The sequence below is a fragment of the Stenotrophomonas sp. genome (genome assembly GCF_032066555.1).
In the GTDB taxonomy this organism is placed as follows: domain Bacteria; phylum Pseudomonadota; class Gammaproteobacteria; order Xanthomonadales; family Xanthomonadaceae; genus Stenotrophomonas.
On sequence record NZ_DAMBKV010000008.1, the window covers coordinates 1 to 49,195 of the forward strand.

Below are 49,195 nucleotides of genomic sequence, written 5' to 3' on the forward strand. Positions count from 1 at the left end.
CGCGGCCGGTTTCCTGGTAGTAGCCTTCCATCGACTTGGGCAGGTCGGTATGCGCCACGAAGCGCACGTCGGGCTTGTCGATGCCCATGCCGAAGGCAATCGTCGCGCACATGACGATACCGTCCTCACGCAGGAAACGACGCTGGTTGGCGGCACGCACCTCAGCCGGCATGCCGGCGTGGTAGGGCAGTGCCTGCATGCCTTCGTCGCACAGGAACTGTGCGGTCTCCTCGACCTTGCGTCGTGACATGCAATAGACGATGCCGGCTTCGTCGCGGTGGTTGCGCAGGAACCCCAGTAATTGACGCTTGGCGTTGTCCTTCTGCACCACGGTGTAGCGGATGTTGGGGCGGTCGAAGGAACTGACGAAATGCTGCGCCGTGGCCAGGTCCAGGCGTTCGGCGATCTCACGTTGGGTAGGCGGATCGGCGGTAGCGGTCAGGGCAATACGCGGCACCTGCGGCCAGCGCTCGTGCAGTACCGTCAGCTGCCGGTACTCGGGGCGGAAATCATGGCCCCATTGCGACACGCAATGGGCTTCATCGATGGCGAACAGCGCGATATGGGCGCGGCTTAGCAGGGACAGGAAGCGCCCGGTGAGCAGGCGCTCGGGGGCGACGTAGAGCAGTTTCAGCTCGCCGGCCAGGAGCTTGCGTTCGACCCGCGCGGCGGTTTCGGCATCCAGCGTGGAGTTCAGGTACTCGGCGCGGACCCCGACCTGGTGCAAGGCTTCCACCTGGTCCTGCATCAGTGCGATAAGCGGTGAGATGACGATGCCGCAGCCATCACGCAGCAGGGCCGGGATCTGGTAGCACAGCGATTTGCCGCCACCGGTGGGCATCAACACCAGGGCATCGCTGCCGTTGGCAACGTGCTCGACGATGGCCTGCTGATCGCCGCGGAAACTGTCGTAACCGAAAACGCTGGAAAGCAGTTGTTGCGCGGGACTCTGGGGCATTGCGCTAGTTTACCCGCTGGCGGCCGCCCCGAATGACCGATATGGCGTCAGCCGCGCAGCCGCGCCCGTTTCAGGATTGCGGTAAAGCCCCGTAGTGCCGAGCCATGCTCGGCAGAAGCACCCCCGTAGTGCCGAGCCATGCTCGGCAGAAGCAGTCCCCGTAGTGCCGAGCCATGCTCGGCAGAAGCAGCCCCGTAGTGCCGAGCCATGCTCGGCAGAGGCCTTGCCGGTAAAGCCCTTGCCGGTAAAGCCCATGCCGAGCATGGCTCGGCACTACAGACAGGCGTTGCAATCCACCTGCGGCAAAGCCCCCTTGAGTCAAGGGGGCCTGTCGAACCCGTTATTGCAGCAACGAGCGCAGCATCCACGCATACTTTTCGTGGATCTGCAGGCGCTGGGTCAACAGGTCTTCGCTGGGCGCGTCGTCGGCGTCATCGGCCTGGTCCAGGACCTTGCGTGCGGTGCGGCAGACCGCTTCGTTGCCGACCACCAGTTGGCGCACCATCTCGCGCCAATCGGCGCTGTCATTCAGGCCCGGCTCCTCTGGGATCGAGGTCAGCGCGGCGAACTCACGGTAGGAGCCTGGTGCGTTGAAGCCCAACGCGCGGATGCGCTCGGCGATCTCGTCCAGGGCATTCCACTGCTCGGTGTACTGGTCCATGAACATGTTGTGCAGCGAATTGAACATCGACCCGGTGACGTTCCAATGGAAATTGTGGGTCTTCAGGTACAAGGTGTAGGAATCGGCCAGGAAATGCGACAGGCCGTCGGCGACCTTCTTGCGATCCGCCCCCTTTATCCCGATATCAACAGCGGGTGCCGAGGGCGCGGCGGCTGCCAGTTTCTTCTTCCCGGCATCCGTCGTCGGGACGGATGCGGCGGCGGCCAGCTTCTTCTTTCCGGCTTCTGGTTTGCTGCTGTTCTTGGCCTTGGCCATGACGCTTTTCTCCTTGGCGGGTTGAATGGCTTCACAATAGCGCTCTGGGCACCATACCTGTATTTCAAGTTTTCACATTGAACGATTGATGAGCGCTATCGAAAAAGACCTATCCGCGCGCCTGCGCGCCGCCCGACCCGCGATTGACGGGGGGATGAGCCGTGACCGCGGGCGCCTGTTGGGGCTGCTGTCACGCTGGCAGGGCAAGCCTGCGGACGCGGCGGCCGAACAGGCGTTCCAGCAGTCGCTGCAGCGCTCGCAGGCGCAGCGACAGCAGCGCGCCGCGCGCCCGATCGCCATCACCATGGACGAGGCGTTGCCAATAGCGCGTGAGGCCGAGCAGATCAGTGCCCTGATCCGCAGCCATCAGGTGGTGGTGATCGCAGGTGAAACCGGCTCCGGCAAGACCACCCAGCTGCCGAAGCTGTGCCTGGCGGCGGGCCGGGGCGAGGCGGGCATGATCGGCTGCACCCAGCCGCGCCGCATCGCCGCCCGCGCGGTGGCCGCCCGCGTGGCCGAAGAGTTGCAGACCGAATTGGGGACGGTGGTCGGCTACCAGGTACGTTTCACCGACAAGGTCGGTGAGGACAGCCGCATCAAGTTCATGACCGACGGCATCCTGCTGGCCGAGATCGCTTCGGACCGCTGGTTGTCGCGCTACGACACCCTGATCATCGACGAGGCCCACGAACGCAGCCTCAATATCGACTTCCTGCTCGGCTACCTGAAGCAGCTGCTGCGCAAGCGCCCGGACCTGAAGTTGATCGTGACCTCGGCCACCATCGATACCGAGCGTTTCTCGCGTCATTTCGACAATGCGCCGGTGGTCAATGTCGAAGGCCGCACCTACCCGGTGGAAGTGCGCTACCGGCCGCTGGACGAGGTCGGGCAGAGTGCCGACAGCGCTACCGCTCCAGCACGTGGCAAACGGGCCGAAGCGGACAGCGAATCGGCGATGGATCCGGTCTCGGCCATTGTCGCCGCCGTCGATGAAATCACCCGCAGCGATGCACGCGGCGACGTATTGATCTTCCTGCCGGGTGAGCGCGAGATCCGCGATACCCACCAGGCGCTGGAGCGACGCAAATACCGCGAAACCGAAGTGCTGCCGCTGTATGCACGCTTGTCGGCCAAGGACCAGGACCGGGTATTCAATCCTGGCCCGAAGCGGCGCGTGGTGTTGACCACCAATGTCGCCGAAACCTCGCTGACCGTGCCGCGCATCCGTTACGTGGTCGATCCGGGTTATGCACGCGTCAAGCGTTACAGCCCGCGGCAGAAGCTTGATCGCCTGCATATCGAGCCGGTATCGCAGGCCAGCGCCAACCAGCGCAAGGGCCGCTGCGGTCGTATCTCCGAGGGCGTGTGCTACCGGCTGTATTCGGAAGCCGACTTCCTCAGCCGGCCGGAGTTCACCGACCCGGAAATCCGCCGTTCCTCATTGTCCGGCGTGATCCTGCGCATGTTGCAGCTGGGCCTGGGCAAGATCGACGAATTCCCGTTCCTTGAAGCGCCAGACGAGCGCGCGGTTGCCGACGGTTGGCAGCAGCTGGCCGAGCTCGGTGCGATCGATGACGAACGCAAGCTCACCGCCATCGGTCGGCAGATGGCGCGCTTGCCGGTGGACGTCAAACTGGCGCGCATGCTGGTGGCCGCACAGAAGGGCGGTTGCCTGCGCGAGATGCTGGTGATTGCTTCCTTCCTCGGTATCCAGGATCCGCGCGAACGGCCGCCGGAGGCACGTGAGGCGGCGGATAACGCCCATGCCCTGTTCGCTGATTCGCGCTCCGAATTCCTTGGCATCCTGCGGTTGTGGAATGCCTACCGCGATGCCCACGAAGAGCTCACCCAGTCCAAGCTGCGTGATTGGTGCGGGCGCCACTTCCTCGGCTTCCTGCGCATGCGCGAATGGCGCGAGCTGCATCGCCAGCTGCGCCTGCTGTGCGAGGAGCTGGGCTGGGCTATGGGCGAGGACGAGAGCTTCGGCAAGGCGCTGTTGTCAGCGCCGCCGGCCTTGCCCGCCGGGGGGGATGTCGAAGCCAAACGCAAGGCCACGCGGGGTGAGCAGCACAAGGCTGCACGTCTGGCCCGCGAGGGGAAACCGGGTTTAAAACCGGGGTCAGAGTCGGGTTTCCCACTTGTCACTTCCGGGGCGGAAAAAGTTCGGGGGAAACCCGACTCTGACCCCGGTTTTAAACCCGGTTCCAATTCCGTCCCGGACAAGGTGCGTATCGCCGCCTACCAGACGCTGCACCGCGCGGTGCTGGCTGGCCTGCCGACCCAGATTGGCCACCGCACCGACAAGGGGGACTTCCAGGCGCCGCGCCAGCGTCGCTTCCACCTGTTCCCGGGCTCGGCGCTGGCCAAGCGCCCGCCGCCGTGGGTGCTCAGTGCCACGCTGTTGGATACGGCGCGCGTATGGGGCATGACCAACGCCGCCATCGAGCCGGACTGGGTGATCGCCGAGTTGCCGCATCTGCTGGCGCGCAAGCACTTCGATCCGCATTGGTCGCGGGCCCAGGGCCAGGTGCTGGCGTCGGAACAGATCAGCCTGTTCGGGCTGGTGCTGGCACCGAAAAAGCCCGTGCATTACGGCAGGATCAATCCCGGCGAAGCGCATGACATCTTCGTGCGGCAGGCACTGGTGACGGGCGAGATCAACACCCGCGCCGGCTTTGTCGCCGACAACATGAAGCTGCTGGAGCAGGCGCGCGAAGAGGAGGCCAAGCTGCGCCGTGCCGGCATCGTTGCCGATGAGGACTGGCAGGCGCGCTGGTACCTGGACCGGGTGCCTTCGCATATCCACTCGGCCAATCTGCTCGATGGCTGGTGGAAGGCACTGTCAACGGAGCAACGCCGCAGCCTGCACTGGTCATTGACCGACCTGCTGCCGGGTGAGGGGAGTGAGCAGGATCGCTACCCGAAGTATTTCCCGCTGGGCGATGCGCGCCTGGCGATGCACTACCGCTTCGAGCCGGGCAGCGAGGACGATGGCGTCACCCTTGATGTGCCCCTGCATCTGCTCAATGCATTGGACCCGGCGCGACTGTCGTGGCTGGCGCCAGGCTTTGTCGCCGACAAGGCCTCGGCCTTGATCCGCAGCCTGCCCAAGGCGATGCGCCGCAACTACGTGCCGGCACCGGATTTCGGGCGCGCATTTGCCGAAGCCTGGCCGCAACCCTCGGCCGATGACATCCGTGGCGAGCTGGCGCGGTTCCTGTCCAAGACTACCGGCGCCACGGTGGCAGCGACGGATTTCGACCTTGATTCGCTGGACCCGCACCTGCGCATGAACCTGCGCTTGTTTGAAGTGACAACTGCCACTGCGGCACGCGGCAAAGCGGCCCAGGGTGCTGGCAAGGACGGCATGAAGCTGCTGGCGATGTCGCGTGATCTGGACGCGCTGCGTGCGCGTTTTGGCGAACGTGCCGGCAGCGCATTTGCCGCACGCGCTGGTGCCGCGCTGGCGGCCGAAGGTCTGCGCGAGTTTCCGGCCACAGCCATTCCCGAACAGGTTCCGGGTGAAGCCGGGGTGCCGGCCTATCCGGCGCTGGTGGACACGGGCGATGCGGCTGCGTTGCGCATCTTCGCCGACAGGAACGAAGCCGCACTGGTGCATCCGCAGGGCGTACGCCGTCTGTTGGAGATCGCCCTGGCCGACAAGCTCAAGCAGGCGCGCAAACAGTTGCCGGTGTCGCCCAAGACCGGCTTGTTGTACGCGGCCATCGAGTCGCAGGAGCGCCTGCGCGGTGATCTGGTGGATGCGGCGCTGAACGCCGTACTGGCGGAGGGACTGGAACTGATCCGCACACCCGAGGCGTTCCAGCAACGCTGCGCCGATGCTGGCAAGCGCCTGTTCGGCGAGGCGATGGAACGGCTCAAGCTGGCCGAAAGCATCCTCGGCCTGGTCGGTGAACTGAAGCCGCAGCTGGAGTCCCCGTTGATGGGCTGGGCGCGCGGCAACCTGGACGACATGCAGGCGCAGCTGGCGGGTCTGGTACATGCCGGTTTCCTGCGCGAGACCCCCGCCGATGCGCTGGCTCAGTTCCCGCGCTATCTGAAGGCGATGATCCTGCGCGCCGAACGGGCGAAGCGTGATCCACCGCGCGACCAGGCGCGCATGCTGGAGCTCAAGCCTTTCGTCGATGCGTTGCAGGAAGCGCGCGTGCAGGGACTGGCCCAGCGTCCGCAGTGGGCGGCCCTGCGCTGGGATATCGAGGAGTTGCGGGTGTCGCTGTTCGCGCAGGAACTGGGCTTCCGTTCCGGCATCTCGGCCAAGAAACTCGCGCAGCGGGTGGCAGCGCTGCGCAGTTGAGGGGGCTGCGTTCAGCGGGTGATGGCGGCTCCCGGGCGGTGCTGCTGGGCGCAGGCACGGCGGGCGGTGTTCATCTGCGTATGTGCACTGGCATGTTCGCGGCTGATGGCCTGGCGGAAGGTTGCCATCCGTTGCCGTAGCGCCTGGCTGCGTTGCGCATCCGTTGCCTGTGCCAGTTGCTCGTTGAGCATGCTCATCTGCTGTTGCAGCGTGCCGACACGGTCATTGGACGAGCCATAGATGGACGCGGTGGCGGTGCTGATGCAGCTGCGTTCGGCTTCCAGCGCCTCGGAGGGTGTCGCGCTGGCGGGCAGCGCCCCGGCCGGCGGGCTTGCCGCGGTGCCGCCGGATGCCGCGCCGCCTGCTGCCGCCTGCTCGCGCAGCTTCATCGGCTCGGCGCGCGCATCGCAGGGATGCTCGGAATACATGGTCTCCCCGGATTTTCCCTTGCACTTGTACACCTGCGCGGCGGCGCTGGCCGGAAGCAACAGCAAGGACAGGGTCAGGACGAGTAAGCGCATGGGGCAGCGGGCTCGGAGTATCGAAGGGGAAGACAGCGTCCCCGGCCATCCCGGCCGGGGCGGAGCGGTCGCGTTTACTTGGTGCGGCGGACCTTGGCACGGGTATTGAGCCCGTCGATCTGCAGGTACCACACGTTCATCAGGCCAGGGGTGATGCGTACCTTGGGGGCTTGCTTGCGCACACCGCTGGCGCCGGTGTCGTCGGTCTGTTCCCAGATCTGGCCATTGTCCAGGGTGTACTGGCGGCCTTTGCTGAAGCCGCGGAATTCACCTTCCAGCACCGCCTCGATCGGGTCCTTGGAACCGAAGTCATAGAAGCCGCGATTCTTGACGATCACTTCCTGGCGGCCTTCTTCGCGCGCCTGCTCCACGGCAACGCTGGCGGCCTGCGCCACCTTGCCCTGCAACCAGTTGTTGAGCGTGACCAGTTCTTCGGCGCTGAGCTTGTTCAAGCCGGCGGCATTGAATTCGGCAGCGGACATCTGTTGCTGCAGGTCCCCCTCTACCACGCGCTGCGCGTGTGCTTCGGTGAACGGGAAGGACGATAAAGCGGTGACGGCAAGCAGGACAGCAAGGCGGGGCAGCTTCATGAACATTGTTCCCAGAGAGGGTGGGCGCTAGTGTAGGGGCAACCGCCTGCAATTGAATGCTGTGAACAGTTCCCCCACCCCCGGTCTGGCCGCGCTGCTGCAGCGCGCCTCCACCCGCGCCCTGTCCGAGCCGCTGCGCGAGGCCTTGCTGGCCAGCTGGCAGCAGCCGGACACGGATGTGTCACCGCGCCTGTCCTGGCCGGTACTCGCCGATACCCTGGATTCACTGGCGCTGCTATCGGCCGATGAAAGCGTGATTGTCGCGGCGCTGTTGTTCGACCTGCCGGGCTTGCGCGCGCGCGCGGCCGAATTGCCGCTGGGCGCGGGTGCGGCAGCTGTCAGCGGGCTGCTGGATGGCCAGGAGGCCGCCGACCAGGTGTGGGCGCTGCACGCCGGCCGCGATGCCGGCCGCAACAGCGAAGGCCTGCGCCGGTTGTTGCTGTCGATCATCCACGACCTGCGGGTGGTGCCGATCCTGCTGTCCCGGCAGCTGGCCTGCATGCGCGCCGCCGACAAGTTGCCGGCCGAAGAGCGCCGTGCGCTGGCCCAGTTGACCCGCGACATCCACGCGCCGTTGGCCAACCGGCTTGGTATCTGGCAGCTGAAATGGGAACTGGAAGACCTTGCGTTCCGCTTCCTGGACCCGGAAACCTACCGTCACATCGCCCGTGAAGTCGACGAAACCCGTATCGCGCGTGAGCGCTACGTGGAAACGGTGAAGAACAAGCTGTCGGCGGCCCTGGCCGAGCAGGGCATCCGCGGCGAAGTCAGCGGCCGACCCAAGCACATCTACAGCATCTGGCGGAAGATGCAGAAGAAGCAGCTGGCCTTCGAGCAGCTGTACGACCTGCGTGCGGTGCGGGTGATGGTGGATGATGTGGGCGCCTGCTACGCCACATTGGGTGTCGTGCATGCGTTGTGGACACCCATCCCCAGTGAATTCGACGACTACATCGCCCGGCCCAAGGCCAACGACTACCGATCACTGCATACCGCGGTGATCGGCCCGGAAGGACGCACGATCGAGGTGCAGATACGCACCCACGAGATGCATGCGCAGGCCGAGCTGGGCGTGGCCGCGCACTGGAAGTACAAGGAAGGCGGCAAGGGCGCGGAGAAGGCCTTCGACCGCAAGATCACCTGGATGCGGCAACTGCTGGAGCAGGCGCAGGATCCGGGCAGTCCGGATGACCTGGCCGGCGCGCTGGATGCCGAGCTGGTCGAAGACCGCGTCTATGCGCTCAGCCCCAAGGGCGAGGTGATGGACCTGCCGGCCGGAGCCACGCCGCTGGATTTCGCGTACCACGTGCACACCATGGTCGGTCACCGCTGCCGTGGGGCCAAGATCAATGGCCGCATCGTGCCGCTGACCTACCGCCTGCGCAGCGGTGACCGCGTCGAGATCCTCACCGGCAAGGAGGCCGATCCACGCCGCGACTGGCTGCTGCAATCCAATGGCTTCCTCGCCAGCGGCCGTTCGCGCGAGAAGGTCCGCAACTGGTTCCACAAACTCGACCGTGCCCGCAACGTGCAGGCCGGCCGCGAACTGCTGGACCGCGAGTTGAAGCGGCTGGGCCTGCAGCATTCGGACCTGATGGTGGCGGCGCGCAAATTCCACGCCGACAGCGTGGACGATCTCTACATCCAGGTAGCGCTTGGCGACACCGGCCCCAACCAGGTCAGTCGCGCGCTGCTGGAAGCGGAGAAGGCCGCATCGCAACCCGCGGCGCCCGTGCTGCCACGGCCAACCGCACGCCGTGGCAGCATCGGCAAATCCGATTTCACCGTGCAGGGCGTGGGTAACCTGCTGGTGCAGCTGGCGCGCTGCTGCCAGCCGGTGGCGGGGGAGCCGATCACCGGTTACCTGACCCGTACCCGTGGCGTCACCGTGCATCGCATGGATTGCGCCTCGCTGGCACGCCTGTCCGCCGCGCATCCGGAGCGGGTGCTGCCGGTGGAATGGGGGCGGACCGGTTCCGGTTACGAGGTGGACGTGATGGTGCGTGCGGTGGACCGGCGCTGGCTGTTGAAGGACATCACCAACCTGATCGCGCAGGAAGATGCCTATGTGCTGGAGATCAACAGCGACAACCTGCGCGAGAGCGGGCGGGTGCAGCTGCGCCTGCGTCTGAAGGTCAACGACTACGGCCAACTCTCCACCCTGCTGGGCAAGCTGGATGCCTTGCCCGGCGTGGATGATGCGCGAAGGCTGGGATAGGTAAGCTTGGCGCATGGAGAACTGGCGTCAGCGCGGCCAACAGGGATTGGAGACATTCGGCGACAAGCTGCGGCTGTACGGGCGCTGGTGGGTGGCGCGTGGCTGGAACAGTCCGCGTGCCTGGCGGTCGATTGCCATTGGCGTGGCGGGCTTGGCACTGGTGCTGGCGCTGTTCCGACAGCCGCTGGCCGATTGGCTGTGGCCGGAAACCAAGATCCAGAAGCTGCTTGATGAGGGTCGTTCGGCGCTGCGCGAAGGGCGCTTGAGTGCTGCCGACGGACACGGTGCGCGCGAATTGTTCGAGGCGGCCGCCGCGCTGGACCCGGACCGCAGCGACATCCGCAATGCGCTGGCGCAGACCGCACAGGCCGCGCTGGCACAGGCGCGCCGGCAGTTGCAGGCCGGTGACCGCGAGGCCGCGGCGCAGAGCCTGGCGCTGGCGCGGGAGCTGCAGGCCCCGTCAGCGGATATCGATCCGCTTGCGGCCCAGCTGCAACAGGCGGTGCGTGGGCATGACGGGATCGAACAGCTGTTGCAGCAGGCCGAGGCAGCACAGGCACAGGGCCGCCTGGACGATGCAGCGGACGCGGCGCTACCGCTGTATCAGCGCGTGCTGGCACTGCAGCCCGACAAGATGCAGGCATTGGAAGGGCGCGACGAAGTACTGTCCGATCTGTTGACCCAGGCTACACGGGCGGCGGATCGCGGCGACCTCGCCGCTGCCGCGGACTTATTGCAACGCGTGGAGCGTTATGACGCCGGCCACGCCAATCTGCCAGCGGTGAAGGCGGTGATGAATGCCGCATTGGAGCAGCGACGGCAGCAGGGTGAACGCGATCTGGCGCGCGGTCGCCTGCAGCGCGCCGCCAGCGCGTTCCAACAGGTATTGGCAGCGGGCGAGGACCCGGCCGCACGCCAGGGCCTGCAGCGCATCGCCCATGCTCAGGTGCAGGAAGCCGTGCGTCTGGCAGCGGATTTCCAGTTTGAGGCGGCCGATCGTGCCCTTCAGCATGCGCGCGAACTGGCACCTGACAGCGCCGAGCTGGCAGCGGCCGAGCAGGCCGTGCAACGCGCACGGCAGGCCCGGCAATCGATGGAAGTACCGGTCAGCGCCGCCGAACGCGAACGCCGCTTGAAGGCGTTGCTCAAGCAGCTGGAGGAGGCCGAGGCCCGCCAGCAGTGGCTGCTGCCACCGGGCAGCAGCGCCTACGACCGCTTCAAGGCGGCGCAGGCGCTGGCGCCGCAGGACCCACGGGTCAGGCGTGCGGCGGCAAGAATCCTGCCTGCCGCGCGCACCTGCCTGGACGACAACCTGCGCGGCAACCGCCTGCGCGCGGCGCGTACCTGCCTGGATGCATGGCAGGCGCTGGCGCCGACCGATCCGGCATTGGCAGCGGCGCGCCGGCGCCTGGCACAGCGTTGGATCGCGGTGGGCAGTGAGCGTCTGGGCGGCGGTGATACCGCGTTCGCCGAACAGGCGCTGGCGCAGGCGCAGCAGATCGATCCGGCCACGCCGGAGATTGCCGGTTTCAGCGAGCGCGTGCGCAACGCCTTGCGCTGAACACGGTGCGGCCGCGCGCTGGCGGCAAGGTCTCTGCAGGTCTGCGCAGGCCTGATAGCGTCGAGTCCATTCCGCGCTGGGGCGCTCCCGGCAAGATGTGCAGCGCAGCTGCGCGCTGGCGAACGGCGTGTACTGCGCCGTGTTCGCTGTCTCGCTACACGATCCTCAGCGGGTGATCTGCCGCAACACCTGTGCGAGTTTTTTCACCGCGACCTCAAGTTCGGCTGGCGAGTGTGCGGCGAACCCCATCAGAAAGCCGGCTGTCGCGGTCGCACTGGACGCGTGCAGGGCGCTCAGCCCGAGCAGATCGATCCCGGCACGGCGCGCAGCATCGATGGCGCGCTGCTCCGGGATGTCGCGGATGAAAACGCAGGGCATCTGCATGCCGCCATCGGGTACACGCGGCTGGACGAAGTCCTTCAGGTGCCGGCGCACCAGCGTCGCCAGCACGTCGCGCCGTTCGCAATACAGCGCGCGCATGGCGCGCACATGCGCGCCGAAATGCCCGCCCTGCATGAAACGCGCCAAGGTCAGCTGCGGGATCGGTGCGCTATGCCCATCCAGCAGGGTGCGGGCGATGGTCATCGGTGCGACCAGCTCGGTCGGCAGGATCATGAAGCCGATGCGCAGGCCGGGGAACAGCGACTTGGTGAAGGTGCCGATGTAGATCGTGCGCTGGTGTGGATCCAACCCCTGCACGCAGGCCATCGGCCTGCCGGCGTAATGGAACTCGCTGTCGTAGTCGTCTTCGATGATCCATGCCTGCTGCTGGCGAGCCCATTCGATGATCTCCAGGCGCCGCGCCAATGCCAGCGTCGCTCCGCTGGGGAACTGGTGCGAAGGGGTCAGGAACGCGGCCCTGGCCGGCTGCGTGGCCTGGTGCAGCCGTGCCACCTGCATGCCGTCGCCATCCACGGGCACGGGAATGCTGTCCAGGCCGGCCGCATCAAAGGCCTTGCGCGCGCCATGGTAGGCCGGGTCTTCAATGAAGATGCGCTCGCCGGGGTCCAGCAGCACGCTCGCGCACAGGCTCAATGCCTGCTGCGAGCTGGTCACCACCAGCACCCGCTCCGGGCTGGCGTGGGCACCGCGCTCCAGGTTGACGTAGTCGGCGATCGCTTCCCGCAACGCTGCCATGCCCTGCGGCGGACTGTGCAGCAGGGCGGCGCTGCCCCATTCCTTGAGTACCTGGCGTTGCAGCCGCTCCCAGGTCGACAAGGGGAAATTGCGGGTCTCCGGTACGCCCGGGACGAATGGCCGCGGCGCGATGAAATCGCGCACCCCGCCGTTGCGGTACATGGCCGCGCCGCGTCGACTCAGTCGCAGCGTTTGTGTTCCAGGCGCAGTGCGGCGGGTGGTGCCGCGTCCGCCCAGGCGACGTGCGCCGTCGGCGACGAAACTGCCACTGCCAACCCGGCGTTCGATGAAGCCTTCGGCATGCAACTGGCCGTACGCCGCCTCCACGGTGTCGCGGGAGACGCCCAACGAGCCCGCCAGGGTGCGCGAGGCCGGCAGCGGCCTGCTGGCATCCAGCGCGCCATCAAGGATCAGCTGGCGCACCGCGCGCTGGATGCGCACGTGCAGGGGCAGGCTGCGCTGCGCCGGGTCGACGACCCAGGCTTTCACTGACTCAAGCTGCGCGTGCTTGAACAATTGGTCTGGCCTCTGTCGGTAAAGTGGCTGGGTATATCAGTCCATTCTACGTCTATAAAAACGGACCCGGCAGGCCCGTCGCCGGCCACCACCAGGAGTCCGAACTTCGCCATGCCGTCCGCTGCCTGCTCCCGGGCCATCCGCCCGGCTGACCTGATCCATCCCATCGTCGCGGGTCTGGTCTCGGTGATCGTCAATTACGGTGGCACCTTCATCCTGGTCTTCCAGGCGGCCAAGGTGGCCGGGCTCAGCCCCGAGCTCACCGCGTCCTGGGTGTGGTCGCTGTCCATCGGGGTCGGCGCAAGTGGCCTGCTGTTGAGCTGGTTGAGCCGCGAGCCGATTATCACCGCATGGTCCACGCCCGCAGCCGCCTTTCTGGTGACGGCGCTGGCGACCACGCCCTACAACCAGGCCATCGGCGCCTACCTGATCAGCGCCGCTGCGTTCGTGGTGCTGGGCCTGTCGGGGTGGTTCGATCGCCTGATCCGGTTGATTCCGGTCGGGGTGGCCGCGGGCCTGCTGGCCGGCATCCTGCTGCAGTTCGGTACACGGGCGTTTGCCGGGCTCGCGGTCGATCCGCTGCTGGCCACTCTGCTCATCCTCGGCTATCTGCTGCTGAAGCGTTTCAGCGCCCGCTACGCCATCGTCGGCATCCTGCTGCTGGGGCTGGCCCTGCTCTGGGGGCAGGGCCGGCTGGATCTTTCGGGCGTGTCACTGCAGTTGGCCAGGCCGGTCTTCACCGTGCCCGCGTTTTCGTTCAATGCCCTGCTCAGCGTGGCGCTGCCCTTGTTCCTGATCACCCTGACCGGCCAATACATGCCGGGCATGCTGGTGCTGCGTAACGACGGCTTCCGCACCAGCGCCAATCCCATCGTGGCGGTCACCGGCCTTGGTTCCCTGTTGATGGCCCCGTTCGGTTCGCATGCCTTCAACATCGCCGCGATCACCGCAGCCATCGCCACCGGCCGCGAAGCACATGAAGATCCCGCGCGGCGGTGGGTGGCGGGGGTTGCGGCGGGGCTGTGCTACATCCTGGTCGGGGTGTTCGGAGTGACCTTGGCCGCAGTGTTCATGGCGCTTCCGGCGACCTTCATTGCCACCCTGGCCGGACTGGCATTGCTGGGCACGATTGCCGCCAGCCTGGCCACCGCGCTGGCCGAACCGGCCAGCCGCGAAGCGGCGCTGATCACCTTCCTGGCAGCCGCGGCCAACATCACGCTGCTAGGCATCGGTGGCGCGTTCTGGGGATTGTTCATCGGCTTGATCGCGCACGCGCTGCTGCATGGGCGCTGGTCACGCGCCCATCTGTCATCCCGGACCGGCACCGGCGAACAGGAGCAGGCCAATGTCTGAACCCTCATCCAGTTCCCGACTCCCTTCAGCGACTTTGACCCCGACCCAGCACGCACGTCATGGACGCTATCCGCAGGCGACGACGGTCGAGGATTTCCGTCGCAATCTGGCCGCGGTGCGCGCACGTATGGATGCAGCGTGCGTGCGCGTGGGCAGGAACCCCGCGCAGGTCAGGCTGTTGCCGGTCAGCAAGACCAAGCCCGAGGCCAGCCTGCGCCTGGCCCATGCCGCAGGATGTCGCCTGTTCGGCGAAAACAAGGTGCAGGAGGCAGCGGGAAAATGGCAGGCAATGCAGGATCTGGAGGATATGCGCTGGTCGGTAATCGGCCATCTGCAGACCAACAAGGCCAAGCTCGTGGCCCGTTTCGCCAGTGAGTTCCAGGCGCTGGACAGTCTGCGGTTGGCCGAAGCACTGGAGCGCCGGCTGCAGCTGGAGGGGCGATCGCTGGATGTGTACGTACAGGTGAATACTTCGGGCGAAGCCAGCAAGTACGGCTTGGAACCGGACGCGGTGGCAGCCTGCCTCAAGGCGCTGGCTGCCTATCCCTGCTTGCGCGTGCGTGGCCTGATGACCCTGGCCCTGTTCTCGGCCGAGGCCGAGCATGTGCGTCGCTGCTTCGTACGCCTGCGTGAACTGCGCGATCGCCTGCGCCAGGATGCACCGGCGGGCATCACGCTGGACGAACTGTCGATGGGCATGTCCGGCGACTTCGAGATCGCGATCGAAGAAGGTGCCACGGTAGTCCGTGTCGGTCAGGCGATATTCGGCGCGCGGCCCTTGCCGGACAGCCACTACTGGCCCACCGGCGATGACAGCGGGGCATTGGCCCGATGAAGACCGCCCTTGCCATTCGCCATCTGCATTTTGAAGACCTGGGCAGCTTGCAGCCGCTGCTGCTGGAGCGTGGTTACACACTGCGCTATCTGGAGGCCGGCACGGACGACCTGCGCGATGCCGCGCTGGCTGACCTGCTGGTGGTGCTGGGCGGGCCGATCGGCGCTTTCGACGAGCAGCTGCATCCCTTCCTGCTTGACGAGCTCACGCTGATCGAACGGCAACTGCAGCAGCAACGGCCACTGCTGGGCATCTGCCTGGGCGCACAGCTGATCGCCCGTGCGTTGGGTGCGCGCGTAGCGGACATGGGTTTCAAGGAAATAGGTTTCGCGCCACTGACCTTGAGCGTGCAAGGCCGGGCATCCGTGCTGGCCGGCCTGCAAGGAGTGCCGGTGCTGCATTGGCATGGTGATCGCTTCGAGCTGCCGGACGGAGCGATCCCCCTGGCGGGAACCGCGCTGTGTGCGAACCAGGCATTCAGCGTCGGGCGGCACGTGCTTGCACTGCAATGCCACCTGGAAGCGCAACCGCAGCAGATCGAGCGCTGGTTGATCGGACATGCCTGTGAGCTCAGCCAGGCCGGCATCGATCCGCGGCGCTTGCGCTGCCAGGCCGCTGCCGTGGCGTCGTCGTTGCCAGCGGCGGCGCAGGCGGTGTTCGCAGCCTGGCTGGACGCGCTGCCGCCAAGCCCGGGCAAGGCCAGTGATTGCAGTCAACCACCCACGTCCAGGAGCACACATCATGTATGACACGCCCATAGATCTTGCCGACTTCGATCCCGAACTGGCCAGGGCGCTGCAGGCGGAGGCGCGCCGTCAGCACGATCATGTCGAACTGATTGCGTCGGAAAACTATGCCAGCCCCTTGGTGATGGCGGTCCAGGATTCGGTATTCACCAACAAGTACGCCGAGGGTTACCCCGGCAAGCGCTATTACAGTGGCTGCGAGTACGTGGATGTGGCCGAACGTCTGGCCATCGAGCGGGTCAAGCAGCTGTTCGACTGCGACTATGCCAATGTGCAGCCGCATGCCGGTGCGCAGGCCAATGCGGCGGTGTTCCTGGCCCTGGCCAAGCCGGGGGACACGGTGATGGGCATGAACCTGGCACAGGGCGGGCATCTGACCCATGGCAATCCCTCCAACTTTTCCGGCCGCCACTATCGGATCGTGCCTTATGGTCTCGACCCGCAGACCGGCTTGCTCGACTACGAGCAGATGGAGCGCATCGCGATGGAAAGCCGCCCGAAGCTGTTGATCGGGGGCTTCTCGGCGTATTCGCGGCACAAGGACTGGGCGCGCATGCGTGCCATCGCCGACAAGGTCGGCGCTGTGTTCTGGGTGGACATGGCGCATGTCGCCGGCCTGGTGGCCGCTGGCGAATACCCGGATCCGCTGCCGCACGCGCATGTTGTGACCAGTACCACGCACAAGACCCTGCGCGGGCCGCGTGGCGGCATCATCCTCAGCAGGGGACAGCCTGGGGATTTCAACAAGCGATTGGACTCGGCGGTGTTTCCGGGCATCCAGGGCGGGCCCTTGATGCATGTGATCGCGGCCAAGGCGATTGCGTTCAAGGAGGCGTTGCAGCCCGGGTTCAAGACCTACCAGCGGCAGGTGATCCGCAATGCGCGGGCGATGGCGGCGGTGCTGCAGCAGCGTGGTTACCGCATCGTTTCCGGTGGCACGGACAACCACCTGATGCTGCTTGACCTGTCCAGCAAACCGTTCACCGGCAAAGAGGCGGACGCCGCGCTGGCCCGTGCGTGGATCACCACCAACAAGAACTCGGTGCCGAACGACCCACGCTCGCCGTTCGTGACCTCGGGTGTGCGGATCGGCACACCGGCAGTCACTACGCGCGGTTTCGGCATCGCCGAGTGCGAGCAACTGGCCGACCTGGTTGCCGATGTGTTGGATGGATTGGAGGCGGGCAGGCTTGATCGCGTGGTTGGCGAGGTGCGAGCGCAGGTGTCAGCGCTGTGTCGGCGCCATCCGGTGTATCGCTGAGAGTTGTTGCGCGGGTTGGCACCGCGCAGTCGCCTGCGACCGCGCGGCCAAGGTTCATCTGCTGCGCTTGACCAGGGAGATGAGGGTTTCCCGTAGTCCGTTGTGTGCCTGCTTCTCGCTGAGGTCGCTGGCCACTGTTGCATGCGACTGCGCTTCTGAGGCAACCCCTCATTGCGCACCTCCGGGATTTCACGCCCCTGGGTCACCATGCAGTTGATGCAACTGCGTGGTGACCCAGGCGACTTCCTTCAAGCCGGGTTTTCTGGAGGCATTGGCTGCCTTGGTGTTCCGGGTGCAGGGGCCTGGATTGGCTGGCCCCTTCAGTAAAACCCTGGTCAGCCTCACCTCACCGCAGCCACCATCGATTCGGCCAAGTTGGCTCTTGTATCGGGTCTGCACCTGGCTGCAGTGGTGGGGGGACCCTGATGCATGAAACGGGCGATGAAGGCGGTGGGGTGCAGGTTCAGGGCGAGTCGAAGAACACCCGTTGCACCGCCTGACGTGCGGCATCCATCGAAAAGTGCCTGGCGATGTTCGCCAGGCCGTTGTCGGACAGGCGTTGCCAGAGCGCTTCGTCGTCATAGAGCCGCAGCACGGCTGCGGCGAATGCCTGGCTGCCGTCGGCGACCAGCACATCCTGGCCATCGTGCAGGTGCATGCCCTCCACGCCACAGGTGGTGGCGACCACCGGTTGCCCATGGGCCATGCTCAGGTTGACCTTGCCCTTGACCCCGGCACCGAAGCGCAGCGGTGCGACTGCAACGCGCACGCCGGTCATGAACGGCACGACATCCGGTACATAGCCATGCACCTGTACGCCGGGGCTGCCGGCGGCCAGTGCATGGATGCTGTCGGGCACATCGGCGCCAATGCAGTGGAAGCGGATATCCGGGCGTTGTGCGTGGATCAATGGAAACACTTCGCCGATGAACCAGGTCATCGCGTCCAGATTCGGCGGATGGCGGAAGCCGCCGACGAAGACAAGGTCATGCCGCTGTGCCCAGCGTTGGCCCGCGCCGGCAACTTCATGCAGGTTGGAGATGAGTTCCACCCGCACCTGGGGCGCGTCGGTGGCCAGTTGTTCTTTTTCCGCCGCGCTGACCAACAAGGTCACATCGGTGGCTGCCATGACCGTCAACTCGCTGGCGCGGGTGCGTTCGGCACTGCGCAGCAGGCGTTGGTCGCGGGCCAGTTCGGCGCCGCGCCGCTCGCGCAGGTAGTGCAGGTCGACGGTATCGAACACGGTACGTGCCTGCGGAGCGAACTGTTTCAGCAATGGCAGGCAGGCGTTGGCAACGTGGTAGCGCACCAGCATGACCACCGCAAAACGTTTGCCGTTGTCGCGCAGCCAACTGCCCACGCGATCGAGGAAGGGGGCGTGCCAGACTTCCACGCCCATGGCCTGCAGGGTGCGACTGGCTGGACCGGCAGGTTCACCGCGGGTAGGCAGGAACACCACGTGCGCACCTTCTGCCAGCAGCATGCGGATCAGGTTGAACTGACGCAGCGAGGCCGAGTCGCGGTCGGGCTGCGGCAGGCACTCATCGATGATCAGGATCTGCCGCTGGTGGCGATGCAGCAATGCAGGTGACGGCACGCTGCCGGGTGCCGGCTGGGTGGCCAGGGCGTCCCGCCAGACCTCGGCGAATACGGCTTGATTGCGGACCTGATAGGCCTTGACGCCAGTGCGGGTGTCGGTGCCATTGCTGGTGCCTTCGTCATGCACGACGCGGCTGGCGGGCTGTACCAGCACGCGGCGTCCGGCCGCGCGCACCTTGAAGGCAAGGTCGGTGTCCTCGTAGTAGGCCGGTGCATAGCGGCTGTCCAGGCCACCCAGCTCTTCGAACAACAGCCTGGGTATGGCCAACACTGCACCGGAGCAATAGTCGGCATCGCGCAGCGCGCTGTAGCGGGGATCTTCGGCCGATTCGAAGCGACCGTAGCTCCAGCAGCTGCCATCGGCAAACACCACACCACCGGATTCCTGCAGGCGACCATCCGGATACAACAGCTGGGCGCCGACCAGGCCGGCCTCGGGGACATGGCTGAAGGTGTCCAGCAGCGCATCCAGCCATCCGGGCTGCGGGATGGTGTCGTTGTTGAGCAGCACCACGTAGTCGCCGCGGCTGAGCCGCAGACCATCGTTGCAGGCCGCGATGAAGCCGCCATTCTGCGCCCGCAGGTGGTAGCGCAACCCCTCGATCTGCTGCATCCAGGCCGACGTGCTGTCGCTGCTGCCGTCGTCGATCACCAGGATCTCGCAGCTGGCGACAGGCGGATGCGCGGCCAGGGCGCGCAGGCAGGCCAGCGTATGCGCGCACTGGTTGTAGACCGGGATGACGATGCTGGCGGCCGGGCGCTCGCTGCGCGGCACGCGGAACGGTGCAAAAGGAGCATTGTCAGGGACGTACAGCGGCTCGCGCTGGGTGGGCGGCTGGCGCCGGGTATGCACGCCCACCCGGTGCAGGGTCGCCCGCCAACCCCGGGTGCGCAGGCTGGCCAGGCCCCGGCGTATCAGGCCGACGATGCGGTTGACGGCGTAGCGCGCATCGGCCAGCGAAATCGACATTCCTTTGGAACTCCAGCTTAAGCGGGGAACTGACAGCCAACGCCCCCGGCGATGCGGCTGCGTTAGACTCATTACAAACCACATTCTCGCATCCCTGTGCCACGACGCCACGATTCCGACGAGTTCGACGACGATACCGACGGCAACAGCCCTGTGTGGCGGAGCCGCCTGATTACCTGGGGACTGGCCGCTGCCGCGTTGGGGCTGGGCTTCATGATTCCCTATACGCTGTACCTGAACAGTCAGGTCAGCCAGCGTTTTGGTGAGCTGCGTTGGCAGATCCCGACCCGCGTCTATGCGCGCCCGCTGGTGCTCAGCCCGGGGACGGCGATGAACGCCAATACCCTGAAGACCGAGTTGGCGGCGTCCGGTTACCGGGACGATGGCGCCGGCAACAGCCCCGGCACCTACAAGGTGCAGGGCGGCAGTTTCAGTATTTCCAGTCGCGGCTATGTCGACGTCGATGGCAACGTCGCCGCGCGCAAGGTGGACGTGGTCGTGTCGGGTGGACAGGTGGCCTCCCTGCGTGATGCCGGCAGCCGCAAGGCGCTGAAGGCTGCGCGGTTGGATCCGGCGCGTATCGCCACCTTGTACGGGCAGAAGCAGGAAGAGCGCCGGCTGGTGCGCGTGCGCGAAGTGCCGGAACTGCTGGTCACCGGCCTGCAGGCGGTGGAAGACAAGGATTTCGCTCGCCATCACGGTATCGACCTGAGCGGTATCGCGCGTGCGGTCTGGGTGACCATCCGCAGTGGTGGTGAGACCCGGCAGGGCGCCAGCACCCTGACCCAGCAGCTGGCCCGCAGCGGCCTGCTTGGCATCGGCAAGGAGCAGACGCTCACCCGCAAGTTCAACGAGGTGTTGTACGCGCTGATCATGGAGGCGCGCTACGACAAGGAAACCATCCTTGAGGCCTATCTGAACCAGGTCTACCTGGGCCAGCGTGGCAAGCAGGCCATCCACGGCGTCTCCTCCGGTGCCGAGTTCTGGTTCGGCCGCGACCTCAACGCGTTGAGCAGCGAGCAGATCGCGCTGCTGATCGGTCTGGTCAAGGGACCGTCGTTCTACGACCCCCGCCGCAATCCCGAGAACGCGCTGGATCGCCGCAACTTCGTGCTGGGCAAGCTGCACGAGAACAAGCTGATCGATGACGCCGAGTACCAGCGTGCCCTCAAGGCACCGCTGGGTGTGTCCAAGACCGCGGGTATTGCGGCGGCAAACCGCTTCCCGGCCTATGTCGACCTGGTCCGCCGGCAGTTGGGCAACGACTATCCGGAAAGCGTGCTGCAGGGCGCCGGCCTGAACGTTTTCACCGGCATGTCGCCCTCGGCCCAGGCCTATGCCGAGGGTGCGGTGGCACACACCATCAAGGCGCTGGAAAACAAGCGCCGCCCCGAGCTGCAGACCGGCCTGGTGGTCACCGACGTCCACAACGGTGACGTGCTGGCCGTGGTCGGCAGCCGCGATGTCTCCGAGCCCGGCTTCAACCGCGCCATCGAGGCGCAACGGCCGGTGGGTTCGCTGCTTAAGCCCTTCGTCTATCTGCTGGCGCTGGCCCAGCCGGACCGCTTCTCGCTGGCCAGCTGGGTGGATGACTCGCCGGTCACGGTCAAACTCAGCCGCGGCCGCAACTGGACGCCCGGCAACGCCGACAACCGCAGCCACGGCACCGTGCGGTTGATCGATGCGCTGGCCCGCTCCTACAACCAGGCCACCGTGCGCGTCGGCATGCAGGTCGGGCCGGAACGGCTGACCCAACTGATCAATGTGCTGGCAGGCCTCAAGGCGGAGTCCAATCCGTCGGTGATCCTTGGCTCCACCGACCAGAGCCCGTATGGCATGGCCCAGCTGTACCAGTTCCTTGCCTCCGGCGGCGAAATCCAACCGTTGCATGCGGTGCGTGGTGTGGTCGATGCGCAGGGCAAGCTGCTCAAGCGTTACGACAAGAGCCCGGCACCGGCACAGGAGGGCGACTCGATCGCAGCCAACCTGATCAGTGTCGGTCTGCAGCAGGTGGTCTCCAGTGGTACTGCCTCGGGCTTGAACGCCGCAGGCCTGTCGCGGCTGCAGGCAGCCGGCAAGACCGGTACTTCCAACGACGGTCGTGACAGCTGGTACGCCGGCTATACCGGCGATCATCTGGCGGTGATCTGGATGGGCAACGACCAGAACGAGCAGACCGGCCTGTTTGGTGCTTCCGGCGCGATGCGGGTGTGGTCGGGAATCTTCCGCAACCTGCCCAGCAAAGCCCTGCATGTGAACAACAAGGGCCTGGACTGGCAGTACGTGGAAGCGGCGGGCAGCAATGCCACCGACGAATCCTGCCCGGGCGCGCGTCGCTTCCCGTTTGTGGTTGGCTATGCCCCGCAGTACGTGCCGTGTGCACTGCCGGCCGAAGTGCCGTTGGAAGAAGGCGGCGAAGGCACGCAGGAGCAGTCCGGCGGCGGTTGGCGTGGCTGGCTGGGCCTGGATCGCAAGGAACCTGAACCGGCTGCGGCCCCCGCTGCGCAGACGCCTGCGCGATAATCCAGTCCATGAACACGAAGTCCTTGATCCGCTATGCGCTGGTTGCTGCTGCAGCCTCCTTGTCACTCGCCGGCTGTATCAGTGCGCCTCCGGCCAAGCCGGCGGTTGTTGACACCACCACGCCGGCACAGCGCCTGGCAGCGGTGGATGCCATTGCCGGCGTCGACGACACCGAGTTGTCGGTGCAGCCGCTGCGCGATGCACAGGTGGACGATCTGCGCCAGGCCGCCATCGCCAAGCGCAAGGCCGGGGATCTGGCTGGCGCAGCCGAAGCCTTGAACGAGGCGCTGCTGCAGGTGGCGGACGACCCGGGCATCTTGCAGGAGCGGGCCGACGTTGCCCTGTTGCAGGCCGACTGGCAGCGCGCCGAGACCCTGGCCAAGAAAGCGCTGGATCTGGGTTCGCGCACCGGTCCGCTGTGCCGCCGCCATTGGGCGACCATCGAACAATCGCGCCTGGCCCGTGCCGAAAAGGAAAACGCCGTCTCCGCGCACGCGCAGATCGAAGGCTGCACGGTGCCGGGAATCAAGCGTTTTTGATTTGTGCCGGGAATCGGGAGTTGGGAATAGGGAATCGATAAGTCTGAGCGCTGGGCGAAGGTGGACGCCGCCATTGCCGTGGCGCGATCAAGGTTCCGAGTGCGGTTCATCCCCATTCCCCGTTCGCGATCCACCATTCCCAACGCTCAAGCCATGTCCTCCCTAGTCACCGCCAGCTGCGAAGCACTCAGTGAAGGCGGCGCGCTCGCGCGCCAGCTTGATGCCTTCGTGCCGCGGCCCTCGCAGTTGCGCCTGACCGGGGCAATCGCCGAGACCTTGCAGCAACGCGATGTGCTGCTGGCCGAGGCCGGCACCGGCACCGGCAAGACCTATGCCTATCTGGTGCCGGCCTTGCTGTCCGGTTTGAAGACCATCGTCTCCACCGGTACCCGCGCGCTGCAGGACCAGCTTTACCACCGCGATCTGCCGCGCGTGCGCGCCGCATTGGGCGTCGGTCATCGATCCGCGCTGCTGAAGGGGCGGGCGAACTATCTGTGCCGCTACCGGCTGGACCAGGCACGCGGCGAGCCGCGCTTCAGCTCGACCGAGCAGGTAGCGCAGTTCCAGCGCATCCTCACCTGGTCCGGCCGTACCCAATACGGCGACATGGCCGAGTTGGATGGATTGCCTGACGATTCGCCGCTGCTGCCGATGGTCACCTCGACCGTGGACAACTGCCTGGGCAGCGATTGCCCGTTCTGGAGCGATTGTTTCGTCGTGCAGGCGCGGCAGCGGGCGCAGGAAGCAGACCTGGTGGTGGTCAACCACCATCTGCTGCTCGCCGATCTGGCACTGAAACAGGAGGGCTTTGGCGAAATCCTGCCCGGTGCGCAGGCTTTCGTCATCGATGAGGCGCACCAGCTGCCCGAGCTCGCCGCCAACTTCTTTGGTGAAGGGTTCGGCATGCGTCCGTGGCAGGAGCTGGCACGCGATTGCCTGGCCGAATGCCGCAGCGTCGCGGGTGCGCAGGCTACCCTGCAACAACCGGTGGCGACGCTGGAGTTGGCGCTGCGCGAACTGCGCGAGGCAATGGAGAAACTGCCGCAACGCGGCACCCGCTGGCGCGCCCTGGCAGTGCCGGCGGTAGCCGAAGGCTTTGATGCGGTTGCTGCGGCGATGGCGCAGCTGCGCGATGCATTGAGCTTTGTGCGCGAGGCCTCACCCGGACTGGATGCCTGCCATGCCCGCGCGCTGGAAGGCGTGTCACGGCTGTCGCGATGGTTGGATGACGGCGACGGTGGCGCGGTCGATGCGTGGGATATCGATGAGGTCGCGGTCGCGCCGGGAGAGGGGGCGACGCCGGCGTTGCCAGCGGGAAGTGACTCGCTGTTTCCCGTCGATGATGGCAACGATGTGCTGTGGTACGAGCTGACCCCGCGTGGCTTCCGCTGCCAACGCACGCCGATGGATGTGTCCGGTCCGCTGCGCGAGCACCGTCTGCGCTCGATGGCGGCCTGGGTGTTCACCTCGGCCACGCTGACCGTGGATGGCGGCTTCGACCATCTGGCCAAACGCCTGGGGCTGGATGACCCGGACACGCTGGTGCAGCCCAGTCCCTTCGATTGGCAGCAGCAGGCCCTGTGCTATCTGCCCCAGCAGCTGCCCGATCCGGCGGCGCGTGGTTATGGCGCGGCCTTGATCGCCACCTTGCGGCCGGTGCTGGAAGCCTCGCAGGGCAGGGCATTCCTGTTGTTTGCCTCGCACCGGGCGCTGCGTGAGGCCGCCGATGCGCTGCGCGATGGGCCATGGCCGCTGTTCGTGCAGGGCGAGGCGCCGCGCGCCAGCCTGCTGCAGCGTTTCCGCGAGTCCGGCAATGGCGTGCTGCTGGGCGCGGCCAGCTTCCGTGAAGGCGTGGACGTGGTGGGGGACGCGCTGAGCGTGGTGGTCATCGACAAGCTGCCGTTTGCCGCACCGGATGATCCGGTGTTCGAAGCGCGGCTGGATGCGATCCGACGCCAGGGCGGCAATCCGTTCCGCGACGAGCAGCTGCCGCAGGCGGTGATCGCGCTCAAGCAGGGCGTGGGCAGGCTGATCCGCAGCGAGACCGACCGCGGCGTGCTGGTGCTGTGCGACCCGCGGCTGCTTTCGCGCGGCTACGGCCGCATCTTCCTGGATTCACTGCCGCCCTTCCGCCGTACCCGCGCATTGGCCGATGTGCAGGCCTTCTTTGCGCGACAATGGGCGCCGGAGGCGGATTCCGCCAGCGCGACGGCCTCGGCCGACGCTGGTTCCGAAGCGCCACCGTTCTCCCTTTCCTGATGTGATGCCATGAAGCTGCTTGCCTTTGAAACCGCCACCGAAGCCTGTTCCGTCGCCCTGTATGTGGATGGGCAGGTATTGGAGCGGTTTGAAGTAGCGCCGCGCCGGCATGCCGAACTGAGCCTGCCGTGGGCAGAGCAGTTGTTGGCCGAGGCCGGTGTCGCCCGCAGCCAGCTCGACGCCATCGCGCTGAGCCGTGGACCGGGTGCATTCACCGGTGTGCGCTTGGCTATTGCGATCGCCCAGGGCATTGCCTTGGCACTGGACCGGCCCTTGCTGCCGGTATCGACCCTGCAGACCCTGGCCTTGCGTGCACCGGCCGACGCGCCGCGCGTATTGGCCTGCATCGATGCGCGCATGGGCGAGCTATACGCAGCGCGCTACCTGCGTGATGCCGATGGCGAGCTGCAGTTGCAGGAGCGTGAGCTGCTGGTCGCGCCGGAGCATGTACAGCTGCCGGCCGATGACAGCATCTGGGCCGGTGTTGGTACTGGTTTCGCGGCGGGTGAGGGTGTGTTGAGCGCGCGCCTGCAGCCACGCCTCAGCAGCGTGGATGCGCAGGCCCTGCCCAGCGCTGCCGATGTGCTGAAGATCGCTGTACCGGCAATGCTGCGTGGCGAAGCGATCGCCCCGGAGCTGGTGCAGCCGGCTTACCTGCGCGACAACGTCGCGCTGACGCTGATCGAACAGCAGGCGCTGCGCGATTCCAAGCGTTGAAGCGGTCGCGGGGTGTGATGGTTGTGGGAGCGGTGTAAACCGCGAAGCTCATGGACCATCAGATGGCGATCAGCTTGGTAGTTCGGGCGTTGCCAGCTTCGCGGCTTACGCCGCTCCCACAAAACCAACATACAGGACTGGTTGCTCAACGATCGTCGTGCAACTGCCCGCCGGGCAGGAACATCCAGGTGCGGGTGACCTGCAGGATGTCGATATCGTCGCTGGTTTGCGGCAACGCCGGGAACGGCTGCGCCTGCTCGATCACACGCAGGGCGGTGGCGTCGAGCAAGGGCACGCCGCTGCTGCGCAGCACGCGGCTGCTCTCCACGCTGCCATCGCGGCGCACGCCGACGGTGATGACCACCTGGCCGGCAAGCCGGCGCTGGCGTGCTTCGTCGGGGTAGTTCAGGTTGCCGACGCGTTCGGCGCGGTCGACCCAGGCGCGCAGATAGTTGGCATAGGCGTATTCGCGGGTGCTGGCCGAGACGAACTTGCGGTTGGGACGCTTGGCGTACTGCTCCGAGCGCAGATGCACCTCGGCGGCCAGGCGTGCCATTGCCGCGTCGCGCTGTTCGCGCGCGTTCATCGGCGCGTTGGCATCGGGACGATCCGGCAGCGGCTGGGTCTGGGCGGTCGCAACCGGGTCCTTGCCCTGGGTGCTGGTGATGATGCGTGCCTGCGGTGGCGGTGGTGCGGCTGCACTCTGCGCCTGCAGCGGTACCGGTGCCAGGCCGTCCTGCAACTGCGGCACGATGCCGGCCTGGGCGTCGCGCGGACGCTGCGCCTTGTCGTGGTCACCGCCGCCCTGCTGGTTGGCCTGGGCCAGGAAGTCGGCCTGTTTGGGCGTGAGCGGGGTGCTGGTCTGGCTGAAGATCACGTCCAGCGTCGGCACCAGCGGGGCGTTGTCGCTCACCGCGAAGCCCACCCCGAGGATCAACAGGCCATGCACCAGCGTGGACAGCACCAGGGTGGCGGTCAGGCGTTGCTGTTCGGTTGCCCGCGGTGCGGCGGGCAGGACATCAGGCTGGGAATACATCAGGCCGCGTCAGCTTCAAGGGCATCAAACAGCTGTCCGGCGATGTTCAGGCCGTACTGTGCATCGAGTTCGCGCACGCAGGTGGGACTGGTGACGTTGACCTCGGTCAGGTAGTCGCCGATCACGTCCAGGCCGACGAAACGCATGCCGCGGCGCTTCATCTCCGGGCCGACCTGGGCGGCAATCCAGCGGTCACGTTCGCTCAGCGGACGGCCTTCGCCGCGGCCGCCGGCGGCCAGGTTGCCGCGGAATTCGTCGCCCTGCGGAATGCGCGCCAGGCAATAGTCCACCGGTACACCGTCGATCAGCAGGATGCGCTTGTCGCCGGCGCTGATGTCGGGGATGAAACGCTGTGCCAGCGCCAGGTGGCGGCCGCCGTCGGTCAGCGTCTCGAGGATGACGTTGAGGTTGGGGTCGCCGGTGCCACTACGGAAGATCGAACGACCGCCCATGCCATCCAGCGGCTTCAGCACGGCCTGGCCATGTTCGAGCACGAAGGCCTTCAGTTCGCGGGCATTGCGGCTGACCAGGGTCGGCGGGCAGCACTGCGGGAACAGCAGCGCGGCCAGCTTCTCGTTGAAGTCGCGCAGGCCCTGCGGGTCGTTGACCACGCTGGCGCCGGCCTGTTGGGCGATGCCGAGGATATGGGTGTCATACAGGTACTCGCCGTCGAACGGCGGGTCCTTGCGCATCAGCACGATCTGGCCGGGGCCGAATACCAGGGGGGCGAATTCGCCCAAGCTGAACCAGCCTGCCTTGTCGTCGCGCACCTGCAGCGGGGCCGCCTCGGCCTGGGCCTGGCCACCGTGCAGCGACAGCCCGCCGGGGCGCACATAGTGCAGGCGGTGGCCACGACGCTGGGCTTCCAGCAGCATGGCGAAGGTGGTGTCCTTGGCGATCTTGATGTCGGCGATGGGGTCCATCACCACGATGACGTCTAAAGGCATGACTTGAATCCAGCAGATCTGGACGAGGATGTTAGCGGTTCGGGGCAGGGCCGCACAGCGCGGAAAGCGGAACGCTGAGGCTGAATGGCGTTGCGCTTTTATTGCGAACCCGGTCACATTATCTTGGCGATCGGCCAAGTCCTGCGGGCATCGCTTGACACTTCGCGGCTGGGCTGGGATATAGATGCGCTTTCGCGGCAATATCGCGTTTGATATCGGTCGCGCGTTCGGGGAACAAAAATGGTTGAAAACATGGCTGCGGGTGGGGAACTCGCAGGGCTGAAGGTGATGGTGATCGATGATTCGAAGACCATCCGACGTACGGCTGAAACACTGCTCAAGCGTGAAGGTTGTGAGGTCGTGACCGCCACTGACGGTTTCGAGGCATTGGCCAAGATTGCCGACCAGCAACCGCAGATCATCTTCGTCGACATCATGATGCCGCGTCTGGATGGGTATCAGACCTGCGCCTTGATCAAGGGCAACCAGCTCTTCAAGTCGACACCGGTGATCATGTTGTCATCCAAGGATGGCCTGTTCGACAAAGCCCGTGGCCGCATCGTCGGCTCCGAGCAATACCTCACCAAGCCATTTACCCGCGACGAACTACTAGGTGCCATCCGCACATACGTCAACGCCTGACCAGGGGGGAAAGGCAAAAATGGCTCGAATTCTTTTGATCGAGGACTCACCGACCGACAGGGCGGTGTTTACGCAATGGTTGCTCAAGGCTGGGCATGAGGTGTTGTCGGCTGACAATGCCGAGGACGGCCTGCAGATTGCCCGTGAGCAAGGGCCGCAGCTGGTGCTGATGGACGTGGTGTTGCCGGGCATGAGCGGTTTCCAGGCGACCCGCGCGCTGTCGCGTGACGAGGCCACCCGTGCCATTCCGGTGCTGATCGTCAGCACCAAGGGCATGGAAACCGACAAGGCCTGGGGCATGCGCCAAGGCGCCAGCGATTACATCGTCAAGCCGCCGCGCGAGGATGATCTGATCGCGCGGATCAACAAACTGGTGGGTTGATGCGTTCTCCATTCGACATCCTTGAAGCCTACGAACGCCGCAGTCTGGCGCACGCGGTACAGCTGCCCGAGCGCAGCTTTTCGCAGGATGTCTGGCGTGGCGTGGGCTACCGCGTTGGCAGCCGGCATCTGGTCTCGGATTTCCGCGAAGTGGTGGAAATCGTGCCAATGCCGCCAGTGACTCCGGTTCCCGGCGCGCAGTCCTGGTTGCTGGGCGTGGGCAACCTGCGTGGCAACCTGTTCCCGGTGGTGGACCTGAAGAACTTCCTGGAAGGTGAGCGCACCGCGCCACAGGAAGGCCAGCGCGTGTTGATCATGCGCCAGAGCGGCGGCGACGTGGCACTGGTGATCGACGAGTTGTATGGCCAGCGCAGCTTCGAGGCGTCGATGCAGGTGCCTGCCGGCGATATCGCGCAGGGCCGTTACACGCATTTCGTCGAGCGAGCCTTCCATGATGAGGGCCGTGATTGGGGCGTTTTCTCGCTGTCACTGCTTTCCCGCACCCCTGAATTCCGGCAAGCGGCCGCCTGATCGGCACGCTTGCCTCTTCGTATTGAGACCGAGGTCGAACGATGAGTACTGCTCCTGAAGCCGCCAAGGCCGGCAAGCTTGGCAACGTAAGCACCAACTTCTGGTTGGGCTTGTTGGTACTCTCGATGGTCGTGTTCGGTGCCAACACCGGCGTGGCCACCTGGCAGGGCAGTCGCCTGGCCGGTGCCAGTACCGGCGCCGCCGATCTGCAGGTGCTGTCGCAGCAGCTGGCCAACCAGGGCCGTGAAGCCGTGGCCGGTAGCCGTGAGAGCTACGCCGCGTTCAAGGACACGCGCAGCAAGGTGGAAAGTACGGTCAGTGAGTTGCAGGGCCGTTACGGCAACGAGAGCGGCGTGTCCGGTCCGTTGGGTGCGCTGGTCGATACCTGGAAGCCGCTGTCCAAGAACGCCGAGCAGATCGTCGCCTCCGAGCCGGCCGTGCTGGCGCTGGCCGGTAACGCCGACAGCTTCGTCGGTGCGGTGCCGCAGCTGCAGGCGCAGTTGAACGAAGTGGTGCGTGCGATGACCGCCGGTGGTGCCCAGTCCTCGCAGGTCTACAACGGCCTGCAGCAGGTGGTGGTGGTTGGCACCATGGCCCGTCGCGTGACCGAAATCCGCGCAGGTGGTCCTGGCGCAAGCGGCGCCGGCGACGCGCTGGCACGCGACATGGTGGTGTTCACCCAGGTGCTGGAAGGCCTGCGCAACGGCAATGAGGAAATGGGCATCGCCGCCGTGCGCAACGCCAACGCCCAGGTTGCGCTGGAACAGTCCGCCAACCAGTGGGCAAAGATGAAGAAGGACGCCGACGCCATCCTGGCCAGCTCGCGCAACCTGTTCGCCGCACAGTCCTCGGCCGCCGCACTGGCGACCGGTTCGGACAAGATGCTGGAGCGCAGCCGCAAGCTGTTCGATGCGTTCTCGGCCTTCGGTTCGGCCCGCGATACCCGTATCTTCCCGAACTTCTGGTGGAGCGTGATCTTCGGCGGCCTGTCGGTGCTGTCGATCATCGGCTTCGTCTGGAGCACGGTGCGTACCCGTTCGCGTGAGCAGGACGTGCGTTACCAGACCCAGGTGGAATTCAACAGCCGCAACCAGCAGGCGATTATGCGTCTGCTGGACGAAATCAGCTCGCTCGGTGAAGGTGACCTGACGGTGAAGGCCTCGGTGACCGAGGACATGACCGGCGCCATCGCCGACGCTATCAACTACGCCGTGGACGAACTGCGCCACCTGGTGACCACCATCAACGACATCTCCTCGAAGGTGGCGGTGTCGGCACAGGAAACCCAGGCAACGGCAATGCAGCTGGCCGAAGCCGCCGGCCACCAGGCCGACGAGATCACCAGTGCCTCGGACCGTATCGGCGAAATCGCCACCTCCATTGAGCAGGTGTCGCGCAACTCCACCGAGTCGGCCGAAGTGGCACAGCGCTCGGTGGTCATCGCGACCGAAGGTGCCGGCGTGGTGCGCCAGACCATCCAGGGCATGGACCAGATCCGCGACCAGATCCAGGAAACCTCCAAGCGCATCAAGCGCCTGGGTGAGTCCTCGCAGGAAATCGGCTCGATCGTGGAACTGATCAACGACATTTCCGAGCAGACCAACATCCTGGCATTGAACGCGGCTGTGCAGGCAGCCTCGGCCGGTGAGGCCGGTCGCGGTTTCGCTGTGGTGGCCGACGAAGTGCAGCGCCTGGCAGAACGTACCTCCGGCGCAACACGCCGAATCGAAGGTCTGGTGCAGGCGATTCAGGCCGATACCAACGAAGCCGTCACCTCGATGGAACAGACCACCGCCGAAGTGGTGTCCGGTGCGCGACTGGCCGAGGACGCCGGTACCGCGCTGACCGAAATCGAGCGCGTGTCCAACGCACTCAATAACTTGATCAAGAGCATCTCCATCGCCGCCAACCAGCAGGCCTCGGCAGCTACCGACATCACCCAGACGATGGGCGTGATCCGGCAGATTACCGGCCAGACCTCGCAGGGTGCGGGGCAGACGGCCGACTCGCTGGGTCAGTTGAACCAGTTGGCGGCAGAGCTGCGCCGCTCGGTGGCCGACTTCAAGTTGCCGGCCTGAGCGGACTGATCGGGCGGGGATGCAAAGGAATCAGCAGATGAAGTTTCGTCACGACGCAACGCAGGGCCGCCCGGACGGCATGCAATTGATGCTGCACGGGGGAGTGCGATGAGTACCTTGCGCGATGCGATGAGCCACGCCGCACTGGGCTGGGTGAAACCCGAGCTGGACGAGACCCTGCGCCAGGTGCGCAATGAGGTCGAAGCGTTCGTGGAAGATCCCAGTGATACCAGCCGCATGCGCTTCTGCGCCGGCTACCTGCACCAGGTGCAGGGCACGCTGCGGATGGTCGAGCTGTATGCGCCGGCCATGGTCGCCGAGGAACTGGAACTGCTGGCCAATGCAGTTCGTGATGGGGCTGTTCCCGAGCGTGACGAGGCCTGCGCCACGCTGATGCGTGGCACCGTGCTGCTGCCCGATTACCTGGAACGCCTGCAGAACGGCCATCGCGACATTCCGATCGTGCTGCTGCCGCTGCTCAATGACATCCGTGCCGCGCGCGGTGCCGAGGGCATCAACGAGAGCGTGTTGTTCGCCTTCAACCCAGACGCCAGCGACGCCAGCGCCGATGAACTGGAACATGCACGCGGCAGCCTGAGTGGACGCAACCGCGAGCTGCTCGACACCGTGGGCAGCGCGGTCAAGGAAGAACTGATGCGCATCAAGGATGCGCTCGATCTGCATATGCGCATGGACGGCAACCCGGCCGACCTGCAGGTGCAGGTCAACGAACTGGGCGCGGTCTCAGACACCCTGGGCGTGATGGGCCTGGGCGTGGCCCGTGGCATCGTCGCCCAGCAGCGCGATGCGCTGCGTGAGGTGGTCGATGGTGCGCGCCAGATCGACGACAACCTGTTGCTGGATATCGCCGGCGCATTGCTCTACGTGGATGCATCGCTGGACGACCAGGTGGCCCATCTCGGCGCCAATGTCGCCGGTGACGACGATGCCGGTTCGGTGGAAACCCGCCGTACGGTGGAAGTGCTGGCACATGAAGCCATTGCCAACTTCACCGCGGCACGCGAATCGTTCGTCGCGTTCATCGAGACCAACTGGGATCACGCGCGCCTGGCCGAAGTGCCGCGCCTGCTCGGCGAAGTGTCGGGCGCGTTGCGCATGCTGGAGATGCCGGTACCGGCGGACTATCTGCTGGCCGTGCGCCAGTACATCGACGTCGAGCTGATCGCACGCCAGCGCATTCCCAGCGGTCGTCAGCTCGATACCCTGGCCGATGCCATGGCCAGCCTGGAATACTTCCTGGAAGCCCTGCGCGACCGTCGTCCGGGCCGCGAGGAAATCCTCGATATCACCCGTACCAGCCTGGAAACACTGCGTTACTGGCCGATTCCCCCGGTGCAGGTTGTGGCCGCCACGGCGGCAGTCGAACCGGTTGCCGCCGAAGTCATTGCTGCACCTGTTGCCGAGCTGGCAGCAACGCCGAGCACCGTTGTGGACGAGGCAGTCGCCGCCGGCCAGGACGATGTGCCGCATGCGTCTGCTGACGCAGTCGCCGACGCGGCGCCTGCTTCCGAACCGGCTCCTGTCGTTGCAGCGCCGGTGATCCCACCGCCGTTGCCGTCGTTGGATGCGGAGGTGAAGCCGCAGGCTGCCGCGGTCGATTACCCCTTGGTGTTTGGTGCGGCCATCAATGCCGTGGCAATTTCCAGCATTCCGGCACAGGCAGCAGAGGTGGCGGATTCTTCCGTGTCGGCACCGGCCGACACCAGCGCTGCGGTCTCCGCATTTGATCCGGTAGCCGCCGAGAGCTCCGGAGCTGAAGAGAGCAGCTTCACGCTGGCCCCGATGGTGCTTGAGGGGCACGACGAAGCCGCGGCGCCAGCAGATTTTGAAGCTCCCGTGTCGCTTGCTGCCTCGTTTGATCCGGTAGCCGCCGAGGACGCGACGATTGAGGGCGCGAACGACAGCTATCGTTTCGACGCCTCGTTGCTGACGCTGGATGACACCGATGCACAGGCGCCGCACGCGGCTGAACTGAGCAAGGATGATCTGGCCGATGCGGAGCTGGTCAACGCCGCCTTTGCCGATGCCGAAGTCGATGCCGATCCGTTCTTCAATCCGGAGCTGGAGACCAGCAATACCTCGATCGAGGATGCAACGCTTGCGCCGGCACAGATAAGCAGCGATTGGGACCTGGCCGCCGCGCCGGTGGAACCGGCCTCCACAGTGGTTGAGCCGGTTTCCACGCTGGATACCGAAACCGCTGCATTCATGGCGCAGCTGGATGCCGCCGCCGAGGCCTTCGACCCGTTTGCGTTGCCCGAGTCGCTGCAGCCCGAGCTGGTCACGGCCGATGTGGGCGAAGTCGCGGCCAGTGCCGCGACGCCTGCAAGGACCGTGGCACCGACGCAGCAGCTCGAGGGCGGCTTCATCGATGGCGGTGACGTGATCGATCAGGACATCCGCGATGTCTTCATCGAGGAGTTCGACGAGGAGCTCGAAAATCTGGGCAACCTGCTGCCTGCCTGGCGCGCGGCGCCTGCCAACATGGAAAGGCTGCGCCCGGTGCGCCGCGTATTCCACACCTTGAAGGGCAGTGGTCGTCTTGTCGGCGCGCGCACCCTGGGTGAGTTCAGCTGGAAGATCGAGAGCATGCTCAATCGCGTGCTCGACGGCAGCCGTCCGGCCAGCCCCGCGGTTCTTGCCGCGGTAGCGCAGGCGTATGACGTATTGCCGGAATTGAATGCCGCATTGCGTGGCACCGGCAGCATCCAGTCCGATCTGCTGGGCATGCAGGAGGTGGCCGACCGCGTCGCTGCGGGTGAAGAAGCGTTCTACGTCACCGGCGCCAGCGCCGTTGCAGCTGATGTGGCGGTTGGCGAGGTAGCGGCGGAGTCCGATGCGGAAGCAGCCTTTGCGCCCGCCGGCGACGCTGAAGTTGCCGAACAGGCTGACGGCACTCCGGCTTCCGTGGACGAGGTGTTGCGCGAAATCCTCGAGGCCGAGATTGGCGCCCACCTGGATACGGTGCATGCCTGGTTGGCGGCTTCGGCCGTGCAGCCGCAGGCCGTCTCCGAGGACCTGTTGCGTGCGGTGCACACCATGAGTGGTGCATTCGCGATGACCGATGTGCCGGTGATCACCCAGATCACCAGCCCGGCGGAAACCTTCGTCAAGCGTTCGCTGGCGGCGTCGGTCACCCCGACGGCTGCTGGCGTGGATGCGTTGGCGCAGATGGCCGCTGCGGTACACACCACCATCACGGCCTTGCGTGCGTCTTCGCCGCGTATTCCTGCATTCCCGGGCGTGGCCGAGCGTCTGCAGGCCCTGGTCGATGCCTTGCCGGACGCCAAGTGGCCGCCGATGCAGGCAGACGAAGAACTGCTCGCCAATGACAGCGTAGCTGCGCAGCCGGCAGCGCCGGCGGGCAATGACATGAACGCCGAGCTGGTGGGGGGCGAAGACCTTTCCGCGTACTTTGACGCAGGCTTGCTGGAGGAGACCCCGGGTAGCCAGGTCTCGCCGGAAAGCATCGAACAGCCGGCCACGGCAGCCGAGCCTGAAATGCTGTTGCCGATGGGGGCCGCCGCCGAAACCAGCGGGTCGGAGCAGATTGAGCTTGCGGATACCGTTGCCGCCGACGTGTCGTCGACGGTGCTGGAAGTCGCCAGCGATATCGAGCCGGCCACGCCAGTTGCTGCTGATGCGCCGGTCGAACTGGCCGACAGCATCGAGCTGACCGAGGTCGTCGCGCCGGAAGCTGCGCTGGATCCGGTTGAAACGGTTGATCAGTACGATGCAGTGCGGGCCTCGACCTGGGGCGTTGCCGCGGAAGCGGTGGAAGGTGATCAGGAGCCGGTCGCGGAAGCCTCCGATCCGACGCTCGAAACCGAGCCCGAAGTAGGCGAGGTCGAAGCCGCACAGACGACTACCGCGGCAGGCGATGCCGCGGTTGAGGCCGATGCGCTCACTTCGACCGAAGACAACCAGGAAGACGAGGCGACGGCTGTCGAGGTTCCCACCGATCAGCACGATCACGACAGTGTGATCGCGCGTGCGCTGGCAATCGCTACCGGTACGGCTACGGTGGTTGCCGGTGTGGCCCAGCTGGGTTCGAGCGAAACCGAAGTCGCAGCGGAAGTCCCGGTCGAAGCCGAGGAAGAAGCAGAAGTAGAAGCATCGAACGCGACAGCGCAGATCGAAGAAGACCAGCCGATTGCGGAGTCCACCGAGCAGAGCTCTGCCGCGGTCGAGGACGGCGTCGTGCAGGCATCGGCTGACTCCGTGCAATCGGGCGAGGAGGCCGCAGTTGCCGATGCGCCGGAGGCAATGACAGCTGCGTCGCTGGAAGCTCTCGACGCCGCGGATGCAACGCTGGCTGGCGAGGACATCGCGGCCGTCGAGGAACACGGCACAAGCGAAGCCGTTGCTCCGGACGAAGAACCCATCGTGGTTGCAGATGCCGGGCAGGACGACGACGTCGTTCAGCCGGAACACGTCCAGCCTGAAGCGGCCGGGGCGTTTGGAACGACCGCCGTGGACGACAGTGCAGGCCAGGTCGACGCCGGGACCAGCATCGAACCGAAGGCGGAACTGGCTCCGCTCACCGCCGCCTTGCCGGAAGAGGTCGCGGCACCGGTCGCCGCCGCTGCTGCGCATGAGCTTGATGCCGGGCCGCTGAATTTTGCCGACCTGGATCGCGAACTGGTCGATATCTTCGTCGAGGAAGGCAAGGACCTGCTCGATCATTGCGATGGTCTGATCAACGACCTGCGCGCGGCGCCGGAAGATCGTGAAGCCTTGGCCGGCTTGCAGCGTGACCTGCATACCCTCAAGGGTGGTGCACGCATGGCGGGCATCAATGCCATCGGTGACCTTGGCCACGGTATCGAATCGCTGCTGGAAGCGGTTGCGGCCAACCGTACCGAGATCACCCGCAGCGACGTGCAGCTGCTGGAGCGCGGCTTCGATCGTCTGCACCAGTTGTTGCTGCGTACCGGCGAGCATCGCGCGGTACAGATGCCGACCGACCTGATCACGGCCTTCGAAGCCCGTACCGACGGCCGCGCCGAGGCCGCACAGGCGCCGGTGGAAGCCGCTGTCGGCACGTTCGAGCCGGCATCGCAGAAGTTTGCCGCTGACGATGTGCAGCCGCAGCCGGTGGCGCAGAATGCGCCGCTGTCGGCACCGCTGCGCGAAGAGCAGGCAGGCAACGAAGACGAAGGTGCGCCGCGCGGCCAGGAACAGGTGCGTGTTCGCGCTGACCTGCTCGACAGCCTGGTCAACCATGCCGGTGAAGTGGCGATCTACCGCTCGCGCCTGGAGCAGCAGTTGGGTGCCTTCCGTGGCGCCATGGCCGAGCTGGACCGCACCAACGCACGTCTGCGCGACCAGTTGCGCCGCCTGGACCTGGAAACCGAAGCGCAGATCGTGGCGCGTTACCGCCGCGAGCATGAGCAGGCCGACCAAACCTTCGATCCGCTGGAACTGGACCGCTTCTCCACCCTGCAGCAGCTAAGCCGTGCGCTGAACGAATCGGCAGCCGACTTGGGCGGTCTGCAGGGGGTGCTGGACGATCTGTCGCGCAACTACGACACCTTGCTGCAGCAGCAGTCGCGTGTCAGCTCGGAACTGCAGGATGGCCTGATGCGCGCGCGCATGGTGCCGTTCGACGGTCTGGTGCCGCGTCTGCGCCGTGTGGTGCGTCAGGCCGCGCAGGAAACCGACAAGCAGGTGCACCTGAAGCTGGAAGGCACCCACGGCGAACTCGATCGCAATGTGCTGGACCGCATGGTCGCGCCGCTGGAGCACATGCTGCGCAACTCGGTTGCACATGGCCTGGAGCAGCCGGCCGCACGTGCTGCCGCAGGCAAGCCGGAAGAAGGCGAAATCGCCCTGCGTCTGCGCCGCGAAGGTTCGGAAATCGTGCTGGAAGTGGGCGATGACGGTGCCGGCCTGGACCGCGAGGCGATCCGTCGCCGCGCCGAGCAGCGCGGTTTGTTGGGTGCCAACGAGCAGATCGACGATACCCAGCTGGACCAGATGATCTTCGCCTCGGGCTTCAGTACCAGCGAACAGGTCAGTCAGCTGGCCGGCCGTGGTGTGGGCATGGACGTGGTGCGCAACGAAGTCCGTCAGCTCGGCGGCTCGGTGGACATCCACTCGGTGCGTGGCCAGGGCGCGACCTTCACCCTGCGCCTGCCGCAGACGCTGGCGGTCACCCAGGCGGTGTTCGTCCGCATCGGCGAAACCACCTATGCGGTGCCGGTGGCCTCGGTCAGCGGTATCGGTCGTATCTCCCGCGAGCGTTTCGAGTCCGGGCAGGGCGGTTACCACTACAACGGCGAAGACTTCAGCCTGTACAACCTCGGCACCCTGGTGGGCCAGGTTGCAGCCAAGGCCGAAGGCCAGGCCGAGATCCCGCTGCTGCTGGTGCGCTCCGGCGACCTGCGTGCGGCGGTGGCTATCGACCAGGTACTGGGCAACCGCGAAGTCGTGGTCAAGCCGGTGGGCCTGCAGATCGCCTCGGTGCCGGGTATCTACGGCGCCACGATCACCGGCGAAGGCAACGTGGTGGTGATCCTGGACGTGGCACCGCTGGTGCGTCGTCACCTCACCCAACCGCAGCAGACGGTGGAAGTGATCGAGGCCAGCAGCCAGCGCCATGTGCCGCTGGTGATGGTGGTCGACGATTCGCTGACCATGCGCAAGGTCACCGGTCGCGTGCTGGAGCGTCACAACCTGGATGTAGTGGTCGCCCGCGACGGCGTGGAAGCGCTGGAGCAGTTGGAAGAGCGCATCCCGGACCTGATGCTGCTGGATATCGAGATGCCACGTATGGACGGCTACGAGCTGGCCACCGCGATGCGTGCCGATCCACGCTACAAGAACATTCCGATCGTGATGATCACCTCGCGCAGCGGCGACAAGCATCGCCAACGCGCCTTCGAGATCGGCGTGCAGCGCTATCTCGGCAAGCCGTACCAGGAGTTGGATTTGATGCGCAATGTCTACGACCTGCTGGGGATCGCCCGTGCACGCGACTGACGACACTGCCAAGCCGGTTGCCTTGCTGGCCCGCGCCGGCGCCGCCCGGGATCGCCTGCGCGAAGCGCTGGTCGCTGCCGGCGGCCGCATCGTGCTGGAAGAGGATCCCAACCAGCTTGAGCCGTCCGCACTTGCCGCGGCCGCGCCGCAGGTGGTGCTGGTGGCCTTGGAGCCGGCGGTGGAGGACGCGCTGGAGCGACTGGAATCGGTGCTGGAAACACCGGAACTGTCGCTGCTGTTCGAGGAAGCCGAGCTGGCCGCACGTCGCGAGGGCTGGGAGGCGCAGCGTTGGATCCGCCATCTGGCGGCCAAGCTGCAGGGCCATGGCAACGTGCTGCCGCCCGGTCTGGAGCATGAGGAGGCGGAGCCGGCGATTGCCCTCGAACCCGGCATGCCGCCGCGTCCTGCTGACGGGCATGTGGATGCACCATTGCAGTTCCATCTGGACGAGGCACAGGTGCAGGCCTACGACCTGCCCGCTGATGAGATCTACGAGGCCCCGGCCCGTGCGCTTGCGCCGCGCCCGGAGGTGCTGTCCTTCGAGGAATTGATTGCGGGCGCTGCGCAGCCGGTCGCAGCCGTGCCGCCGCCGCTGCCGGCGGAGCCGGTTGTGGTGCCAGTGGCGACGGAATCCGAAGCCGAGCCCGCCAAGGTGCCGCTGGGCGATTTCAGCAGCTGGTCGCTGCTGGAGGATGATGGCTATGAAGCGGCGCCTGCTGCGGCAAGTGCGGTCCAGGTGCCGCCGCCGGCCCTGGCCAGCCTGCTCAACAGCGAGTTGTCACTGGTTGAGATCGACGAAGGCGCTGCCGAAGGCAATGGGGCAGTGTTGTTGATCGCCGGCATCGGTGGTCCGGATGCGGTGCGCCGTGTGCTGGCCGGCCTGCCCGAAGACTTCGCGCGACCGGTGCTGGTGCAGCTGCGTCTGGACGGCGGCCGCTACGCCAACCTGGTCAAGCAGATGGCGCGGGCGACGCCGCTGCCGGTGACCTTGGCCGATCCGGGGCAGAATCTGGTTCCGGGCGATGTCTATATTCTTCCCGACGTGATCGGTGTGGAGTCGAGTACCGAGGGCCTGCGCTTCTGCGCGGAAGCCAACGACTTGCTTGAAGCCCTGCAACCCGACCGCAGTGCCGTGCTGATGCTCAGTGGTGCCGACGTGGCGTTGGTTGCCCCGGTGCTGGAATTCGCCGGCAAGGGCGGCTGGGTGGCGGGGCAGATCGGTGAGGGCTGCTATGACCCGGCCGCCGCCAGCCAGCTGGCTGTCGCGGGCATGCGCGCCGGTGATCCGGAATATCTCGCCGCCGAATTGGCAGTGCATTGCGCGGCGTGACCGCTGCGCGACCCAGGAACTGACGATGAGCTACGCAAACAACGATGAAGTCCGTGGGGTACTGATACAGGCCGGTACCGAACGCGTATTGCTGCCCAACGCAACGGTGGCGGAAATGATGTCGCGCGTGGCGGTCGAGCCGATCGCCAATGCCCCGGCATGGCTGGTCGGGCAGATCGCATGGCACGGCTGGAGCGTGCCGTTGCTGTCCTATGCCGGGCTCAGTGGCCATGGCAACGAAATGGTCGGCGGCAACAACAAGGTGGTGGTGCTCAAGGCCCTGGGTGGCAACCCGGACCTGCCGTATTTCGCCCTGTTGACCCAGTCCTTCCCGCAGCTGATCGCGGTACCGCGCGATGGCCTGCTGGCCGATGCATCGGAAGAAAGCCTGCCGGTGGGCGTGCATATGCGCGTCCTGCTCGGTGAACAAAGCGCACTGCTGCCAGACCTGGACGCAGTTGAAAGCGCCGTGATCCTGGCCCTGGCAGAAGCCGTAGCCTGACCGAAAGGTAGTGCCGAGCCATGCTCGGCAGCGGCCTTCCCAGCGATCTTCGGCATTTGTAGGAGCGGCGTAAGCCGCGAAGCTCGCACTCCAACAGATTGCAGACCGGTTGGTGATTCCAGTGGCGTCGGCCTCGCGGCTTACGCCGCTCACATACCGGGTGGGTACAGCTGTAACGCCCCAGCCGAGCATGGCTCGGCTCTATAGGCGGGCCAGGCATTACCTGTAGTGCCGAGCCATGCTCGGCAGAAGCTTTCCCGGCAATCCTCAACATTGCGTGAGCGGCGTAAGCCGCGAAGCTCGCACTCCAACAGATTGCAGGCCGGTTGGTGATCTTATCGGTGTTGGCTTCGCGACTTACGCCGCTCCCACAAACACCGACAGCGGGTTTGTCGGCAATGCTCACGCCGAGCACGGCTCGGCGCTACAGGTCGCCCAGCCGCGCCTGCAGGGCCGCGATTGCCGCCAGGCCGGCGGTCTCCGTGCGCAGGATGCGCGGACCCAGCTGCAGGCCCTGGAAGCCTGCCTCGCTCAGTTGCTGACGGTCACGCGGTGACCAGCCACCTTCCGGCCCGATTGCGATCACCACGCCGTTGGCGGGTGCTGCCGGCAGCGAGGCCAGGCGATGCTCGCCCAGCGGGTCCAGGGTCAGTCGCAGGGTCTGCCCGGGCAATGCTGCCACCGCCGCGGCCAGCGCCTGCGGGCTGGCAATGGACGGAATCCGCGCGCGCCCCGATTGGCCACAGGCCGAACCCACCACGTTGCGCCAATGCGCGATGCGCTTTTCGGCGCGTGCTGCGTCCAGTTTTACTTCGGTGCGCTCGGCATTGACCGGGATGATACGGCTGACCCCCAGTTCGGTGGCCTTCTGCAGGATCAAGTCCATCTTCTCGCCACGCGCAATGCCCTGCAGCAAGGTGATGGCCAGTGGCGATTCGTTGTCGACGGCCTGGGCACTGTCGATGTGCACCTGTACCTCGCGCTTGCTGATCGCGCTGAGGGTGGCGGCATAGTCATGGCCATCGCCGTTGAACAGGATGCAGCTTTCGCCCTCGCGCAGGCGCATCACCCGGACCAGATGGTTGGCCACATCCTCCGGCAGGGACAGGGTCTGGCCGACGGCAAGCGGCAGTTCAATCGGGCTACGGGTAAGGCGCATGGGTGTTCTCGCAAAGGCGGTGCCGCGTGGGGAGCGGCTGGGTCTGCTAGCATTTCAACGTCATGAAAACGTATCTGCCAATGCGCATTCTATCGGTCTACCGTCGTTTTGCCCGGAGTGGCGCATGAGTCGCCGTCTGCCACAGATCCACAACGTGTTCGAAGAACACATCGGTCCCTTCCGCCAGCAGCAGCTGGACCTGGAGTTTTCCAACGGCGAGCGACGGCATTTCCAGCGCCTGGTGAGTGGCGGACACGGTGCGGTCGTGGTGGTGCCCATGTTCGATGACGAGACCGTATTGCTGGTGCGTGAATACGCAGCTGGCCTGCATCGTTACGAACTGGGTCTGGTCAAGGGCCGCATCGACGAGGGCGAGACGCCAATCGAGGCCGCCGACCGTGAGCTGAAGGAGGAGGCCGGTTATGGCGCGCGCAGGCTGGATGCGCTGCGCAGCCTGACTCTCGCACCTACTTATATGAGTCACCAATCCACGCTGGTAGTGGCGCGCGACCTGTATCCGCAGCGCTTGCCTGGTGACGAGCCGGAAGAGTTGGAAGTGGTGCCGTGGAAGCTGGCCGAGCTGGACCAGCTGATGCTGCGCGAGGATTTTTCCGAGGGGCGCTCGCTGGCAGCCCTGTTCATTGCCCGTGAGTGGCTGCGAGGTGGCGCATGAACGCAGTAGTTGATGACGTCCTGCGCGAAGGCGTGTTGGACATCGCCCAGCGCGCAGGCGCGGCGATCATGCAGGTCTATGCCAACGGTTTCGACGTCGAACAGAAGGCCGATGACAGCCCGGTCACCACGGCCGATCTGGCCGCGCACCGGCTGATTGTTGCCGGTCTGGCGCAGCTGACCCCGGACATTCCGGTACTGTCCGAGGAATCGGCCCAGTTGCCCTGGGAGACGCGTCGGCAGTGGCAGCGCTATTGGCTGGTGGACCCGCTGGACGGCACGCGTGAATTCATCAAGCGCAATGGCGAATTCAGCGTCAACATTGCATTGATCGAAGATGGCGTGTCGGTGTTTGGTGTCGTACAGGCACCGGTGACCGAGGTCATCTGGCATGCACAGCGCGGTGGCCAGGCCTGGCGCCGCAGCGGTCAGCAGCAGGACGCGATTACTACCCGGGTGCCACCGGCATCGCCGTTGCGGGTCGCTGCCAGCCGCTCACACGCCAGTGCGCGCACCGCTGGCTTGTTGGCACGGATGGGTGAAATCGAGCTGGTCGCGCAGGGCTCGTCGCTGAAGTTCTGCCGCATCGCTGAAGGGACGCTGGATGTGTACCCGCGCCTTGGGCCAACCAGTGAATGGGATACCGCCGCCGGTCAGTGCGTGCTGGAGGCGGCGGGTGGTGTCGTGTTGGCGGCCGATGACGGCGTGCCGTTTGCCTACAACCAACGCCCGCGTCTGCTCAATGGCGACTTCGTTGCCCTGGGTGATGCCTCGTTGCCGTGGCAGGCGTGGGTGGCCGGGCTTTGACGCCCAGCCACTGGCTGCCTGCAGTGAACTTCAAACGCCGGCGACTGCCGGCGTATTCGTAACAAAGGTGATGTGCGAATGTCCGAATTGACCAATATCCAGACCCTGTTGCAGATCATGGCGCGCCTGCGCGATCCCCAGGGCGGATGCCCCTGGGACCTGGAGCAGGACTTCGCCAGCATCGCGCCGTACACCGTCGAGGAGGCTTATGAGGTTGCCGATGCCATCGACCGCAATGACCTGCCGGATCTGAAGGACGAGCTCGGCGATCTGCTGCTGCAGGTAGTGTTCCATGCACAGATGGCCAGCGAGCAGGGCGCCTTCGATTTCGGCGATGTGGTGGCCTCGATCAGCAACAAGATGATCCGCCGCCACCCGCATATCTTCGGCAATGCCGAGGTCAGCGACGCCGACGAAGTGCTGGCCAACTGGGACCAGATCAAGCGCAGCGAGCGCGCCGCCAAGGGCGAGCAGGATGATTCGGCATTGGCCGGCATTTCGCGTGGACTGCCGGAGTGGCTGCGTGCCACCAAGCTGCAGTCGCGTGCTGCGCGCACCGGCTTCGATTGGCCCGATGCGGTGCCGGTACTGGACAAGCTGCGTGAGGAAATCGACGAACTGCAGGCCGAGTTCGAGCTTGCTGCCGCCGGCGCCGACAACCAGGTCCGGCTGCAGGAGGAACTGGGTGACGTGTTGTTTGTCTGCGCCAATCTTGCCCGCCACGCCAAGGTCGATAGCGGCACCGCCCTGCGCCATGCCAACCACAAGTTCGAACGCCGTTTCCGTGCCATGGAGGCGCTGGCGGCCGCTCGCGGAACCGCGATGCCACAGCTGGACCTGCAACAGCAGGAGGCCTTGTGGCAGCAGGTGAAGCAGCAGGAGAAGGATTCCGCGCGATGAAGACCTTCGCGCTGTTCCTGCTCACCGCGTTGGCGGAGATCGTCGGCTGCTATCTGCCGTGGGTCTGGCTGCGGCAGCAGGGCAGCCCGTGGTTGCTGCTGCCAGCTGCCGCCAGCCTGGCCCTGTTCGCCTGGCTGCTGACCCTGCATCCGGCGGCCAGCGGGCGGGTCTATGCCGCTTACGGCGGCGTCTATGTCTGCGTGGCGCTGCTGTGGTTGTGGCTGGTGGACTCGGTCAAGCCCACCCGCTGGGACCTGCTCGGCGGTGGCCTCTGCCTGCTCGGCATGGCGGTGATCATGTTCGCCCCACGCAGCAACTGAAGCGCCTATGCTGGCGGCATCCAGTCCCGGGTGCCGGCCATGTCAGGATTCAGCAGCTTCCGTGCGTTCTACCCGTTCTACCTGAGCGAACACAGCAACCGCACCAGTCGCCGCCTGCATTTCATCGGCAGCTGCGGCGTGCTGCTGTGCGTGGCGATGCTGCTGTGGACCGGTCAGCTGCGCTGGCTCGGTTTCGCCCTGTTGTGTGGCTATGGATTCGCCTGGGTAGGGCACTTTTTCTTCGAGAAGAACCGACCGGCAACCTTTCGCCATCCGCTCTATTCATTTGCCGGTGACTGGGTGATGTTCGTCGATATCCTGCGCGGGCGGGTGCGCCTGTGAGCCCGCTCAGGCAGTTGCCCGGGCTGTGGCTATACTCGGCCCATCAATCAGCACAAGGAGTGGTCGGATGAGCGGCGGAGCAGCGGTGTTGGCGTTGGTGGTCACGGTGGCCGGCATCATCGTGCTGTTCAAGACGGTGCGGATGGTGCCGCAGGGCTATGAATGGACGGTGGAACGGTTCGGCAAGTACACGCACACGATGAGCCCGGGCCTGCATTTCCTGTTTCCGGTGGTCTATGGCGTCGGCCGCAAGGTGAACATGATGGAGCAGGTGCTGGACGTGCCCAGCCAGGATGTCATCACCAAGGACAATGCGGTGGTGCGGGTGGATGGCGTGGTGTTCTTCCAGGTGCTGGATGCGGCCAAGGCGGCCTATGAAGTGGCCAACCTGGAAGTGGCGATGATTGCCCTGGTGCAGACCAATATCCGTACCGTGATCGGCTCGATGGACCTGGACGAATCGCTGAGCCAGCGCGAGACCATCAACGCCAAGCTGCTCAACGTGGTCGACCACGCCACCAATCCGTGGGGCGTCAAGGTCACCCGCATCGAGATCAAGGACATCCAGCCACCGGCCAACCTGGTGCAGTCGATGCAGCAGCAGAAGATGGCCGAGCAGAACAAGCGTGCTGCGGTGCTTGAAGCCGAGGGTATCCGCCAATCGGAGATCCTGCGCGCCGAAGGCCAGAAGCAGTCGGCGGTGCTGGAAGCGGAAGGCCGCAAGGAGGCCGCGTTCCGCGACGCCGAGGCACGCGAGCGTCTTGCCGAAGCCGAGGCCAAGGCGACCGCGATGGTGTCCGATGCGATCGCCAACGGCAGTGTGCAGGCGATCAATTACTTCATCGCGCAGAAGTACGTGGAAGCCTTCGGTGAACTGGCCAATTCCCCCAACCAGAAGCTGGTGCTGATGCCGATGGAGGCTACCGGGGTGATCAGTTCCATTGCCGGCATTTCGGAACTGGCCAAGGAGGCATTCGCCAAGCAAGCCGACGCCAAACAGCCTGCACGCGGCAACCCGCCGCCGTTGGGGCGCTGAGCCATGCGCTGGGAGGTGGTGCTATGGGCGGCACTGGCGGTGGCCTTGTTTGCCGCCGAGGCATTGGCGCCGGGTGCCTTCATGTTGTGGATGGGGATAGCGGCGGCCGCAGTCTTCCTCACCGTCTGGGCGTTCGATGGCATGAGCCTGCTGCTGCAGGTCATCCTGTTCGTGGTGCTGAGTTTTGTCTCCATCCAGGTCTACCGCACCTGGTTCCGGCAGCGTGCGCGGCCCAGCGACCAGCCGCTGCTCAACCGCCGCGCCGAGCAGTTGATCGGGCGGGTAGTGACGCTGGAGCAGGCCATCAGTGCCGGTGTCGGCCGGGCCAAGGTCGACGATGCGTTCTGGGTGGTGGCCGGTCCGGACCTGCCCCAGGGCAGCACGGTGCGCGTGGTCGCGGTCGACGGCATGACCCTCAAGGTGCAGGCGGTCTGAATACTGCCGCGGCACTGCCGTTGTGGCGGTGCCGCAGGTTTTACACGTAACCATCTGGGATAATGGCGGTCCCCTTAGTGTGGAACGGCCATGACCCTGAAAACCCTGCTCAACGAAACCCACCGCTCACTCGGCGCCAAGATGGTCGACTTCGGCGGTTGGGACATGCCGATTCACTACGGCTCGCAGATCGACGAGCACAACCTGGTCCGCACGGCCGCCGGCATGTTCGACGTCAGCCACATGACGGTGGTCGACCTGAAGGGTGCGCGCACCCGCGAGTTCCTGCGCCAGCTGCTGGCCAACTCCATCGACAAGGTAAAGGTCAGCGGCAAGGCCCTGTACTCGTGCATGCTCAATGCGCAGGGTGGTGTCATCGACGACCTGATCGTCTACTTCCTGGCCGAGGACATGTTCCGGATGGTGGTCAACGCCTCCACCCGCGAGAAGGACCTGGCCTGGATCCGCCAGCATGCCGAAGCCTTCGGCGTCGAGGTGGTCGAGCGCGAAGACCTGGCCATCGTTGCCGTGCAGGGGCCGCAGGCGCGTGCCCTGGTCGCCGGCCTGGTAGCGGAGTCGGATCGTGCCGCGCTGGACAAGCTCGGCCGCTTCGCCGCATTGACTGTCAACTCCATCGACGGCGTTGAACTGTTCGTCGCACGCACCGGTTACACCGGCGAAGACGGTTACGAAGTGCTGCTGCCGCAGAGCGCGGTCGTCGCGTTCTGGAACGCGCTGCTGGCCGCTGGTGTGAAGCCGGCTGGCCTGGGCGCACGTGACACGCTGCGCCTGGAAGCCGGCATGAATCTTTACGGCCAGGACATGGACGAAGCCATCACTCCGTACGAGGCGGCGCTGGCTTGGACCGTGGCACTGGATGACCTGGCCGATGGCACGCCGCGTGCCTTCACCGGTCGCGCCGTGCTGGAAGCGCAGAAGGCCGCCGGCAACGCGCGGCAGATGATCGGACTGGTGATGGACGAGAAGGGCGTGCTGCGTCACGGCCAGAAGGTGCTCACCGCCAATGGCGAAGGCGAGATCCTGTCCGGCACCTTCTCGCCGACGCTGGGCAAGGCCATCGCCTTCGCGCGCGTGCCGGCGGGTGCGCCGGGTGACGTGCGCGTGGACATCCGTGGCAAGGAAGTGCCGGTGCGTATCGTGAAGTTCCCGTTCGTGCGTGACGGCCAGGCACAGGCCGGCATCAATCTTTGACCTGTAGGACCGGGCCGGAAGCGACCTCGCTTCCGGTTCGTTAAACTAGCGCTTCATCCCGACCACCGTTTTTCCGGAGTAGTTCCATGAGCGAGATCCCTGGCGACCTCAAGTTCCTCAAGTCCCACGAATGGGCCCGTGTCGAAGGCAGCAACCGCGTTACCGTCGGTATTTCCGATCATGCCCAGGGTTTGCTGGGTGACCTGGTCTACGTCGAACTGCCGGCTGTCGGTGACAGCGTGCAGGCTGGCGTTGGCGCTGCGGTGGTCGAGTCGGTGAAGGCCGCTTCCGACGTCTACAGCCCGGTGTCCGGCACCGTTGTCGAAATCAACGAAGCGGTGACCGACAAGCCGGAAACCATCAACGAAGATGCCTACGGCGAGGGTTGGCTGTACGTCGTCGAGCTGTCCGATCCGGATCAGTTGAACGACCTGCTCGGCCCGGACGACTATGCCGAGATGTTGGAGAACGAGGACCACTGAGTCCTGCCGCTCTCCGAAAAACGGCCGCTGTCAGCGGCCGTTTTTTTTTGCGGCGATGTCAGCATCAGGTGATGATCGGTGGTGATGAGGGCCGACGCGCGCTTGCCGCGATGCGTGCTTGAAGGTGCGAACCGACACCGGTGCGCGTCCTTGCCGATCGCGAAACGGTTCAAAAAGTTTGCGCAAAATCATCCACTGCGGATGCCAAACCTCGCCTTGGGCAAACTTTTTTTTGGTCGTCGGAAGCGATGGGTAGCAGGCATCGGTCGCATGCTTTGCGACGCTGTTGGAGTAGCGGCGAGATGGCGGCGCGTCTTCGTTGCTCAAACGAATAGTGCGCTTTTACCGATGTTTTTTTACTTTGTGTTTTTTCTGGAGGCCGCGGCAACGGTGTTGTGGCCATGCAATCGCGGGGCGCGCCGGGGCGGGCACGGCTGCGGAAGGCTGAAGGCTTCCGAAAAATATTTTGGAAAGATGGTTGACAGTAAAAAAAACCGTGATTAGGTTTCGCCCAGCAGACCTTTCCTGCGGAAGCGAGTGAGCCGGATCAACATTCAGACGCGAAGCACAACTTGGACGTCCGCCAGGATTCTCTTGATGGTGGAGCAGGAGTCGCTTCCTTCCGCGAAACACCCCCCTGATTTCTATCTGGCACCCGCAGCGGGAACCGTAGCGGGTGTTTCTGTATCCGTCACGATGCGCTAGACGCGTCGTCGGTCCTCCGCCGAACACCGCGGATTTGCTTCAACTGGGCATTTCAATTCCATAGATCACTGACGAGGAACAAACCATGGCTACGAAGAAAGCAGCTAAAAAGCCGGCCGCCAAGAAGGCGGTGAAGAAAGTCGCCAAGAAGGCTGCCGTGAAGAAGGTTGCCAAGAAGGCAACCGCCAAGAAGGCAGTGAAGAAGGTCGCCAAGAAGGCTGTTGCCAAGAAGACCGTGAAGAAGGCAGCCGCCAAGAAGACCGTCAAGAAGGCAGCCGCCAAGAAGACCGTGAAGAAGGCAGCTGCCAAGAAGACCGTCAAGAAGGCCGCAAAGAAGGTTGCCAAGAAGGCAACTGCCAAGAAGGCCGTGAAGAAGGTTGCCAAGAAGGCAACTGCCAAGAAGGCCGTGAAGAAGGTTGCCAAGAAGGCAGCTGCCAAGAAGACCGTCAAGAAGGTTGCCAAGAAGGCAGCTGCCAAGAAGGTCGTAAAGAAGACCGCCAAGAAGGTCGCCGCCAAGAAGCCGGCCGCCAAGAAGGTAGCTGCGAAGAAGAAGCCGGCCGCTCGCAAGAAGAAGGCCGCTCCGGTTGCGCTGCCGGCTACCCCGGCGCCGCTGATCTGATCCAGCTCCACTAGCAACACCTGAAACTCCTTCCCCGACTGCCCAGCGGGGAGGGAGTTTTTTTATGCGCGGACCGAACTGGCGCGTACCGGGCAGGCCGACCGCTTCGGTAGTGCCGGGCCATGCTCGGCAGCAGCCCAGCATTGAGCGCTGTCCCAGCCGCGCAGCCATATCCACAGTGCAGGAGTGAGGTCTGGTTTGTGGGAGTGGCGCAAGCCGCGCAGCTGACGATGTATCTGTCCGGGCAATGCCTGTGCGTCGATGGGATATCTGACTTCAGCAGTGCCGGTTTGCCGCGATCCTGCTGTCCGTGTCATCCCGAGGTTGTCGACTTCGCGGCTTACGCCGCCCCTGCACGAGGGGCGCTGTGGCTTTCGGTTTGCTGGTAAAGCCCCTGCCGAGCATGGCTCGGCACTACCGGAGCGGCGAGCTTGGTCGAGACCTCGATCGATGCCGAGGAACCGAGCCCTCCCCTTGCCTGCGGCAAAGGGAGGGTTGG

38 protein-coding genes are annotated in these 49,195 nt (G+C 65.5%); 28 read left to right on the forward strand and 10 right to left on the reverse strand.

From position 1 onward, the window contains the following. Nucleotides 1-958: RecQ family ATP-dependent DNA helicase (locus RT131_RS11045; RefSeq protein ID WP_313172866.1), on the reverse strand; the 958-nt coding region annotated here is incomplete at its 3' end. A gap of 340 nt (nucleotides 959-1,298) precedes the next feature. Continuing rightward, entirely contained in the window at nucleotides 1,299-1,895 is a 597-nt protein-coding gene (locus RT131_RS11050; protein WP_313172867.1) for a Dps family protein, read from the reverse strand. Between the two features lie 88 nt (nucleotides 1,896-1,983). On the opposite strand from RT131_RS11050, the gene hrpA reads away from it, so the two are divergent. Continuing rightward, nucleotides 1,984-6,210 carry an ATP-dependent RNA helicase HrpA gene (hrpA, locus tag RT131_RS11055; RefSeq protein WP_313172868.1) on the forward strand — a complete coding sequence of 1,409 codons (4,227 nt, stop codon included), beginning with the start codon at nucleotides 1,984-1,986 and terminating at the stop codon, nucleotides 6,208-6,210. A gap of 11 nt (nucleotides 6,211-6,221) precedes the next feature. Here hrpA and RT131_RS11060 read toward each other — a convergent pair whose 3' ends face one another. Both RT131_RS11060 and RT131_RS11065 read right to left on the reverse strand, forming a co-directional pair. Beyond that, complete coding sequence (locus RT131_RS11060; RefSeq protein ID WP_313172869.1) at nucleotides 6,222-6,731, reverse strand: DUF4124 domain-containing protein; 510 nt, start codon at nucleotides 6,729-6,731, stop codon at nucleotides 6,222-6,224. A gap of 74 nt (nucleotides 6,732-6,805) precedes the next feature. Next, nucleotides 6,806-7,321 carry a hypothetical protein gene (locus RT131_RS11065; RefSeq protein ID WP_313172870.1) on the reverse strand — a complete coding sequence of 172 codons (516 nt, stop codon included), beginning with the start codon at nucleotides 7,319-7,321 and terminating at the stop codon, nucleotides 6,806-6,808. Nucleotides 7,322-7,382: 61 nt separating this feature from the next. On the opposite strand from RT131_RS11065, the gene RT131_RS11070 reads away from it, so the two are divergent. Beyond that, nucleotides 7,383-9,539: a bifunctional (p)ppGpp synthetase/guanosine-3',5'-bis(diphosphate) 3'-pyrophosphohydrolase gene (locus tag RT131_RS11070; RefSeq protein ID WP_313172871.1), complete on the forward strand. Its 2,157-nt coding sequence runs from the start codon at nucleotides 7,383-7,385 to the stop codon at nucleotides 9,537-9,539. Nucleotides 9,540-9,552: 13 nt separating this feature from the next. Next, nucleotides 9,553-11,100: a hypothetical protein gene (locus RT131_RS11075; RefSeq protein ID WP_313172872.1), complete on the forward strand. Its 1,548-nt coding sequence runs from the start codon at nucleotides 9,553-9,555 to the stop codon at nucleotides 11,098-11,100. 165 nt (nucleotides 11,101-11,265) lie between these two features. Here RT131_RS11075 and RT131_RS11080 read toward each other — a convergent pair whose 3' ends face one another. Continuing rightward, entirely contained in the window at nucleotides 11,266-12,726 is a 1,461-nt protein-coding gene (locus tag RT131_RS11080; RefSeq protein ID WP_313172873.1) for a PLP-dependent aminotransferase family protein, read from the reverse strand. 138 nt (nucleotides 12,727-12,864) lie between these two features. Here RT131_RS11080 and RT131_RS11085 point away from each other — a divergent pair, with 138 nt between their 5' ends. The 4 genes from RT131_RS11085 to glyA are packed head-to-tail and all read left to right on the forward strand — an operon-like array spanning nucleotide 12,865 to nucleotide 16,948. Continuing rightward, the gene (locus RT131_RS11085; RefSeq protein WP_313172874.1) at nucleotides 12,865-14,106 is read left to right on the forward strand and encodes a benzoate/H(+) symporter BenE family transporter; all 1,242 of its coding nucleotides are present in this window, start codon (nucleotides 12,865-12,867) and stop codon (nucleotides 14,104-14,106) included. Beyond that, nucleotides 14,099-14,941, forward strand: coding sequence for a YggS family pyridoxal phosphate-dependent enzyme (locus RT131_RS11090; protein ID WP_313172875.1), 843 nt, complete (start codon nucleotides 14,099-14,101; stop codon nucleotides 14,939-14,941). Before RT131_RS11085 ends, RT131_RS11090 begins: the two co-directional genes overlap by 8 nt. Continuing rightward, nucleotides 14,938-15,690: a glutamine amidotransferase gene (locus tag RT131_RS11095; protein ID WP_313172876.1), complete on the forward strand. Its 753-nt coding sequence runs from the start codon at nucleotides 14,938-14,940 to the stop codon at nucleotides 15,688-15,690. The genes RT131_RS11090 and RT131_RS11095 overlap by 4 nt, the downstream gene beginning before the upstream one ends. After that, nucleotides 15,683-16,948, forward strand: a complete 1,266-nt coding sequence (glyA, locus tag RT131_RS11100; protein ID WP_313172877.1) for a serine hydroxymethyltransferase — start codon at nucleotides 15,683-15,685, stop codon at nucleotides 16,946-16,948. The genes RT131_RS11095 and glyA overlap by 8 nt, the downstream gene beginning before the upstream one ends. A gap of 463 nt (nucleotides 16,949-17,411) precedes the next feature. On the opposite strand, the gene RT131_RS11105 is transcribed toward glyA, so the two are convergent. Then, nucleotides 17,412-19,517, reverse strand: a complete 2,106-nt coding sequence (locus RT131_RS11105) for a glycosyltransferase (protein WP_313172878.1) — start codon at nucleotides 19,515-19,517, stop codon at nucleotides 17,412-17,414. Between the two features lie 96 nt (nucleotides 19,518-19,613). On the opposite strand from RT131_RS11105, the gene mrcB reads away from it, so the two are divergent. From mrcB to tsaB, 4 genes are all read left to right on the forward strand, one after another. Next, a complete protein-coding gene (mrcB, locus tag RT131_RS11110; RefSeq protein WP_313172879.1) occupies nucleotides 19,614-22,040 on the forward strand; it encodes a penicillin-binding protein 1B in 2,427 nt (808 codons plus the stop codon). An 8-nt stretch (nucleotides 22,041-22,048) separates the two neighbouring features. Further along, on the forward strand, nucleotides 22,049-22,579 hold the full coding sequence (locus RT131_RS11115; RefSeq protein ID WP_313172880.1) for a hypothetical protein: 531 nt from the start codon (nucleotides 22,049-22,051) through the stop codon (nucleotides 22,577-22,579). A gap of 153 nt (nucleotides 22,580-22,732) precedes the next feature. Beyond that, a complete protein-coding gene (locus RT131_RS11120; protein WP_313172881.1) occupies nucleotides 22,733-24,838 on the forward strand; it encodes an ATP-dependent DNA helicase in 2,106 nt (701 codons plus the stop codon). A 9-nt stretch (nucleotides 24,839-24,847) separates the two neighbouring features. Further along, nucleotides 24,848-25,555, forward strand: coding sequence for a tRNA (adenosine(37)-N6)-threonylcarbamoyltransferase complex dimerization subunit type 1 TsaB (tsaB, locus tag RT131_RS11125; RefSeq protein ID WP_313172882.1), 708 nt, complete (start codon nucleotides 24,848-24,850; stop codon nucleotides 25,553-25,555). A 145-nt stretch (nucleotides 25,556-25,700) separates the two neighbouring features. Here tsaB and RT131_RS11130 read toward each other — a convergent pair whose 3' ends face one another. Further along, complete coding sequence (locus RT131_RS11130) at nucleotides 25,701-26,591, reverse strand: energy transducer TonB (RefSeq protein ID WP_313172883.1); 891 nt, start codon at nucleotides 26,589-26,591, stop codon at nucleotides 25,701-25,703. After that, nucleotides 26,591-27,538: a glutathione synthase gene (gene gshB / locus RT131_RS11135; protein WP_313172884.1), complete on the reverse strand. Its 948-nt coding sequence runs from the start codon at nucleotides 27,536-27,538 to the stop codon at nucleotides 26,591-26,593. The genes RT131_RS11130 and gshB overlap by 1 nt, the downstream gene beginning before the upstream one ends. Nucleotides 27,539-27,778: 240 nt before the next feature. Between gshB and pilG the strand changes: the two genes are divergently transcribed. From pilG to RT131_RS11170, 7 genes are all read left to right on the forward strand, one after another. Continuing rightward, nucleotides 27,779-28,180, forward strand: a complete 402-nt coding sequence (gene pilG, locus RT131_RS11140; protein ID WP_057628851.1) for a twitching motility response regulator PilG — start codon at nucleotides 27,779-27,781, stop codon at nucleotides 28,178-28,180. A gap of 19 nt (nucleotides 28,181-28,199) precedes the next feature. Continuing rightward, complete coding sequence (locus tag RT131_RS11145; RefSeq protein WP_303747144.1) at nucleotides 28,200-28,562, forward strand: response regulator; 363 nt, start codon at nucleotides 28,200-28,202, stop codon at nucleotides 28,560-28,562. Further along, complete coding sequence (locus tag RT131_RS11150) at nucleotides 28,562-29,092, forward strand: chemotaxis protein CheW (protein ID WP_313172885.1); 531 nt, start codon at nucleotides 28,562-28,564, stop codon at nucleotides 29,090-29,092. Before RT131_RS11145 ends, RT131_RS11150 begins: the two co-directional genes overlap by 1 nt. Before the next feature lie 41 nt (nucleotides 29,093-29,133). Beyond that, nucleotides 29,134-31,170, forward strand: coding sequence for a methyl-accepting chemotaxis protein (locus tag RT131_RS11155; RefSeq protein ID WP_313172886.1), 2,037 nt, complete (start codon nucleotides 29,134-29,136; stop codon nucleotides 31,168-31,170). Nucleotides 31,171-31,278: 108 nt separating this feature from the next. After that, entirely contained in the window at nucleotides 31,279-38,175 is a 6,897-nt protein-coding gene (locus RT131_RS11160; protein WP_313172887.1) for an Hpt domain-containing protein, read from the forward strand. Next, a complete protein-coding gene (locus tag RT131_RS11165; protein WP_313172888.1) occupies nucleotides 38,162-39,505 on the forward strand; it encodes a chemotaxis protein CheB in 1,344 nt (447 codons plus the stop codon). The genes RT131_RS11160 and RT131_RS11165 overlap by 14 nt, the downstream gene beginning before the upstream one ends. Nucleotides 39,506-39,530: 25 nt before the next feature. Then, nucleotides 39,531-40,007 carry a chemotaxis protein CheW gene (locus RT131_RS11170; RefSeq protein WP_313172889.1) on the forward strand — a complete coding sequence of 159 codons (477 nt, stop codon included), beginning with the start codon at nucleotides 39,531-39,533 and terminating at the stop codon, nucleotides 40,005-40,007. 424 nt (nucleotides 40,008-40,431) lie between these two features. Here RT131_RS11170 and RT131_RS11175 read toward each other — a convergent pair whose 3' ends face one another. Further along, nucleotides 40,432-41,166 carry a 16S rRNA (uracil(1498)-N(3))-methyltransferase gene (locus tag RT131_RS11175; protein ID WP_313172890.1) on the reverse strand — a complete coding sequence of 245 codons (735 nt, stop codon included), beginning with the start codon at nucleotides 41,164-41,166 and terminating at the stop codon, nucleotides 40,432-40,434. A gap of 124 nt (nucleotides 41,167-41,290) precedes the next feature. Between RT131_RS11175 and nudE the strand changes: the two genes are divergently transcribed. From nudE to gcvH, 9 genes are all read left to right on the forward strand, one after another. After that, nucleotides 41,291-41,839 (forward strand): ADP compounds hydrolase NudE, encoded by a 549-nt coding sequence (gene nudE, locus RT131_RS11180; protein ID WP_313172891.1) that lies wholly within the window; start codon nucleotides 41,291-41,293, stop codon nucleotides 41,837-41,839. Next, a complete protein-coding gene (cysQ, locus tag RT131_RS11185; RefSeq protein WP_313172892.1) occupies nucleotides 41,836-42,645 on the forward strand; it encodes a 3'(2'),5'-bisphosphate nucleotidase CysQ in 810 nt (269 codons plus the stop codon). Before nudE ends, cysQ begins: the two co-directional genes overlap by 4 nt. 78 nt (nucleotides 42,646-42,723) lie before the next feature. Beyond that, nucleotides 42,724-43,545 (forward strand): nucleoside triphosphate pyrophosphohydrolase, encoded by an 822-nt coding sequence (gene mazG, locus RT131_RS11190; protein WP_313172893.1) that lies wholly within the window; start codon nucleotides 42,724-42,726, stop codon nucleotides 43,543-43,545. Next, on the forward strand, nucleotides 43,542-43,865 hold the full coding sequence (locus RT131_RS11195; RefSeq protein WP_313172894.1) for a YnfA family protein: 324 nt from the start codon (nucleotides 43,542-43,544) through the stop codon (nucleotides 43,863-43,865). The genes mazG and RT131_RS11195 overlap by 4 nt, the downstream gene beginning before the upstream one ends. A gap of 39 nt (nucleotides 43,866-43,904) precedes the next feature. Then, nucleotides 43,905-44,207, forward strand: coding sequence for a DUF962 domain-containing protein (locus RT131_RS11200; RefSeq protein WP_313172895.1), 303 nt, complete (start codon nucleotides 43,905-43,907; stop codon nucleotides 44,205-44,207). Nucleotides 44,208-44,274: 67 nt separating this feature from the next. Continuing rightward, nucleotides 44,275-45,243, forward strand: a complete 969-nt coding sequence (locus tag RT131_RS11205) for an SPFH domain-containing protein (protein ID WP_313172896.1) — start codon at nucleotides 44,275-44,277, stop codon at nucleotides 45,241-45,243. Between the two features lie 3 nt (nucleotides 45,244-45,246). Next, complete coding sequence (locus tag RT131_RS11210; protein ID WP_313172897.1) at nucleotides 45,247-45,678, forward strand: NfeD family protein; 432 nt, start codon at nucleotides 45,247-45,249, stop codon at nucleotides 45,676-45,678. Between the two features lie 90 nt (nucleotides 45,679-45,768). Continuing rightward, the gene (gene gcvT, locus RT131_RS11215; protein WP_313172898.1) at nucleotides 45,769-46,890 is read left to right on the forward strand and encodes a glycine cleavage system aminomethyltransferase GcvT; all 1,122 of its coding nucleotides are present in this window, start codon (nucleotides 45,769-45,771) and stop codon (nucleotides 46,888-46,890) included. Between the two features lie 86 nt (nucleotides 46,891-46,976). Next, entirely contained in the window at nucleotides 46,977-47,372 is a 396-nt protein-coding gene (gene gcvH, locus RT131_RS11220; RefSeq protein WP_313172899.1) for a glycine cleavage system protein GcvH, read from the forward strand. A gap of 30 nt (nucleotides 47,373-47,402) precedes the next feature. On the opposite strand, the gene RT131_RS11225 is transcribed toward gcvH, so the two are convergent. Then, nucleotides 47,403-47,699: a hypothetical protein gene (locus tag RT131_RS11225; RefSeq protein ID WP_313172900.1), complete on the reverse strand. Its 297-nt coding sequence runs from the start codon at nucleotides 47,697-47,699 to the stop codon at nucleotides 47,403-47,405. Nucleotides 47,700-48,162: 463 nt separating this feature from the next. On the opposite strand from RT131_RS11225, the gene RT131_RS11230 reads away from it, so the two are divergent. Further along, nucleotides 48,163-48,696 carry a hypothetical protein gene (locus RT131_RS11230; protein WP_313172901.1) on the forward strand — a complete coding sequence of 178 codons (534 nt, stop codon included), beginning with the start codon at nucleotides 48,163-48,165 and terminating at the stop codon, nucleotides 48,694-48,696. Nucleotides 48,697-49,195 lie beyond the last annotated feature (499 nt).

What these genes read in the sequence shown, in the direction of transcription:
- pilG (WP_057628851.1), top strand. Translation starts at nt 27,779, where the DNA reads ATGGTTGAAAACATGGCTGCGGGTGGGGAACTCGCAGGGCTGAAGGTG.
- RT131_RS11095 (WP_313172876.1), top strand. Translation starts at nt 14,938, where the DNA reads ATGAAGACCGCCCTTGCCATTCGCCATCTGCATTTTGAAGACCTGGGC.
- RT131_RS11155 (WP_313172886.1), top strand. Translation starts at nt 29,134, where the DNA reads ATGAGTACTGCTCCTGAAGCCGCCAAGGCCGGCAAGCTTGGCAACGTA.
- RT131_RS11170 (WP_313172889.1), top strand. Translation starts at nt 39,531, where the DNA reads ATGAGCTACGCAAACAACGATGAAGTCCGTGGGGTACTGATACAGGCC.
- RT131_RS11050 (WP_313172867.1), bottom strand. Translation starts at nt 1,895, where the DNA reads ATGGCCAAGGCCAAGAACAGCAGCAAACCAGAAGCCGGAAAGAAGAAG.
- RT131_RS11065 (WP_313172870.1), bottom strand. Translation starts at nt 7,321, where the DNA reads ATGAAGCTGCCCCGCCTTGCTGTCCTGCTTGCCGTCACCGCTTTATCG.
- RT131_RS11090 (WP_313172875.1), top strand. Translation starts at nt 14,099, where the DNA reads ATGTCTGAACCCTCATCCAGTTCCCGACTCCCTTCAGCGACTTTGACC.
- RT131_RS11120 (WP_313172881.1), top strand. Translation starts at nt 22,733, where the DNA reads ATGTCCTCCCTAGTCACCGCCAGCTGCGAAGCACTCAGTGAAGGCGGC.
- RT131_RS11195 (WP_313172894.1), top strand. Translation starts at nt 43,542, where the DNA reads ATGAAGACCTTCGCGCTGTTCCTGCTCACCGCGTTGGCGGAGATCGTC.
- RT131_RS11085 (WP_313172874.1), top strand. Translation starts at nt 12,865, where the DNA reads ATGCCGTCCGCTGCCTGCTCCCGGGCCATCCGCCCGGCTGACCTGATC.
- nudE (WP_313172891.1), top strand. Translation starts at nt 41,291, where the DNA reads ATGAGTCGCCGTCTGCCACAGATCCACAACGTGTTCGAAGAACACATC.
- RT131_RS11105 (WP_313172878.1), bottom strand. Translation starts at nt 19,517, where the DNA reads ATGTCGATTTCGCTGGCCGATGCGCGCTACGCCGTCAACCGCATCGTC.
- cysQ (WP_313172892.1), top strand. Translation starts at nt 41,836, where the DNA reads ATGAACGCAGTAGTTGATGACGTCCTGCGCGAAGGCGTGTTGGACATC.
- RT131_RS11205 (WP_313172896.1), top strand. Translation starts at nt 44,275, where the DNA reads ATGAGCGGCGGAGCAGCGGTGTTGGCGTTGGTGGTCACGGTGGCCGGC.
- mazG (WP_313172893.1), top strand. Translation starts at nt 42,724, where the DNA reads ATGTCCGAATTGACCAATATCCAGACCCTGTTGCAGATCATGGCGCGC.
- gshB (WP_313172884.1), bottom strand. Translation starts at nt 27,538, where the DNA reads ATGCCTTTAGACGTCATCGTGGTGATGGACCCCATCGCCGACATCAAG.
- RT131_RS11200 (WP_313172895.1), top strand. Translation starts at nt 43,905, where the DNA reads ATGTCAGGATTCAGCAGCTTCCGTGCGTTCTACCCGTTCTACCTGAGC.
- RT131_RS11060 (WP_313172869.1), bottom strand. Translation starts at nt 6,731, where the DNA reads ATGCGCTTACTCGTCCTGACCCTGTCCTTGCTGTTGCTTCCGGCCAGC.
- RT131_RS11160 (WP_313172887.1), top strand. Translation starts at nt 31,279, where the DNA reads ATGAGTACCTTGCGCGATGCGATGAGCCACGCCGCACTGGGCTGGGTG.
- RT131_RS11210 (WP_313172897.1), top strand. Translation starts at nt 45,247, where the DNA reads ATGCGCTGGGAGGTGGTGCTATGGGCGGCACTGGCGGTGGCCTTGTTT.
- RT131_RS11145 (WP_303747144.1), top strand. Translation starts at nt 28,200, where the DNA reads ATGGCTCGAATTCTTTTGATCGAGGACTCACCGACCGACAGGGCGGTG.
- RT131_RS11115 (WP_313172880.1), top strand. Translation starts at nt 22,049, where the DNA reads ATGAACACGAAGTCCTTGATCCGCTATGCGCTGGTTGCTGCTGCAGCC.
- hrpA (WP_313172868.1), top strand. Translation starts at nt 1,984, where the DNA reads ATGAGCGCTATCGAAAAAGACCTATCCGCGCGCCTGCGCGCCGCCCGA.
- tsaB (WP_313172882.1), top strand. Translation starts at nt 24,848, where the DNA reads ATGAAGCTGCTTGCCTTTGAAACCGCCACCGAAGCCTGTTCCGTCGCC.
- RT131_RS11150 (WP_313172885.1), top strand. Translation starts at nt 28,562, where the DNA reads ATGCGTTCTCCATTCGACATCCTTGAAGCCTACGAACGCCGCAGTCTG.
- gcvH (WP_313172899.1), top strand. Translation starts at nt 46,977, where the DNA reads ATGAGCGAGATCCCTGGCGACCTCAAGTTCCTCAAGTCCCACGAATGG.
- RT131_RS11230 (WP_313172901.1), top strand. Translation starts at nt 48,163, where the DNA reads ATGGCTACGAAGAAAGCAGCTAAAAAGCCGGCCGCCAAGAAGGCGGTG.
- RT131_RS11130 (WP_313172883.1), bottom strand. Translation starts at nt 26,591, where the DNA reads ATGTATTCCCAGCCTGATGTCCTGCCCGCCGCACCGCGGGCAACCGAA.
- RT131_RS11175 (WP_313172890.1), bottom strand. Translation starts at nt 41,166, where the DNA reads ATGCGCCTTACCCGTAGCCCGATTGAACTGCCGCTTGCCGTCGGCCAG.
- gcvT (WP_313172898.1), top strand. Translation starts at nt 45,769, where the DNA reads ATGACCCTGAAAACCCTGCTCAACGAAACCCACCGCTCACTCGGCGCC.
- RT131_RS11075 (WP_313172872.1), top strand. Translation starts at nt 9,553, where the DNA reads ATGGAGAACTGGCGTCAGCGCGGCCAACAGGGATTGGAGACATTCGGC.
- glyA (WP_313172877.1), top strand. Translation starts at nt 15,683, where the DNA reads ATGTATGACACGCCCATAGATCTTGCCGACTTCGATCCCGAACTGGCC.